This window comes from Streptomyces sp. NPDC019937 (assembly GCF_040631655.1).
Taxonomy (GTDB): Bacteria; Actinomycetota; Actinomycetes; order Streptomycetales; family Streptomycetaceae; genus Streptomyces.
On record NZ_JBEYAL010000046.1, the window covers coordinates 1 to 55,573 of the forward strand.

Annotated in this window: 55 protein-coding genes and 1 tRNA gene (1 of these 56 cut by a window edge); 39 read left to right on the forward strand and 17 right to left on the reverse strand. The window is 71.7% G+C overall.

Annotation, left to right across the window (positions count from 1 at the left end; translation table 11 throughout):
- Nucleotides 1-134 precede the first annotated feature (134 nt).
- The 10 genes from ABZ562_RS34270 (at nucleotide 135) to ABZ562_RS34315 (ending at nucleotide 12,200) form a co-directional block, all read left to right on the forward strand.
- Nucleotides 135-542 (forward strand): hypothetical protein, encoded by a 408-nt coding sequence (locus tag ABZ562_RS34270; RefSeq protein WP_361487378.1) that lies wholly within the window; start codon nucleotides 135-137, stop codon nucleotides 540-542.
- A gap of 15 nt (nucleotides 543-557) precedes the next feature.
- Entirely contained in the window at nucleotides 558-854 is a 297-nt protein-coding gene (locus tag ABZ562_RS34275) for a DUF3039 domain-containing protein (protein ID WP_079038663.1), read from the forward strand.
- A gap of 131 nt (nucleotides 855-985) precedes the next feature.
- Nucleotides 986-1,447, forward strand: a complete 462-nt coding sequence (locus tag ABZ562_RS34280; protein ID WP_361487381.1) for a hypothetical protein — start codon at nucleotides 986-988, stop codon at nucleotides 1,445-1,447.
- Between the two features lie 200 nt (nucleotides 1,448-1,647).
- Nucleotides 1,648-2,976, forward strand: coding sequence for an extracellular solute-binding protein (locus ABZ562_RS34285; protein WP_361487384.1), 1,329 nt, complete (start codon nucleotides 1,648-1,650; stop codon nucleotides 2,974-2,976).
- A gap of 11 nt (nucleotides 2,977-2,987) precedes the next feature.
- Complete coding sequence (locus ABZ562_RS34290; protein ID WP_361487526.1) at nucleotides 2,988-3,959, forward strand: sugar ABC transporter permease; 972 nt, start codon at nucleotides 2,988-2,990, stop codon at nucleotides 3,957-3,959.
- A complete protein-coding gene (locus ABZ562_RS34295) occupies nucleotides 3,956-4,852 on the forward strand; it encodes a carbohydrate ABC transporter permease (protein WP_361487387.1) in 897 nt (298 codons plus the stop codon). Before ABZ562_RS34290 ends, ABZ562_RS34295 begins: the two co-directional genes overlap by 4 nt.
- A 4-nt stretch (nucleotides 4,853-4,856) precedes the next feature.
- Nucleotides 4,857-6,518, forward strand: a complete 1,662-nt coding sequence (locus tag ABZ562_RS34300) for a beta-N-acetylhexosaminidase (RefSeq protein WP_361487390.1) — start codon at nucleotides 4,857-4,859, stop codon at nucleotides 6,516-6,518.
- Between the two features lie 275 nt (nucleotides 6,519-6,793).
- On the forward strand, nucleotides 6,794-7,693 hold the full coding sequence (locus ABZ562_RS34305; protein WP_361487392.1) for an FAD binding domain-containing protein: 900 nt from the start codon (nucleotides 6,794-6,796) through the stop codon (nucleotides 7,691-7,693).
- On the forward strand, nucleotides 7,690-9,882 hold the full coding sequence (locus tag ABZ562_RS34310) for a 2Fe-2S iron-sulfur cluster-binding protein (protein ID WP_361487395.1): 2,193 nt from the start codon (nucleotides 7,690-7,692) through the stop codon (nucleotides 9,880-9,882). The genes ABZ562_RS34305 and ABZ562_RS34310 overlap by 4 nt, the downstream gene beginning before the upstream one ends.
- Nucleotides 9,879-12,200: a molybdopterin cofactor-binding domain-containing protein gene (locus tag ABZ562_RS34315; RefSeq protein ID WP_361487397.1), complete on the forward strand. Its 2,322-nt coding sequence runs from the start codon at nucleotides 9,879-9,881 to the stop codon at nucleotides 12,198-12,200. The genes ABZ562_RS34310 and ABZ562_RS34315 overlap by 4 nt, the downstream gene beginning before the upstream one ends.
- Before the next feature lie 16 nt (nucleotides 12,201-12,216).
- On the opposite strand, the gene ABZ562_RS34320 is transcribed toward ABZ562_RS34315, so the two are convergent.
- The gene (locus ABZ562_RS34320; protein ID WP_361487400.1) at nucleotides 12,217-12,840 is read right to left on the reverse strand and encodes a DUF4232 domain-containing protein; all 624 of its coding nucleotides are present in this window, start codon (nucleotides 12,838-12,840) and stop codon (nucleotides 12,217-12,219) included.
- A 217-nt stretch (nucleotides 12,841-13,057) separates the two neighbouring features.
- Between ABZ562_RS34320 and ABZ562_RS34325 the strand changes: the two genes are divergently transcribed.
- On the forward strand, nucleotides 13,058-13,783 hold the full coding sequence (locus ABZ562_RS34325; RefSeq protein WP_361487402.1) for an SDR family oxidoreductase: 726 nt from the start codon (nucleotides 13,058-13,060) through the stop codon (nucleotides 13,781-13,783).
- Between the two features lies 1 nt (nucleotide 13,784).
- On the opposite strand, the gene ABZ562_RS34330 is transcribed toward ABZ562_RS34325, so the two are convergent.
- Nucleotides 13,785-14,555 carry a sulfite exporter TauE/SafE family protein gene (locus tag ABZ562_RS34330; RefSeq protein ID WP_361487403.1) on the reverse strand — a complete coding sequence of 257 codons (771 nt, stop codon included), beginning with the start codon at nucleotides 14,553-14,555 and terminating at the stop codon, nucleotides 13,785-13,787.
- Nucleotides 14,556-14,689: 134 nt separating this feature from the next.
- Entirely contained in the window at nucleotides 14,690-18,724 is a 4,035-nt protein-coding gene (locus ABZ562_RS34335) for an amino acid adenylation domain-containing protein (RefSeq protein ID WP_361487405.1), read from the reverse strand.
- Between the two features lie 396 nt (nucleotides 18,725-19,120).
- Between ABZ562_RS34335 and ABZ562_RS34340 the strand changes: the two genes are divergently transcribed.
- Nucleotides 19,121-19,342, forward strand: a complete 222-nt coding sequence (locus tag ABZ562_RS34340) for a hypothetical protein (RefSeq protein WP_361487407.1) — start codon at nucleotides 19,121-19,123, stop codon at nucleotides 19,340-19,342.
- A gap of 70 nt (nucleotides 19,343-19,412) precedes the next feature.
- Here the strand turns inward: ABZ562_RS34340 and ABZ562_RS34345 are convergent.
- Nucleotides 19,413-19,487: transfer RNA gene (locus ABZ562_RS34345), tRNA-Cys, on the reverse strand.
- A 103-nt stretch (nucleotides 19,488-19,590) separates the two neighbouring features.
- The gene (locus ABZ562_RS34350; RefSeq protein WP_361487410.1) at nucleotides 19,591-20,475 is read right to left on the reverse strand and encodes an alpha/beta hydrolase; all 885 of its coding nucleotides are present in this window, start codon (nucleotides 20,473-20,475) and stop codon (nucleotides 19,591-19,593) included.
- A gap of 157 nt (nucleotides 20,476-20,632) precedes the next feature.
- Between ABZ562_RS34350 and ABZ562_RS34355 the strand changes: the two genes are divergently transcribed.
- From ABZ562_RS34355 to ABZ562_RS34395, 9 genes are all read left to right on the forward strand, one after another.
- Nucleotides 20,633-21,538, forward strand: a complete 906-nt coding sequence (locus ABZ562_RS34355; protein ID WP_361487412.1) for a LysR family transcriptional regulator — start codon at nucleotides 20,633-20,635, stop codon at nucleotides 21,536-21,538.
- A 107-nt stretch (nucleotides 21,539-21,645) separates the two neighbouring features.
- On the forward strand, nucleotides 21,646-22,206 hold the full coding sequence (locus ABZ562_RS34360) for a cysteine dioxygenase family protein (RefSeq protein ID WP_055555390.1): 561 nt from the start codon (nucleotides 21,646-21,648) through the stop codon (nucleotides 22,204-22,206).
- A gap of 37 nt (nucleotides 22,207-22,243) precedes the next feature.
- A complete protein-coding gene (locus ABZ562_RS34365) occupies nucleotides 22,244-23,308 on the forward strand; it encodes a putative sulfate exporter family transporter (RefSeq protein ID WP_361487414.1) in 1,065 nt (354 codons plus the stop codon).
- Between the two features lie 83 nt (nucleotides 23,309-23,391).
- A complete protein-coding gene (locus tag ABZ562_RS34370) occupies nucleotides 23,392-24,891 on the forward strand; it encodes an MFS transporter (protein ID WP_361487416.1) in 1,500 nt (499 codons plus the stop codon).
- Nucleotides 24,892-24,901: 10 nt separating this feature from the next.
- A complete protein-coding gene (locus tag ABZ562_RS34375) occupies nucleotides 24,902-25,099 on the forward strand; it encodes a ribbon-helix-helix protein, CopG family (protein ID WP_014061073.1) in 198 nt (65 codons plus the stop codon).
- A gap of 1 nt (nucleotide 25,100) precedes the next feature.
- Nucleotides 25,101-25,484 (forward strand): type II toxin-antitoxin system death-on-curing family toxin, encoded by a 384-nt coding sequence (locus tag ABZ562_RS34380; RefSeq protein WP_361487418.1) that lies wholly within the window; start codon nucleotides 25,101-25,103, stop codon nucleotides 25,482-25,484.
- A 112-nt stretch (nucleotides 25,485-25,596) separates the two neighbouring features.
- Nucleotides 25,597-27,393: a DEAD/DEAH box helicase gene (locus tag ABZ562_RS34385; RefSeq protein ID WP_361487421.1), complete on the forward strand. Its 1,797-nt coding sequence runs from the start codon at nucleotides 25,597-25,599 to the stop codon at nucleotides 27,391-27,393.
- A gap of 226 nt (nucleotides 27,394-27,619) precedes the next feature.
- A complete protein-coding gene (locus ABZ562_RS34390; RefSeq protein ID WP_361487424.1) occupies nucleotides 27,620-28,261 on the forward strand; it encodes a helix-turn-helix domain-containing protein in 642 nt (213 codons plus the stop codon).
- 64 nt (nucleotides 28,262-28,325) lie between these two features.
- Nucleotides 28,326-29,126: a S16 family serine protease gene (locus ABZ562_RS34395; RefSeq protein WP_361487426.1), complete on the forward strand. Its 801-nt coding sequence runs from the start codon at nucleotides 28,326-28,328 to the stop codon at nucleotides 29,124-29,126.
- A gap of 15 nt (nucleotides 29,127-29,141) precedes the next feature.
- Here ABZ562_RS34395 and ABZ562_RS34400 read toward each other — a convergent pair whose 3' ends face one another.
- Both ABZ562_RS34400 and ABZ562_RS34405 read right to left on the reverse strand, forming a co-directional pair.
- The gene (locus ABZ562_RS34400; RefSeq protein ID WP_361487428.1) at nucleotides 29,142-30,734 is read right to left on the reverse strand and encodes a methyltransferase domain-containing protein; all 1,593 of its coding nucleotides are present in this window, start codon (nucleotides 30,732-30,734) and stop codon (nucleotides 29,142-29,144) included.
- The gene (locus tag ABZ562_RS34405; RefSeq protein WP_361487430.1) at nucleotides 30,731-30,979 is read right to left on the reverse strand and encodes a hypothetical protein; all 249 of its coding nucleotides are present in this window, start codon (nucleotides 30,977-30,979) and stop codon (nucleotides 30,731-30,733) included. The genes ABZ562_RS34400 and ABZ562_RS34405 overlap by 4 nt, the downstream gene beginning before the upstream one ends.
- Nucleotides 30,980-31,033: 54 nt before the next feature.
- On the opposite strand from ABZ562_RS34405, the gene ABZ562_RS34410 reads away from it, so the two are divergent.
- The gene (locus ABZ562_RS34410; protein ID WP_361487432.1) at nucleotides 31,034-31,909 is read left to right on the forward strand and encodes a helix-turn-helix transcriptional regulator; all 876 of its coding nucleotides are present in this window, start codon (nucleotides 31,034-31,036) and stop codon (nucleotides 31,907-31,909) included.
- Nucleotides 31,906-32,115 carry a DUF397 domain-containing protein gene (locus tag ABZ562_RS34415; RefSeq protein WP_361487435.1) on the forward strand — a complete coding sequence of 70 codons (210 nt, stop codon included), beginning with the start codon at nucleotides 31,906-31,908 and terminating at the stop codon, nucleotides 32,113-32,115. The genes ABZ562_RS34410 and ABZ562_RS34415 overlap by 4 nt, the downstream gene beginning before the upstream one ends.
- A gap of 54 nt (nucleotides 32,116-32,169) precedes the next feature.
- Here ABZ562_RS34415 and ABZ562_RS34420 read toward each other — a convergent pair whose 3' ends face one another.
- From ABZ562_RS34420 to ABZ562_RS34435, 4 genes are all read right to left on the reverse strand, one after another.
- Nucleotides 32,170-34,128 (reverse strand): right-handed parallel beta-helix repeat-containing protein, encoded by a 1,959-nt coding sequence (locus ABZ562_RS34420; protein ID WP_361487438.1) that lies wholly within the window; start codon nucleotides 34,126-34,128, stop codon nucleotides 32,170-32,172.
- A 137-nt stretch (nucleotides 34,129-34,265) separates the two neighbouring features.
- On the reverse strand, nucleotides 34,266-34,466 hold the full coding sequence (locus tag ABZ562_RS34425) for a hypothetical protein (RefSeq protein WP_361487440.1): 201 nt from the start codon (nucleotides 34,464-34,466) through the stop codon (nucleotides 34,266-34,268).
- Between the two features lie 23 nt (nucleotides 34,467-34,489).
- On the reverse strand, nucleotides 34,490-35,086 hold the full coding sequence (locus ABZ562_RS34430; RefSeq protein WP_361487442.1) for a winged helix-turn-helix domain-containing protein: 597 nt from the start codon (nucleotides 35,084-35,086) through the stop codon (nucleotides 34,490-34,492).
- Between the two features lie 60 nt (nucleotides 35,087-35,146).
- Entirely contained in the window at nucleotides 35,147-35,614 is a 468-nt protein-coding gene (locus ABZ562_RS34435; protein WP_361487445.1) for an Lrp/AsnC family transcriptional regulator, read from the reverse strand.
- 139 nt (nucleotides 35,615-35,753) lie between these two features.
- Here ABZ562_RS34435 and hppD point away from each other — a divergent pair, with 139 nt between their 5' ends.
- On the forward strand, nucleotides 35,754-36,899 hold the full coding sequence (hppD, locus tag ABZ562_RS34440) for a 4-hydroxyphenylpyruvate dioxygenase (protein WP_361487447.1): 1,146 nt from the start codon (nucleotides 35,754-35,756) through the stop codon (nucleotides 36,897-36,899).
- Nucleotides 36,900-36,939: 40 nt separating this feature from the next.
- On the opposite strand, the gene ABZ562_RS34445 is transcribed toward hppD, so the two are convergent.
- The 3 genes from ABZ562_RS34445 to ABZ562_RS34455 form a co-directional block, all read right to left on the reverse strand.
- Nucleotides 36,940-38,166 carry a mannosyltransferase family protein gene (locus ABZ562_RS34445; RefSeq protein WP_361487449.1) on the reverse strand — a complete coding sequence of 409 codons (1,227 nt, stop codon included), beginning with the start codon at nucleotides 38,164-38,166 and terminating at the stop codon, nucleotides 36,940-36,942.
- Nucleotides 38,167-38,239: 73 nt separating this feature from the next.
- On the reverse strand, nucleotides 38,240-38,695 hold the full coding sequence (locus ABZ562_RS34450) for a hypothetical protein (RefSeq protein WP_361487451.1): 456 nt from the start codon (nucleotides 38,693-38,695) through the stop codon (nucleotides 38,240-38,242).
- Nucleotides 38,688-39,188 (reverse strand): SigE family RNA polymerase sigma factor, encoded by a 501-nt coding sequence (locus tag ABZ562_RS34455; RefSeq protein WP_361487453.1) that lies wholly within the window; start codon nucleotides 39,186-39,188, stop codon nucleotides 38,688-38,690. Before ABZ562_RS34455 ends, ABZ562_RS34450 begins: the two co-directional genes overlap by 8 nt.
- 246 nt (nucleotides 39,189-39,434) lie before the next feature.
- On the opposite strand from ABZ562_RS34455, the gene ABZ562_RS34460 reads away from it, so the two are divergent.
- From ABZ562_RS34460 to ABZ562_RS34480, 5 genes are all read left to right on the forward strand, one after another.
- On the forward strand, nucleotides 39,435-40,466 hold the full coding sequence (locus ABZ562_RS34460; protein WP_361487456.1) for a teichoic acid biosynthesis protein C: 1,032 nt from the start codon (nucleotides 39,435-39,437) through the stop codon (nucleotides 40,464-40,466).
- 80 nt (nucleotides 40,467-40,546) lie between these two features.
- Complete coding sequence (locus ABZ562_RS34465; protein ID WP_361487458.1) at nucleotides 40,547-41,914, forward strand: FAD-linked oxidase C-terminal domain-containing protein; 1,368 nt, start codon at nucleotides 40,547-40,549, stop codon at nucleotides 41,912-41,914.
- Between the two features lie 180 nt (nucleotides 41,915-42,094).
- The gene (locus ABZ562_RS34470; protein WP_361487461.1) at nucleotides 42,095-43,744 is read left to right on the forward strand and encodes an RDD family protein; all 1,650 of its coding nucleotides are present in this window, start codon (nucleotides 42,095-42,097) and stop codon (nucleotides 43,742-43,744) included.
- A gap of 90 nt (nucleotides 43,745-43,834) precedes the next feature.
- The gene (locus ABZ562_RS34475; protein WP_361487464.1) at nucleotides 43,835-44,413 is read left to right on the forward strand and encodes an RDD family protein; all 579 of its coding nucleotides are present in this window, start codon (nucleotides 43,835-43,837) and stop codon (nucleotides 44,411-44,413) included.
- 52 nt (nucleotides 44,414-44,465) lie between these two features.
- Nucleotides 44,466-44,972, forward strand: a complete 507-nt coding sequence (locus tag ABZ562_RS34480; protein WP_361487466.1) for an RDD family protein — start codon at nucleotides 44,466-44,468, stop codon at nucleotides 44,970-44,972.
- Here the strand turns inward: ABZ562_RS34480 and ABZ562_RS34485 are convergent.
- The gene (locus ABZ562_RS34485) at nucleotides 44,958-45,230 is read right to left on the reverse strand and encodes a hypothetical protein (protein ID WP_361487468.1); all 273 of its coding nucleotides are present in this window, start codon (nucleotides 45,228-45,230) and stop codon (nucleotides 44,958-44,960) included. The genes ABZ562_RS34480 and ABZ562_RS34485 overlap by 15 nt on opposite strands.
- A 341-nt stretch (nucleotides 45,231-45,571) precedes the next feature.
- On the opposite strand from ABZ562_RS34485, the gene ABZ562_RS34490 reads away from it, so the two are divergent.
- Nucleotides 45,572-47,959: an immune inhibitor A domain-containing protein gene (locus tag ABZ562_RS34490; RefSeq protein ID WP_361487470.1), complete on the forward strand. Its 2,388-nt coding sequence runs from the start codon at nucleotides 45,572-45,574 to the stop codon at nucleotides 47,957-47,959.
- 112 nt (nucleotides 47,960-48,071) lie between these two features.
- Nucleotides 48,072-48,383: a hypothetical protein gene (locus ABZ562_RS34495; protein ID WP_361487473.1), complete on the forward strand. Its 312-nt coding sequence runs from the start codon at nucleotides 48,072-48,074 to the stop codon at nucleotides 48,381-48,383.
- 57 nt (nucleotides 48,384-48,440) lie between these two features.
- On the opposite strand, the gene ABZ562_RS34500 is transcribed toward ABZ562_RS34495, so the two are convergent.
- Both ABZ562_RS34500 and ABZ562_RS34505 read right to left on the reverse strand, forming a co-directional pair.
- Entirely contained in the window at nucleotides 48,441-49,025 is a 585-nt protein-coding gene (locus ABZ562_RS34500) for an isochorismatase family protein (RefSeq protein WP_361487475.1), read from the reverse strand.
- 100 nt (nucleotides 49,026-49,125) lie between these two features.
- Nucleotides 49,126-50,460: a nicotinate phosphoribosyltransferase gene (locus tag ABZ562_RS34505; RefSeq protein WP_361487477.1), complete on the reverse strand. Its 1,335-nt coding sequence runs from the start codon at nucleotides 50,458-50,460 to the stop codon at nucleotides 49,126-49,128.
- Nucleotides 50,461-50,542: 82 nt separating this feature from the next.
- On the opposite strand from ABZ562_RS34505, the gene clpS reads away from it, so the two are divergent.
- The 8 genes from clpS to ABZ562_RS34545 form a co-directional block, all read left to right on the forward strand.
- Nucleotides 50,543-50,854, forward strand: a complete 312-nt coding sequence (gene clpS, locus ABZ562_RS34510; protein ID WP_063787220.1) for an ATP-dependent Clp protease adapter ClpS — start codon at nucleotides 50,543-50,545, stop codon at nucleotides 50,852-50,854.
- Nucleotides 50,854-51,471 (forward strand): DUF2017 domain-containing protein, encoded by a 618-nt coding sequence (locus ABZ562_RS34515; protein WP_361487479.1) that lies wholly within the window; start codon nucleotides 50,854-50,856, stop codon nucleotides 51,469-51,471. The genes clpS and ABZ562_RS34515 overlap by 1 nt, the downstream gene beginning before the upstream one ends.
- Before the next feature lie 223 nt (nucleotides 51,472-51,694).
- Nucleotides 51,695-53,101, forward strand: coding sequence for an amino acid permease (locus ABZ562_RS34520; RefSeq protein WP_361487481.1), 1,407 nt, complete (start codon nucleotides 51,695-51,697; stop codon nucleotides 53,099-53,101).
- A gap of 80 nt (nucleotides 53,102-53,181) precedes the next feature.
- Nucleotides 53,182-53,604 carry a M67 family metallopeptidase gene (locus ABZ562_RS34525; protein ID WP_055555342.1) on the forward strand — a complete coding sequence of 141 codons (423 nt, stop codon included), beginning with the start codon at nucleotides 53,182-53,184 and terminating at the stop codon, nucleotides 53,602-53,604.
- Between the two features lie 93 nt (nucleotides 53,605-53,697).
- The gene (locus ABZ562_RS34530) at nucleotides 53,698-53,814 is read left to right on the forward strand and encodes a putative leader peptide (protein ID WP_361487485.1); all 117 of its coding nucleotides are present in this window, start codon (nucleotides 53,698-53,700) and stop codon (nucleotides 53,812-53,814) included.
- A gap of 105 nt (nucleotides 53,815-53,919) precedes the next feature.
- A complete protein-coding gene (locus ABZ562_RS34535) occupies nucleotides 53,920-54,252 on the forward strand; it encodes a MoaD/ThiS family protein (RefSeq protein WP_361487487.1) in 333 nt (110 codons plus the stop codon).
- Nucleotides 54,252-55,202, forward strand: a complete 951-nt coding sequence (locus ABZ562_RS34540; protein ID WP_361487490.1) for a cysteine synthase — start codon at nucleotides 54,252-54,254, stop codon at nucleotides 55,200-55,202. The genes ABZ562_RS34535 and ABZ562_RS34540 overlap by 1 nt, the downstream gene beginning before the upstream one ends.
- Before the next feature lie 195 nt (nucleotides 55,203-55,397).
- Nucleotides 55,398-55,573, forward strand: the start of a protein-coding gene (locus ABZ562_RS34545; protein WP_361487493.1) for an MBL fold metallo-hydrolase. The gene runs 577 nt beyond the window's last position; the window shows 176 of its 753 coding nt (coding positions 1-176); its start codon is at nucleotides 55,398-55,400; the stop codon falls past the right edge of the window.

The window sequence follows — 55,573 nt, forward strand, 5'->3', positions numbered from 1 at the left end:
CGGGTTGCGAGGCTCCCCCAGCTACCGCTGGGAGGTGCCCCCTGCACCAGACGCCGCTCGCTGATCCGGCCTGATCCACACGACACCCCCTAGCCCCCGGCCAGGGCCATCGCGTAGAAGCGCCCCGCCAGGGGGTGCGGGCCGCGGGCCGGGTCGCGACGCTGGTCGGGCTGATCATGGCCGTGGTCACGGCCGCCGAGGCGGTGCTGCCCGTCCTCGCCCCCGTACCGCCGCTCGCCGCGGCCGCGCTGGTGATCTGGGGCGCCGCGGGCTGGGCGCTCCAGGTTCCGCAGCAGCACCGGCTGCTGGCGGTGAGGGAGGAGTGCGGCACCGTCGCGCCGGCCCTCAACAACTCGGCGCTGTACCTGGGCAGCGCCGTCGGCTCGGCGCTGGGCGGCGCCGCGCTGTCGGCGGGGCTGTCCGGGGCCGTGCTGCCCTGGGCGGCGGCCGGGGTCGCCGCCCTCGGTCTGGCCAGGCATCTGTGGGCGGTGCGGGACCGGCGGACGGCCGGGGCGTGCGCCCGCCGGGCGTCGCGGGCATGAGTACCCTAGGGCTGTATGAGCACTCTTGAGCCCGAGCGCGGGGCAGGCACGGGGACCCTCGTTGAGCCGACACCTCAGGTGTCGCACGGTGACGGCGACCACGAGCGCTACGCCCACTATGTACAGAAGGAAAAGATCATGGAGAGCGCGCTCTCCGGATCTCCCGTCGTCGCACTGTGCGGCAAGGTCTGGGTTCCTGGCCGCGACCCCAAGAAGTACCCGGTGTGTCCCATGTGCAAGGAGATCTTCGAGGGCATGGGCGCCGGCGGCGACAAGGGCAAGGACGGCAAGGGCGGCGACGGCAAGAAGTAGCCTCCCCGCCCGCGCCGGAGCTTCGCGCAGACGGCACGTCCGACCCGTGGCCCGAGATGGGGCCGCGGGTCGGACGTGCCGTGCTGTCCGGCCCCGTGTCGCGCGGCGGTTGATCCCAGTAGGGTCGGCCCATGAGCGGGCGTACGGAGAACGGGTTACGGGACGCGGCCGGGAACGGCGCGGCGGACGCGGCGGAGCACGACGGAGCGCCGCGGGCGGCGTATCTGGTGTTCGGCGCGCGCGAGGTCGACGAGCCGGACGCGGAAGGCGCCGGGCTCTACTGCCAGTTCGAGAAGAACTGGGACGCCCAGCTGGAGCAGTGCGGGCGGCTCGCCGAGGAGCGCGGCTACCGGCCCGCGGGCAGCTGTGTGGTGTCGGCCGCGCAGCCGGGTCTGCCGCGGCTGCTGGAGTGGGCGGACGACCCCGGCTGTGAGATCGTCCTCGCCCCCAGTGCCCGCATCCTGGGGCGGATCGAGAAGACCTGGCCGGACTGGGGTCAGGTGGTGGAGCGGCTGGCGGCGGCGGGCGCCCGGGTGGAGGCCGTGCCGTATCCTGAGCCCGCCTACCCGGGCGAGAAGCTGACGCGCTCGTAGCCGACGGCCTTCCCGGCGCACGACTTCCCCTGTGTGCGCACGACTTGCCGGGGCCCGGTTCATCCGGCCCCGATTTCCCCGGCACAAGATTGGTCAAGACCTCTTGTCCGGATCCGGAACGTTCCCTAGCCTGCCGCATATTGTGCTGTGCGAAACACGCGTTGCATGGTATGCAACGCCCTCCTCAAGGGTGCGTTTCCATGAAGCTCTCCAGCCCCCTCCCCCTCTCGCGTCGCGTCGCCGCCCCCGCCGTGGCGCTCATCCTCGCCGGGCTCACCGTCACCGCCTGCGCCCCCTCCACCTCTGACAACAGCGCCAAGGAAGACGACAAGAGCGGCAAACTGCGCGTCTGGCTCTTCCAGGAGGTCGACAACAAGCCGAAGCAACGCGTGGTCGACGGCGTCGTGTCCGCCTTCGAGAAGAAGCACGACGGGGTCAAGGTCGACGTCACCTACATCCCCATCGACACCCGCGCGCAGAAGATCAAGGCGGCCTTCAACGACCCCAAGAGCGCCCCCGACATCATCGAGTACGGGAACACCGACACGGCGGGCTACGTGGAGGACGGCGGACTCGCCGACATCGGCAAGGAATTCGGCGCCTGGGACGAGTCGTCGAACACCGACTCCACCGCCAAGAACTCGGTGACGGTCGGCGGCAAGGTGTACGGCGTGCCGCTGTTCGTCGGCGTACGGGCGCTGTACTACCGCACCGACGTCTTCAAGGACCTCGGCCTGAAGCCGCCCACCAGCCAGAAGGAACTCATCACGACCGCGAAGAAGATCCGCGAGCGGCGGCCCGATCTCTACGGCATATCGGTCGGCGGCGCCTACACCTACGGCGCGCTGCCCTTCATCTGGGCCAACGGCGGCGAGCTGGCCACCGAGAAGGGCTCGTTCGGCTCCAACGAGTACGAGGCGGCCATCGACAGCGCCGACGCCAAGAAGGGCATCAAGAGCTACACCTCGCTCATCGCCGACGACAACTGCCCGCCCGCCAAGTGCGCCCAGTGGGGCGGCAACGACAGCGTCGCCGCCTTCGCCGCGGGCAAGTCGGGCATGACGATCGGCGGCGACTTCAACCACCAGGCGATCGAGGCGGGGTCGGTCAAGGGCAAGTACGCGGTCGTGCCGCTGCCCGGCGTCAAGGAAGGCAGCATCGCCCCGGCGTTCGCGGGCGGGAACAACCTCGGCGTGCTCAAGAGCAGCACCCACCGCACGCTCTCCATCGACCTGCTGGAGCAGCTGGCCGGGAAGAAGACCCAGGCCAAGATGTACGACGCCATGGGCTTCCTGCCCACCTTCACCGATGTGCGCGGGGACATCGCGAGCAAGGACCCGTTCGTCAAGCCCTTCGTGAGGACGCTGGACACCAGCTCCACGTTCGTGCCCGCGTCGCCCGGCTGGTCGGCCATCGACTCCCAGCTCGTGCTGCCCACCATGTTCCAGCAGATCATCAGCGGCCGTAAGAGCGTCGACGCCGCGTCCGCCGAGGCGGCGAAGAAGATGGACGAGGCATTCGGCAAGTGACCTCGGGGACCATCACCCAGCACGCCGGGCCGGAACCGGCCCGGAAACAGCCGCCCCGGCGCACCGCGCGCGGTGCCCGGCGGCGGGCCGGGCGGGGGAGCCGGACGCCCTGGCTCTACCTCGCCCCGGCCCTCGTCGTCCTCGGCGGGCTGCTGATCTATCCCATCTACCAGCTCGGGCTCATCTCGTTCCTGGAGTACACCCAGGCCCAGGTGAGCGGGGGACAGCCGACCAGCTTCCAGGGCTTCGCCAACTACGCGGAGCTGTTCCGCGACGGCGAGTTCTGGAGCGTCACCCTCGCCACCGTCGTCTTCGCCGCCGTGTGCGTCGTCTCCACCCTCGCGGTGGGCTGCGCGCTCGCGGTGCTGCTCACCCGGGTCCGGGCGATCCCGCGGCTGGCACTGATGCTGGCCGCGCTCGGCGCCTGGGCCACCCCGGCGGTCACCGGCTCCACGGTCTGGCTGTTCCTGTTCGACCCCGACTACGGCCCCGTCGACCGGGTCCTGACGTGGTTCGGGCTCTCCGGCTTCCACGACTACTCCTGGACGTACGAGCGCTACAGCGCTTTCGCCCTGGTGCTGTTCGAGATCGTGTGGTGTTCGTTCCCGTTCGTGATGGTCACCGTGTACGCGGGCATCAAGGCCATCCCGGGGGAGGTGCTGGAGGCCGCCGCCCTCGACGGCGCCTCCGCCTGGCGGATCTGGCGCGGGATCATGGCCCCGATGCTGCGGCCGATCCTCGTCGTGGTGACGATCCAGTCCATCATCTGGGACTTCAAGGTCTTCACCCAGATCTACGTCATGACGAACGGCGGCGGCACCGCGGGCCAGAACATGGTGCTCAACGTCTACGCCTACCAGGAGGCGTTCGCCTCCTCCGAATACGGGCTGGGCTCGGCGATCGGCGTGGTGATGCTGCTCATCCTGCTCGCCGTCACCCTGGTCTATCTGCGGCTGCTGCGACGGCAGGGAGAAGAACTGTGACCCACCCCAGGGCCGCCACCAGCGCCGCCGTGCCGCGCCGCGCACCGCTCATCCGCCGCCCCTGGCGGCTCGCGGCCGAGGTCACCGCCCTGGCCGTCGCCGTCGTCGTCGCCTTCCCGCTCTACTGGATGGTGCTCTCGGCGTTCAAACCGGCCGGGGAGATCCGCTCCGCCCACCCCCGGCCGTGGACCTCCGCCCCCTCGCTGGACTCCTTCCGGCGCGTCTTCGAACAGCACGACTTCGGCCGCTACTTCCTCAACAGCCTGCTGGTCGCCGGGGCGGTGGTGGTCGCCTCGGGCCTCATCGCCTTCCTCGCCGCGACCGCCGTCACTCGCTTCCGCTTCAGGTTCCGCACCACACTGCTGGTGATGTTCCTGGTCGCCCAGATGGTGCCCATCGAGGCGCTGACCATCCCGATGTTCTTCCTGATGCGGGATCTGGGCGACGCCGTGCCCGGGGTCGGGCTCAACACGCTGGGCTCGCTGATCCTGCCGCACATCGCCTTCTCGCTGCCGTTCGCCATCTGGATGCTGCGCGGCTTCGTGAAGGCCGTCCCCGAATCGCTGGAGGAGGCGGCCTATCTGGACGGCGCCAGCCGCTCCCGCTTCCTGTGGCAGATCCTGTTCCCGCTGGTCCTCCCCGGGCTCGTGGCCACCAGCGTCTTCTCCTTCATCTCCGCCTGGAACGACTTCCTGTTCGCCAAGTCGTTCATCATCAGCGCGACCGAGAACTCCACCCTCCCGATGGCGCTCCTGGTCTTCTTCAAGGACGAGGGCAACGACTGGGGCGGCATCATGGCGGCGTCCACCATCATGACCATCCCCGTGCTGATCTTCTTCGTACTCGTACAGCGCCGCCTGGTCTCCGGCCTCGGCGGAGCGGTAAAGGACTGACGTGATGAACCGGCAGCCCGGCCTCCTGCCCGCCCCGCTGCGGGCCGCCCCCACCCCCGGCGGCGGCCGGGGCCACGTACTGGACGAGCACACCCGGCTCGACGCCCGGCCCGGCACCGAGCGCGTGGCCCGCTGGCTGCGCGCCGCCGTCGGGGCCGCCACCGGGCTGCCGCTGGCGCCCCACACCGGCGACGGCGACCCCATCGCGCTGGAGATCGACCCCGCCCTCGGGGCGCGGCTCGGCCCCGAGGGCTACCGCCTCGTCATCGACGGACGCGCGGTGGTCCTCCGGGGCGGCGGCGAGCCCGGCCTGTTCTGGGGCGCCCAGACGCTGCGCCAGCTGCTCGGCCCGGACGCCTTCCGGCGCGCGCCGATCGACCCGGACCGGCGGGAATGGTCCCTGCCCGCGCTCGACGTCGAGGACGCGCCGCGTTTCGCCTGGCGCGGAATGATGCTGGACGTGGCCCGCCACTTCCTGCCCAAGGACGGCGTCCTCGCCTACGTCGACCTGCTGGCCGCCCACAAGCTCAATGTGCTCCATCTCCACCTGACCGACGACCAGGGCTGGCGGCTGGAGATCCGCCGCTACCCGGAACTGACCGCGACCGGCGCCTGGCGGACGCGCACCAAGCTCGGCCACCGCGCATCCCCGCTGTGGGACGAGCGCCCCCACGGCGGCTACTACACCCAGGACGACATCCGCGAGATCGTCGCCTACGCCGCCGAACGCCACATCACCATCGTCCCGGAGATCGACATCCCCGGGCACAGCCAGGCCGCCATCGCCGCCTACCCGGAACTGGGCAACACGGACGTCATCGACACCGCCTCCCTCGGAGTCTGGACCACCTGGGGCATCAATCCGAACGTACTCTCCCCCACCGACAGCACGCTCCGCTTCTTCGAGAACGTCCTGGAAGAAGTGCTGGAGTTGTTCCCCGGCCCGTTCGTCCACCTCGGCGGCGACGAATGCCCCAAGGAGCAGTGGAAGGCCTCCCCGGCCGCCCAGGAACGCATGCGCGAGCTGGGGCTGGCTGACGAGGACGAGCTGCAGAGCTGGTTCATCCGCCACTTCGGCCACTGGCTCGGCGCCCGCGGCAGGCGGCTGATCGGCTGGGACGAGATCCTGGAGGGCGGCGCGCCCGACGCCCCGCTGCCCGACGGCGCCGCCGTCTCCTCCTGGCGCGGCTACGCGGGCGGCATCACCGCGGCCCGGGCCGGCCACGACGTCGTCATGTGCCCCGAACAACAGGTCTACTTCGACCACCGGCAGGCCCCGGGCGAGGACGAGCCGGTCCCCATCGGCTACGTCCGCACCCTGGAGGACGTCTACCGCTTCGAGCCGGTTCCCCCGCAGCTCGACCAGGCCGAGGCCGAACGCGTGCTGGGCGCGCAGGCCAACGTCTGGACCGAGGTGATGGAGGACCGGCGACGGATCGACTACCAGACCTTCCCCCGCCTCGCCGCCTTCGCCGAAGTCGTATGGTCCGCCCTTCCGCCGCCCCCTGAGCGGGACTTCGCGGAATTCGAGGGGCGCATGGAAGCACACTACGCCCGTCTGGACGCGCTGGGCGTGAGCTACCGCCCGCCCTCCGGTCCGCGCCCCTGGCAGCGCCGCCCCGGCCTGCTCGGACGTCCGATCGAGGGATCGCCCCCGATCGTGTGAGCCCGGCGCAAGGCGCTCGCCCCCGCGCCCCGCCCCTGGGACGGTGGACGTCCGGCCGTTACGCAAGTTCGCACAAGGGTCCCTGAAACGTGGCAATCCACACTCGACGGAGACGTCACCCGAAACCCGTACCATCCCCCAGGTCACGGACGGAACCATGCTTCCTGGACCCTCGCGACGGCAGGCGTGCGAGATGTGCCAGAGTTGCCACGTCCGGGCTGTGAGCACGTACCGTACGGCGCAACAGCCGGGACACCGGGGAAGGGGCAGCTGGGTTGACCACGCACGCACCGCAGGCGGCGCACACGGTGACGTTGCCGGGCTCGCTCGATGAGGCCGTGGCGGCGCTGGCCGCCATGCCCGCCGCCGTGCCCGTCGCCGGCGGCACCGATCTGATGGCCGCGGTCAACTCCGGCCTGCTGCGGCCCGCCGCGCTCGTCGGGCTCGGCCGGATCAGCGAAATCCGCGGCTGGCGCTACCTGGACGGACACGCCCTGCTCGGCGCCGGACTCACCCACGCCCGGATGGGCCGCCCCGACTTCGCGGCCCTCATCCCGGCCCTGGCCGCGGCCGCGCGCGCCGCGGGCCCCCCGCAGATCCGCAACGCCGGAACGCTCGGCGGCAACATCGTCAGCGCCGCCCCCACCGGCGACGCGCTGCCGGTGCTCGCCGCCCTGGAGGCCACCCTCGTCATCGCCGGACCCGAGGGCGCGCGCCGCGAGATCCCGGTCAGTCATCTGCTCGCCGGGGTCGAGATGCTGAGCCCCGGTGAACTCGTCGGATTCGTCCGGGTTCCGCTGCTGCACGCTCCGCAGGCCTTCCTCAAGGCCACCGGGCGCACCGGCCCCGGCCGGGCCACCGCGTCCGTCGCCGTCGTCCTCGACCCGGCGCGCCGGGGGGTGCGCTGCGCGGTGGGGGCGGTCGCGCCGATGCCGCTGCGGCCGCTGGAGGCCGAGCGCTGGGTCGCCTCGCTCATCGACTGGGACGGCGACCGCGGCCATCTCGATCCGCAGGTCACCACGGCATTCGGCGAATACGTGGCCGCCGCGTGCATCCCCGACCAGCCGCCACCGGAGGACGGTTCCGAACCGGTCCCCCTGCCGCCCGCGGCGATCCATCTGAGGCGTACGGTGGCAGCCCTGGCCCGCCGAGCATTGGGGAGGGCACTCGCGTGAGTGACGAACAGCAGCCGCACCGGCCGGACCCGGGGAGCGGGTGGCAGCCGATGCCGCACGGCCCGGAGTACGACGCGGAGTCGACGGCTTTCGTCCAGCTTCCGCCCGACTTCCAGTTCCCGGAGCCGGGCGACCCGGACTCCGGCTGGGACCCGCTCGCCGCACCCGGCACCGGCTACACCCCGCCGCCGGTGCCCGGCGTGCCCGCGCAGGGCGGCGCGCCGTCGCAGGGCGGCCAGTGGCAGCCCGCGGGGCACGGCGGCCCGTACGACACGCCCGGGCACGACCACTCCGGTCACTCCGGTCACTCCGGGACCGGGCACTGGACCATGCCGCACACGGACACCGGCGGTTCGGGCGGCTACGGGTACGGCGGCCACCAGGAACCGCACGGCACCCCCCAGTGGCCGGCGCCCGCCGAGGACCCCTCGGGCCACACCGGACACGTGCCGCACACCGGTCACTGGCCGGTGCGCACCGAGGAGCCGGTCGACGACTGGCCGCTGCCCGAGGGCGCGTCCCACGGCGAGGGCACCCCGGTGCAGGCCGGCCAGTGGACGATCCCGGTCGCGGGCGACGAGGGCGTGGAGGAGACCGGCGAATACCGGGTCGACGACCACCCCGGCCCGGCGGCCCCGCCGTACGGAGCCCAGGCGGGTCACGGCGGCCCGGCCGGTCCGGTCCTCCCCGGCGATCCCGGTGACCTCGGCGATCCGCAGGAGACCGCCCAGCTGCGGCTGCCGTTCGGCCGTAACGCGCGGCAGCAGCAGGCCGCCCCGTACCAGCAGCCGCACGTCGACCAGGGACATGCCGACCAGACGGGACACAGCGGCCAGTGGTCGGTCCCGGCGGCCGACGAGGGCGTGGAGGACTCCGGGGAGTACGCGGTCGAGGGCCACCCCGGCCCGGCCGCCCGGCAGGGCGCTCCGGCGCGCCGCCCGCTGCGCATGCCCGACGACGACACGGCGCGCGAGCACTCCGGCCCGGCGACCCCGCCCCACGGCACCCCGCCCCAGGGCACGCCCGCCCACGGCACCCCGGCGAACGGCATCCCGGCCCAGGGCACTCCGCCGCACGGCACTCCGCCGCACGGCACGGACGGCCACGGCTGGCACGGTGCGGCGGCCGGGGACTCCGGCGCGTTCGTACGGGAACGGGAGCCGGAGCGGGACGACGACCGGCACGCGGGCCCCGCGGCGAACGGCGTCCTGCCCGAAGAGGCCGCCTGGCACGGCGAGTTCACCGACGGCACCGGCGCGCACACCCCGCCGCACGGCAGCCCGGCCCCCGACGGGCCCGAGGCCGGGTCCATGGCCGAGGCTCCGGTCGAGGCTCCGGCCGGTCCCATGGCAGAGCCCATGACGCCCATGACCGAGCCCATGCCCGAGGCCGAACCGGCCACGGCCGAGGAGGCGTTCACGGACGCCCCGGAGCGGTCCGCCCCGGCCGAGGCCCCGGCGGACGCCCCCGAGGCCGCCGACGCCCCCGCCGAGCCCCTTCCCGCCCCCGCCGAGGACACGGACCAGGCAGCCGCCCCGGACCCGCTGGACCCGGCCCACAGCGAGCACCCCCAGGCGTCGTACGTGCTGCACGTCAACGGCGCCGACCGGCCCGTCACCGACTCCTGGATCGGCGAGTCGCTGCTGTACGTGCTGCGCGAGCGGCTCGGCCTCGCGGGCGCCAAGGACGGCTGCTCGCAGGGCGAGTGCGGCGCCTGCTCGGTCCAGGTCGACGGGCGGCTCGTCGCCTCCTGCCTGGTGCCCGCCGCGACCGCCGCGGGCTCGGAGGTCCGTACGGTCGAGGGCCTCGGCCAGGACGGCCAGCCCTCCGACGTCCAGCGCGCGCTGGCCGAGTGCGGCGCCGTCCAGTGCGGCTTCTGCGTGCCCGGGCTCGCCATGACCGTGCACGACCTCCTGGAGGGCAACCACGCCCCCACCGACCAGGAGACCCGCCAGGCGCTCTGCGGCAACCTGTGCCGCTGCTCCGGCTACCGCGGGGTGGTCGACGCCGTGCGCGAGGTCGTGGCGTCCCGCGAGGCGGCCGAGGAGGCGGCGCGGGCCGCGGAGGCCGCGGAGGACGAGGCGGCGGCACACGACCCGGCCCGCATCCCGCGCCAGGCGGGCCCGCCCGGCACCGGGAACCGGGGCGACGGCGGCAACGGCAGCGGTATGGGAAGGGCATCGGCATGACCGGAATCGCGGACGGCGCGGGAGCCGTCACCGCAACCCCCTCCGCCGGAACGCCCGTCCCGCCACCGCCCCACATGGGGCTCGGTGTGTCGCTCCAGCCCGCCGACGTGACGGCCAAGGCGTCCGGCACCTTCCCGTACGCGGCCGACCTGTGGGCCGAGGGGCTGCTGTGGGCCGCCGTGCTGCGCTCACCGCATCCGCACGCCCGCATCGTCTCCATCGACACCTCCCCGGCCGCCGGGATGCCCGGGGTGCACGCCGTGGTGACCCACGCCGACGTGCCCGGTGACGCCTCGCACGGCCGCCGGGTCGCCGACCGGCCGGTGTTCGCCAAGGACCTGGTGCGCCACCACGGCGAGCCCATCGCCGCGGTCGCCGCCGACCACCCCGACACCGCCCGGCTGGCCGCGGCCGCCATCGCCGTCGAGTACGAGGTGCTGGAGCCGGTCACCGACCCCGAGCAGGCGTTCGCCGCCGAACCGCTGCACCCCGACGGCAATCTGGTCCGCCACATCCCGCTGTCCTTCGGCGACCCGGAGGTCATCGGCGAGGTCATCGTCGAGGGCCTGTACCGGATCGGCCGCCAGGACCCGGCGCCCATCGGCGCCGAGGCGGGCCTCGCCGTACCGCGCCCGGACGGCGGCGTGGAGATCTACACGGCCTCCACCGACCCGCACGCCGACCGCGATCTGGCCGCCGCCTGCTTCGGTCTGGAGCCGGAGCGCGTCAAGGTCGTCGTCACCGGCGTCCCCGGCGCCATGGGCGAGCGCGAGGACCCCGGCATGCAGCTGCCGCTCGGGCTGCTCGCGCTGCGCACCGGCCACCCGGTCAAGCTCGCCGCCACCCGCGAGGAGTCCTTCCTCGGCCACGCCCACCGCCACCCGACCCTGCTGCGCTACCGCCACCACGCGGACGCGCAGGGCAAGCTGGTGAAGATCGAGGCGCAGATCCTGCTGGACGCGGGCGCCTACGCGGACTCCTCGCACGACACGCTGGCCGCCGCCGTGTCGTTCGCCTGCGGCCCGTACGTCGTCCCGCACGCCTTCATCGAGGGCTGGGCGGTCCGCACCAACAACCCGCCGTCGGGCCATGTGCGCGGCGAGGGCGCGATGCAGGTGTGCGCCGCGTACGAGGGCCAGATGGACAAGCTGGCGGCCAAGCTCGGCCTCGACCCGGTCGAGATCCGGATGCGCAACGCCATGGCCACCGGCGATCTGCTGCCCACCGGACAGACCGTCACCTGCCCGGCGCCGGTCGCCGAGCTGCTGCAGGCCGTCAACGACGCGCCGCTGCCCGCCCTCCCCGCCGACGACCCCGAGGAGGACTGGCTGCTGCCCGGCGGCCCCGAGGGCGCCGGCGACCCGGCCGCCGTGCGGCGCGGCGTCGGCTACGCGCTGGGCATGGTGCACATGCTGGGCGCGGAGGGCGCCGACGAGGTGTCCACCGCCACCGTCAAGGTCACCGGCCCGGTCGCCACCGTCATCTGCGCGGCCGTCGAGACCGGTCAGGGCTTCACCACCCTGGCCCGCCAGATCGTGCAGGACGTCCTCGGCATCGAGGAGGTCCACGTCGCGCCCGTCGACACCGACCAGCCCCCGGCCGGTCCCGCCTCGCGCGGCCGCCACACCTGGGTCTCGGGCGGCGCGGTCGAGCGCGCCGCCAAGATGGTCCGCACCCAGCTGCTCCAGCCGCTGGCGCACAAGTTCGGCATGTCCACCGAGCTGCTGACCATCGCCGACGGCAAGATCACCTCGTACGACGGCGTCCTCAGCACCACCGTCGAGGAAGCCCTCGAGGGCAAGGAGCTGTGGGCCACCGCCCAATGCCGCCCCCACCCCACCGAACCGCTCGACGAGACCGGCCAGGGCGACGCCTTCGTCGGCCTCGCCTTCTGCGCGGTCCGGGCCGTGGTGGACGTCGACATCGAGATCGGCGCGGTCCGGGTCGTGGAGATGACCGTCGCCCAGGACGTGGGCCGGGTGCTCAACCCGCGCCAGCTGCGGACCCGTATCGAGTCCGGCGTCGCCCAGGGCATCGGCGCGGCGCTCACCGAGAACCTGCGCACCTCGCGCGGCGTCATCCGTCACCCCGACCTCACCGGCTACGCGCTGCCGACCGCCGTGGACGTCCCCGACATCCACATCGTCAAACTGGTCGAGGAGCGCGACGTGGTGGCCCCCTTCGGCGCGAAGCCGGCCAGCGCGGTCCCGGTCGTGACCTCCCCGGCGGCGGTCGCGGCGGCCGTCCGCGCCGCCACCGGCCGCCCGGTCAACCGCCTCCCGATCCGCCCCCAGGCGGCGGTGGTCAACCGGACGTAGGGGCCCCGGGGCGGGCCTACTCCGGCGAGCTGACCGGGCCGACGAAGGTCCCCGGGCGGGTGGCGGCCGCCTGGTCCAGCAGCTCGCCGCCGTAGGGCCAGTCCAGCGGGATGCTCCGCCGCTCGTTCGGCGGGGTGACGAGCACCTGGGCCGGCTTGAACTTCCTGTCGTCGTCGCGGGTCGACGCCAGGAAGGTGATGTCGAAGGTGGCCCGGCCGCCGGCGTCGAGCCGGACGGTCCGCGGCGTGTCGTCGGTGCGCCGCAGGTCCCACGTCTCGCCGGTGGCGGCCCGGAGCTGGACGCCGGGGAAACCGGCCATGACGCAGTCGGCCGAGCCGGTGTTCCGCAGCACCACGCGGGCCGTCTGCTGCCCGTCGTACTCCATGTCCGGGCCGCCCTCGAAGTTCGACCAGGCGGCCTTCAACCGGTCGCCGGAGCAGGCCCTCGCCGCCGTGGAGCCGCCGGAGCCGCCCGCCTTGCTGCCGATGTCCCCACCGGAGCCGCCCGATCCGTCGGTCGACGGCGAGCTTGCCCTGGCCCCGGTCCCGTCGCCCTGGCAGGCGGTGAGCGAGAGCGCGGCGGCGGCGACCAGCGAGGCGACGGCGACGGTGCGGGTGCGGCGAAGAGCGGTGCGCGGCATGGGATCCCCAGGGATGGTCGAGTTGCGTCGGGGGACGCGGTGCGCGCTCGGCGGCGCGTTCCGCGTCTGGAACAACCCTGTCCGCCACCGCTGTTGATCGGCTAACCCACCACTAACACCTCGCTGGCGTGCTTGAATAATCGGTTTCGCCGGGCCGCGTGCGTTTGCTAGTCCTGTCCGCATGCGGGAGACATCGCGGACGGACCATGTCGCCATCGTGACCGGAGCGAACCACGGGATCGGGGCCGCGACCGCCGGAGCGCTGGCCGCTCGCGGCGTCGCGGTGCTCTGCGCCCACCTCGGGCCGGGCGGCGAGGAGGTGGCGGAGGAGATCCGCCGAGCGGGCGGACGGGCCGCCGCCTTCGAGGCGGACCTCAGCGACCCCGCCGCCCCCGGAGCCCTCTTCGACCGGGCCGAGGAACACCTGGGCCCGGTCGACATCCTGATCAACAACGCCTCGGGATGGGTGCAGGACACCTTCACCCCGGACCCGGCCGACCGGTTCGGACGGCCGCTCCAGCCCGTCACCGCGGAGACCTGGTCGCGGCAGTTCGCCGTGGACGCGATGGCCCCGGCGCTGCTGATCGGCGAGCTGGCCCGGCGCCACCGGGCGCGGGGCGCCGGGTGGGGGCGGATCGTCGGGCTGACGTCGGGCGGGGACCTCGGCTTCCCCGGGGAGGTCTCCTACGGCGCCGCGAAGGCGGCCCAGACCAACTACACCTTGTCCGCCGCCGTGGAGCTGGCCGACCTCGGCATCACGGCCAACGTGGTGCATCCGCCGGTGACCGACACCGGCTGGGTGACGGACGAGGTGCGGGAGTTCGTCGCGTCGAGCGGCACCCACTTCCATGTCGCGGAACCGGCCGAGGTCGCGGAGACCATCGTCTTCCTCACGTCCGAGGCGGCCGGTCTCGTCACGGGCAACACCATCACCCTGCGGTGAGTCACCGCAGCACCAGCTGCACGATCGCCGCCGTCCCGACCGTCACGATCAGCGCCCGCAGCGCGGTCGGACTGAAGCGGCGGCCCACCGCGGCGCCCGTCATGCCGCCGAGGGCGGAGCCGGCCGCGATGAGGACGACGGCCGTCCAGTCGAAGTGGGCCGCGAAGAGGAAGAACAGCGCGGCGACGGAGTTCACGACGGCGGCGAGGACGTTCTTGATGCCGTTGAGGCGCTGCATCGGCTCGTCGAGCAGCATGCCCATCAGGGACATGTAGATGATGCCTTGCGCGGCGGCGAAGTAGCCGCCGTAGACGCTGGCGAGCGTCAGCCCGATCAGCAGCAGCGGACCGACGTCCCGCCGGGCGGAGCCCTCCGCCCTCGCCTCGCGGCGGGCGCGCGTCCTCTTGGAGATCAGCGGCTGGAGCACGACCAGGACGAGCGCCAGGCCCACCAGCGTCGGCACGATCCGCTCGAACGCCGTGCTGGGCAGCGTCAGCAGCAGCGCGGCGCCCCCGAGCCCCCCGACCAGGGCCCCGGCGCTCAGCTTCAGCACCCGCTTGCCCTGCCCCCGCAGCTCCTTGCGGTAGCCGATGGCGCCGCTGATGGAGCCGGGGATGAGGCCGAGCGCGTTGGACACCGTGGCGGTGACGGGCGGCAGGCCGGTGGCGAGGAGCACGGGGAACGTGATCAGCGTCCCGGACCCGACGACGGAGTTGATCCCGCCCGCGCCCACACCCGCCGCGAAGACGGCCACCATTTCCCACGGCGTCACGCGGTCACTCCTCGTTCTCCGGATGAGGGAAGATTCATGGGCCCGACGCTAGACGGTGATCGGTTCGGTGTCCGCCGAACGCCGGGCGGCGGGCCCGCGGCGGGGCGCCGGTCGGGGGTGCCCCGCCGCCGGGGTCAGCGGGTGTCCAGGGCCTGGGCCACCGCCGGGCCTATCAGGGCCAGGGCTTCCTCGCGCAGCAGGTGGTAGTGGTGGGCCGGGATGCCGTGGATCTTGAGGGCGCCGGAGACGTACGGCTGCCAGGCCTGCGGGACGTGGGCGGCGTCGCGCTGGTAGCCGGGTATCTCCTCGTCGGCGGTGAAGAGGAGCATGTCGCCCTCGAAGCGGCCGGGGGCGAACTTGCGCATCAGCTCCTGGTCGTTGAGGAAGATGTCGAGCAGCGGGAAGCTGTGCTCGCCCTCCAGGAGCCGTTCCGGCAGGCCGGTTTCGCGGCTGAGGTCGGCGGCCAGCCGGTCGCCGTCGTCGACGCCGTCGGGGTGGGCGGCGAGCCAGCCGGGGGCGAAGATGTCGCCGCCGCCGATGTCGTCGAGGAGGACGCCGAGCCACTGGCGCTTGCTCAGCTCGGGGAGGTCCGGCAGGGCCAGGTCGTTGTCGGGGTAGGCGTCGATGACGGTGAGGGCGGCGACCTCCTCGCCCTCGCTCTGCAGCCGGGTGGCCATGGCGTGCGCGATGAGCCCGCCGAAGGACCAGCCGAGCAGGTGGTACGGGCCGGTGGGCTGGACGGTGCGGATCTGGTCCAGGTAGTCGGCGGCCATCTCGGGGATGCTGGCGGGCAGCACGTCGGGCTCGGTCAGACCGCGCGCCTGGAGGGCGTAGACGGGCTGGTCGGGGGCGAGGTGGCGCATCAGCCCTGTGTAGGACCAGCCGAGGCCGCCGCCGGGGTGGACGCAGAACAGCGGCGGGCGCCCGCCCTCGCCGCGCAGCGGCAGCAGGATGTCGAGCGGCTGCGGCTCGGGCGCGCCGGCGGGGGTGGCGGCGTCGAGGCGGGCCACCAGGCGGGCGACGGTGGGGGCCTCGAAGAGGTCACGCATCGACAGCTCGGTGTCCAGGGCGGTACGGGCCTGGCTGGCCAGCTTGGAGGCGAGCAGGGAGTGGCCGCCGAGCAGGAAGAAGTCGTCGTCGATGGTGACGTCGGGAACGCCCAGCACCTCGCCGAACAGCGCGCACAGCGTCTCCTCGCGGGGGGTGCGGGGCGCGCGGCCGCCGCGGGCGGCCTCGTGGGACGGCACGGGCAGTGCGGCCCGGTCCAGCTTGCCGTTGGGGCTGAGCGGCAGCGTGCCGAGCACCATGAACGCGGTGGGCACCATGTGCTCGGGCAGATCGCGGTGCAGCGTCTCGCGGGCGGTGGCGACGCAGGGCGCGGCCTCGCCCTCGGCCGTCAGATAGGCCACCAGCCGCTGGTCGCCGGGCTGGTCCTCGCGGACGACGGCCGCGGCCTCGGCGACGTCCGGCAGGGCGCGCAGCGCGGCCTCCACCTCGCCGGTCTCGATGCGGAAGCCGCGCAGCTTGACCTGGTCGTCGGAGCGGCCCAGGTAGGCGACGCCGCCGTCCGGCAGCCGCCGGGCCAGGTCGCCGGTGCGGTACATGCGGGCCCCGGGCGCGCCGAAGAGGTGGCCGTACGGGTCGGGGACGAAGCGCTCGGCGGTCAGCGACGGCCGGTCGTGGTAGCCGCGGGCGAGCTGCGGCCCGGCGAGGTAGATCTCGCCGACGGCCCCGGCGGGGACGTGCCGCAGGGCGGAGTCCAGGACGTACAGCCGGCTGTTCCACACCGGGGCGCCGATCGGGACCGGGCCGGTCGCGCCGGGCTCGCAGGTGTGGGCGCTGATGTCGACGGTGGCCTCGGTGGGCCCGTACACGTTGTGCAGGGGCACGCCGGGCAGCAGGCTGTGGAGGCGGTCGGCCGTCTCGCGCGGCAGCGCCTCGCCGCCGCAGAACACCTGGCGGAGGCTGCCGGCGCACTGGGCGGCGACATCCGGTTCGGCGAGGAACGCGCGGAGCATGGAGGGCACGAACTGGAGCGTGGTGATGCGCTCTTCGCGGACGGTGCGCACGAGGTACGCGGGGTCCTTGTGGCCGCCGGGCTGGGCGAGCACCAGGGTGGCGCCGCTGACCAGCGGCCAGAAGAACTCCGCGACCGAGGCGTCGAATCCGGCCGGGGTCTTCTGCAGCAGCCGGTCCTCGGGGGTGAGGGGGTGGCTGCCCCGCATCCACTCCAGGCAGTTGACGATGGCGCGGTGGGGGACCAGCACGCCCTTGGGGCGGCCGGTGGAGCCGGAGGTGTAGATGACGTACGCGGGGTGCTCGGGGTCCAGCGCGACCCGCGGCGCGCCGGTCTCCGCGTACGGGTCGGCGTCGTCCGGGGTGGTGCCGTACGCGGAGACCGGCGCGGAGTCCAGCAGCAGCCGCTCGACGCCGTCCGCCGCGGGCAGCTCGTCGGCGTCCTCGGCGCGGGTGACGAGGAGCGCGGGCGCGGCGTCGTCGAGCATGAACGCCAGCCGGTCGGCCGGGTAGTCCAGCTCCAGCGGCAGATACGCGGCGCCCGACTTGAGGACCGCCAGCAGGGCGATGACCAGCTCGGGGGAGCGGGGCAGGGCGACGGCGACGGTGCGCTCAGGCCCCGCGCCGCGCTCGATCAGGCGGTGGGCCAGCCGGTCGGCGGCGCGGTCCAGCTCGGCGTAGCTCAGCCGGGTGCCGCCGAAGACGACGGCCTCGGCGTCCGGGGTGCGGGCGGCCTGGGACGCGAACAGCGCGGGCAGGGTGGTGCCCGAGGTGGCGTGCGCGGTGTCGTTCCACTCCTCGGCCGCGCGCCGCCGCTCCTCTGCGGACAGCAGCTCGATGCCGCCGACGGTGCGCTCCTTGTCGGAGGTGTCGGCGAGGGTGCGCAGGAGTTGCAGATACCGCTCGCGGTGGGCGATGAGCCCGTCGGCGGTGTAGAGGTTGGAGTTCGCGTTGAGGTCGATGCGGATACCGGTGCCGTCGGAGCGGTCGTATCCCATGATCGAGAGGTCTTCGACGGTTCCGTTGGACAGGTTGTGCCCGACGACGCGATGTCCCGCGAAGTCGAAATCGTAGTCGTACGTCATGATATTGACGTGCGGGCCGAGGAAGCCGTTTCCGCCGTCCGGGAGGTGGAGATCCCGGGCCAGGTCGATATGGCGGTAGCGCTGATGGCGCAGTGCCTGCCGGACTTCCCGGGAGACCTTCCGCACCAGATCCCGTATCCGCATATCCGAGCGCACCTGGATGCGCAGCGGCACCACATTGGCGAACATCCCGGGAATGCCGCGCAGGGTGGCATCGGTCCGGGCGGTGACCGGCAGCGTCAGAATGATGTCGGATTTACCGGTCAATCGATGCAGATAGGTGGCGGTCGCCGCGATAATCATCGCCGACCAGTGGGTCGCGTATTTCCGTGCGGCGGCGCGCAGCTCGACCGCTTCCGCCTCGGTCAGGTACGCGGTCTCGCGCAGCACGCTGGAGAGGTCGTCGCCGGGGCGGCCGGAAAGCCGGGCGGGTTCCGGGGAATCCGCGAAGTGTTCCGTCCAGTAGGCGCGGTCCTTGGCGAAATCATCCGACGACCGGTATTCCTCGTCCCGGTCGAGCAGGGTCCGCAGGGACCCGAAGACGGTTTCTCCCGCGGCCGGGTCGGTGCCTTCGGTGAGCGCGGTGTAGATCTCGGCGGTGCGCCGGCCCAGCAGGGCGGCGCTGCCCGCGTCGGACACGATGTGGTGGCTGCCCTGGTACCACAGGAAGCAGTCGTCGTTCAGCTTGAGCAGGGCGAACGAGAAGAGCGGGTGGTCGTCCAGCTCCAGCTTGGTGGCCAGGTCGTGCTTCATCCAGCGGACGGCGGCGGCGTGCGGGTCGGGCTCGCCGCCGAGGTCGAGGACGGGGAACTCCCAGTCCGTCACCGGGTCGAGGACCTGCCAGGGCACTCCGTCGTCCTCGCCGACGCGGACGTTGTACGGCTCGGCTTCCAGGACCGCCTGACGCAGTGCCCGCTCGAATATCGCCGTGTCTATCGGACCTTGGATCTCAAGGTATTCGCCGACCTTGAACGTCGTGCTCTCCGGCGGCTCCAGCTGCTGAATGAACCAGATCTCGCTCTGGCCGGTCGACAGTGGCAGACGGGTGGCCGGTACGGCGGGCTGCACATTTCCCCCAGACGGAACACAGGATCGCAGGTCGAAACAAAGGGTGCCTGTTCAGTCACGGCGGGTTCTCCATCGCGGGACTGCAGGCACCACGGTGACCCTATGCGCCGAAAACGCGCTCACTGCGGGGAATCGGAGACCATTCAGTGGGGAGAATGTGAAAAAGGTCAGGCGGCCAGTTGTGTGAACGCCGTTCGCGAGTCTGAGCATGCGCCTCGTAAGACCTATGTGTCCAGAGGGTTTCCGGTAGTTCATGGTGTGCCCCCGGTGGGATCGCTCGGGCGGGCCGTCCTCGTCGTGGGCCCTGCGCGGAACGTTAGCGATCACTTAGTGATCCATTAGTGGGGTCGGGCAGCGTGGTAATCGTCCACGGAAACACTTCGGAGGAGCGAGGATATGCGCAAGAAGCTCAGCAAGGCAGCTGTCGTCCTGGCCGGTATGGCGGCGGCCGCCACGATCAGCATGGGGTCGGCGCAGGCAGCGGATGAATACCGTGGCCTCCCCAGCCACCAGGCATGCATGGACAAGGGCGCGGAGCTGACGAACAACGGTCAGACGGACGGCTTCATGTGCACCGAGCAGAGCGATGGCTGGCTGCTCGAAGTGGGCAACGACTGAATGCGGCTCTGAACAACAGGGCGGCACCCCTTCCCGGGTGCCGCCCTGTTGCTTTGCCTGACCGAGGTGATGGAGGCCGTGGCGGGATTCGAACCCACGTAACTCGCTTTGCAGGCGAGCCCCTGAACCACTCGGGCACACGGCCAATGTCGTGCTCGTACTGATGACCATACGGAGCGGTTCAGGGGGCATCAACGGTTCGGCCGCCGCTGCCATACGACTGACATACGCCGTTCACACACGGGCTGTCAGGGGCGGCCCGGGGCGTGCGGGTGCTCCAGGAAGTCCTCCACCACCGGGCCGAACAGCTCCGGTTCGTCCACCCAGGGGTAGTGCCCCACGCCGTGCAGCGGCCGGGCGCGGCCGGCCGGGAACGACTCCGCGACCAGCTCCCCGGCCCGTACCCCGGTCACCGCGTCCCGGTCACCGGTGATCACCAGCACCGGGCACGGCACCTCGCGCAGCCGCGCCAGCACCGCGAGACGGCCCGCCTCGTCCACGCCCTGCCAGAAGCCCGCGCGCGGCACCGGGTTCAGCTGCTCGCCCTCGCTCGCCGCGTGCGCCCGCTGCGGCTCGTCCCAGCGGCCGTAGGCCATCGGCGCGGCCCGCAGCAGCAGCTCCCGTACCTCGGCGAGGTCGGTGGTGTCCGGCAGCATCTGGATCGCCACGTACGCGTCCTGCCACCACGGCTCGTCGGCGCGCGACTCGAAGATCTCCCGGGCGTCCTCGGGCAGTTCGCCCTGCATCCGGGCGCCCGGGCAGACCAGGACCAGATGGGTCAGGCGCTCGGGGTGGGCCGCCGCGTACGCCTGCGCCGTGGCCGCCGCCGCGTCGTGGGCCAGCAGCGCGAAGCGGGTGAGCCCGAGGTGGCGGCGCAGCGCCTCCAGGTCCTCGGCGAGACCCGGGAACGCGTAGCCGCTGGGATCGGCGACGGGCGGCGAGTCCCCGGTGCCGCGGCTGTCGGGGATGACCAGGGTGCGGTGCGCGTCGAGGCCGCCGAGGTCCCCCAGATACGCGGCGTTCCGCCCCGGCCCGCCCGCGAGGCAGATCAGCGGGGGCCGCGCGGACCCGTCGCGGGCCTCCAGGACGCGGTAGGCCAGCTCCGTTTGGTCGTACGACGTGTAGTGCGGCATAGGGCCAGCCTGCCTGATCACGGGGGCGTCGGCGATGTGGCCGCGGAGATCGGAGGCAACGGGAGGGGCGGGAGGGGCACGGTGACTCAAAAGCGCCGGGAGGGGAGATGTTCCGTTCCCCCAAAACGCGCTTATGGATACCCTCTATGATGTCCGTGTGTTCGATTCCCGGCACATCAGGACGTTCCACGAGGTGGTCCGCGCCGGTTCCTACTCGGCCGCCGCCCGCGAGCTGGGCTATACCCAGCCGGCCATCACCCAGCAGATGAAGGCCCTCGAACGCACCGTCGGCAGCCCGCTGTTCATCCGCGTCGGCCGCGGCATGCGGCTCACCGAGGCGGGGGAGACGCTCGCCCGGCACGCCGACACCATCCTCTCCTCCATCTCCGCCGCGCAGGCGCAGATGAACGCCATCACCCGGCTGCGCGCCGGACGGGTGCGGGTGTGCGCCTTCCCCAGCGCCAACGCCACCCTCATCCCCGAGGCCATGGCCCGCCTCGCCGCCGTCCACCCCGGGGTGCGGGTCGACCTGCTGGAGGGCGAGCCGCCGGACTCCCTCGACCGCGTCGTACGCGGCGAATGCGACATCACCCTGGCCTTCACCTATCCCGGGCTGCGCGAGGAGACGCCTCCCGAACTCGTCGAGATCCCGCTGATGGAGGACCAGCTGACGGTCCTGCTGCCGACCGGGCATCCGCTGGCCCGGCGGCGCGCGGTCAAGCTCGCCGAGCTGAGCGGGGAGCGGTGGATCGCCGGATGCCTGCGCTGCCGCGCCAACTTCCTGCACGAATGCGCCGAGCAGGGCTTCGCGCCCGACATCGCCTTCACCACCGACGACAACCTGGTGGTGCAGAGCATGGTCGCGTCCGGGCTCGGCGTCGCGATGATGCCGGGCCTGGTGCTGTCGTTCCTGTGCCACCAGCGGGTCACCGGGCGGGCCCTCGACCCGGCGTCGCGGCGCCGGGTCTCCGCGTACGTCCTGCGGGAGCACCTGGAGATCCCGGCGACGGCGCGGGTGCTGGAGGAGCTGAAGACCGTGGCCGCGAACCGGGTCGGCTGCTGACGGCCCGCCGGGGGCCGATCCCAAGGCGCGATATATAAGCGGAGGTTGGCCCCCGGCCAACAATCTGTCGTTGGACGTGATGGACGGTCCGTCCGCACGCTGCCCATATGACCACCGCGTATCCGTCCTCTCGTGTCACGGCCCCCCTCGGCGCCTTCGTCGACGGCGTCCGCGAGGCCGTCGGACGCGGCCTGCCGCCCGATGTGACCGCCTATCTGGTGGGCGAACGCCTCGCCCCCTTTCTCGGCGCGCCCGATCTGCTCACCCCCGCCCAGCGCGAGGGCGACCCGGACGGCTACCGCCAGCACGTCCTGCACGCCGAACCCGACGGCAGCTTCTCCGTCGTCGCCCTGGTGTGGCTGCCCGGGCAGCGCACCGCGGTCCACGACCATGTGTCCTGGTGCGTCACCGGCGTCCACGAGGGCGAGGAGCACGAGCGCCGCTACCGCCTCGTCCCGGACGGCGCGGCCTCCCGGCTGGTCGCCGTGGAGGACGTGATCAACCCGCGGGGCGCGGTCTGCGGCTTCGCGCCGCCCGGAGATATCCACAGGGTGTGGAACGCCTGTGGCACGAAGGCGATCTCGATCCACGTCTACGGCGCGGACATCGTGCGGCTCGGCAGCAGCGTACGACGGGTGTACGAGGCCCCCGTGGCGGACGAGCTGTGACCGGGTCCCGGCGCGCGGACGCCGCCGAGGTGACGGCATGGCGGTGACCGGGGCGAGGGCCCTGACCGGGGCGAGCGGTCCGTCCACCGCGGCGCCTCCCCGGCCCCGGCTGCCCGCCGCCGCGTACGGGCTCGGGCTGGCCGCCTGCGGGGTCGCGGTCGCGTGGGGCGTGCACCGGGCCCTGCCCGCCGTGCCCCTGCTCACCGCCGCCGTCGTGCTCGGCATCGGCGCCGCGCACCTGCCCGGCACCCGGGGGCTCGTACGGGGCCGCTGCCGGGCCGGGCTCACCCTCGCCGGGAAGCGGCTGATGCGGCTCGGCATCGTGCTGCTCGGCCTGAAACTCAGCCTCGACGACGTCCTCGGCCTCGGCTGGGCCACCGTCGCGATGGTGTTCTGCGTGGTCGCCGCCACCTTCGGCGGCACCTGGTGGCTCGGGCGCCGGATGGGGCTGCGCGGCGACCAGCCGCTGCTGATCGCCACCGGCTACTCCATCTGCGGCGCGTCCGCGATCGGCGCGGTCGGCGAGGTGTCCGACAGCGACGAACAGGACGTGGCCACCTCCGTCGCGCTCGTGACGCTGTGCGGCACGCTCGCCATCGCCGTCCTGCCCCTGCTCCAGCACCCCCTGGGCCTCGGCGACGCGCCGTTCGGCCGCTGGGTGGGCGCGAGCGTCCACGACGTGGGCCAGGTCGTGGCGGCGGCCCAGACCGCGGGGCCCGCGGCGCTGAAGGAAGCGGTGCTGGTCAAGCTGATGCGGGTGGCGCTGCTCGCCCCGCTCGTCGCCGCGCTCGCCGTGTCCGTACGGGCCCGGGCGGGAGCCCGCCGCACCACGGCGGCCCGGCGGCCCCCGCTGGTGCCGCTCTTCGTCGCCGGGTTCCTCTGCATGGTCGCGCTGCGCAGCACCGGCCTGCTGCCCGCCGCCGCGCTGGACACCGCCGCCACCGGCCAGGAACTCCTCCTCGCCGCCGCCCTCTTCGGCCTCGGCAGCGCGGTCCACCTCCCCTCCCTCACCCGCACCGGCGCCCGCGTCGCGGCGCTGGGCCTGTGCGCCTGGGTGGTGATCGCGGGCGTCTCGTACGCGGGCGTGCTGCTCACCACCTGACCCACGGCGTACGTCCGATGGCCGAGGCGGACCACGACTTCCGACAGGTGCCACACCGTGCCACGGCTCTTACGCTGACCGGCATGACCGCTCTCGACCCGTCCGACGCCGGCCTCGGCACCCCCGCGCGCACGGCCGAGCCGGACACCGGCCTCGCACCGGACCGCGCGGGCGACACCATCCTCGGCCGCCGCCACCGCGCGCTGACCCTCGGCATCGTCACCGTCGTCTCCCTCATCGCCTTCGAGGCGAGCGCGGTCACCACCGCCATGCCGATCGCGGCCCGCGCCCTGGACGGCGTCGAGCTGTACGCCTACGCCTTCTCCGCCTACTTCACCGCGAGCCTGTTCGCGATGGCGCTGTCGGGGGAGTGGTGCGACCGCAAGGGCCCGCTCACGCCCCTGTTCAGCGGCATCGTGGCGTTCGGCGCGGGGCTGCTGATCGCGGGGACGGCGCAGCGGATGTGGATGTTCGTGGGCGGGCGCGCCGTCCAGGGCATCGGCGGCGGCCTGGTGATCGTCGCCCTGTACGTCGTCGTCGGCCGGGCCTATCCGCCACGGCTGCAGCCCGCCGTGCTGGCCTCCTTCTCCGCCGCGTGGGTGCTGCCGGTCATCGTCGGGCCGCTCGTCGCCGGGACGATCACCGAACAGGCCGGGTGGCGCTGGGTGTTCCTGTCCATCCCGGTGCTGGTGCTGCCGCCGCTCGCGGTGATGCTCCCGGCCCTGCGCACCCTGCCGCCCGGCGGCCGCTCCGCGGCCGTGAACGGCCGCCGGATCCTCCTCGCGCTGGCCGTCGCCTGCGGCGCCGGGCTGCTCCAGTACGCGGCCCAGGACCTGGCCTGGTACTCCCTCCTCCCGGCCGCCGCAGGGCTCGCGCTGCTCGTCCCGTGCGTGCTGCGCCTGCTCCCCGCGGGCACCTTCCGCGCCGCCCGCGGGCTGCCGTCGGTGGTGCTGCTGCGCGGGGTCGCCGCGGGCGCCTTCCTGGGCGCGGAGAGCTTCGTCCCGCTGATGCTGGTCACCCAGCGCGGCCTGTCCCCGACCGCCGCCGGGCTCACCCTCGCGGGCGGCGGGCTGACCTGGGCGCTCGGCTCGTACACCCAGAGCCGGGCCCGGCTGGAGCCGTACCGGGAGCGGCTGATGGGTCTGGGCATGCTGCTGATCGCCACGGCCATCGCCCTGGTGCCGCTGGCGCTCGCCGACTCCGTACCGGTGTGGACCGTCGCCGTCGCCTGGACGGTCGGCGGCTACGGGATGGGGATGACCATCTCCAGCGCCAGCGTGCTGATGCTGAAGCTGTCCGGACCCGACGACGCGGGCAGCAACTCCTCCTCGCTCCAGGTCTCCGACGCGCTCGGCAACATCACCCTGGTCGGGCTGAGCGGTGTCCTCTTCGTCGCCTTCGGCGGCGCCGCGATCGCCCCCGCCCACCCCACGGCCGCCGCCCCGGCCACCCCCTCCTCCCACCCCGCCGCCTTCGCCGCCGTGTACGCGGCGATGGCGACCGTGGCCCTGGCGGGCGCCTGGGTGACCACCCGCCTGCGGCCACATTCTGGTACCACTCTGGCCCCAAAAGTGGTACCGTGATGGTATGGCAATGAATCTCCGACTGCGCGACGACCAGCAAGAGGCGCTCAAGCAGCGGGCCGAAGAGGAGGGCCGCAGCATGCACGCCATAGTGCTTCAAGCGATCGACCGGTATCTGGAGCAGGAGGCGGACCGGGAGTCCGTCCAGCGGCTCGGGGCCAAGTACGCGGCACGCCACGCGGACCTGCTGCGGAGGCTGGGGGAGTAAGTTGAAGTACCTGACGGTCCAGGAAGTGCTGGACCTGGCGGAGATCGCCTGTGGGGGGCAGCAGATCGCGGTACGCGACCTCGGGCTGCTGAGTTCCGCGGTGCACCGTCCTCAGTCGCAGATGTTCGGCATCGAGGCGTACACGGAGCTGTTCGAGAAGGCGGCCGCGCTGCTCCAGTCGCTCGCCGTCAACCACCCGCTGGTGGACGGCAACAAGCGGATGGCGTGGATGTGCACGGTCGTCTTCCTCGATCTCAACGGGGTCGAGATGGTCGACGTCGACCAGGACGCGGCGTACAAGCTGGTGGTCGGCGTGGCCTCGGGCGCACTCGACGACGTCGGTGACATCACCGCGCGACTGAAGGCGCTGCACGAGTCGATGTGAGCCTGATCCCACCCTGGGGTGGGATCGGGACGTACCCCCGGAGCATGAAGCACGGCACCGGTAGGCTGACGCGGTTCCCGATCGACCCCGCCGAGCCAGCCTGACGGAGACCGTGAGTACTACTGCCGCCTCCACCAGCCATCACCTCTCGCCCGCCTTCCCCGGACGGGCGCCCTGGGGTACCGCGAGCAAGCTGCGCGCCTGGCAGCAGGGCGCTTTGGACAAGTACATCGAGGAGCAGCCGCGGGACTTCCTCGCGGTCGCGACCCCCGGCGCCGGTAAGACGACGTTCGCGCTGACGCTCGCCTCCTGGCTGATGCACCACCACGTCGTGCAGCAGATCACCGTGGTCGCGCCCACCGAGCACCTGAAGAAGCAGTGGGCGGAGGCCGCGGCCCGCATCGGCATCAAGCTGGACCCGGAGTACAGCGCGGGCCCGCTGAGCCGGGAGTACCACGGCATCGCCATCACCTACGCGGGCGTCGGCGTGCGGCCCATGCTGCACCGCAACCGGATCGAGCAGCGCAAGACGCTCGTCATCCTCGACGAGATCCACCACGCCGGTGACTCCCGCTCCTGGGGCGAGGCCTGCCTGGAGGCGTTCGAGCCCGCGACCCGGCGGCTCGCGCTCACCGGCACGCCCTTCCGGTCGGACACCAACCCGATCCCCTTCGTCACCTACGAAGAGGGCGACGACGGCATCCGCCGCTCCTCCGCCGACTACACCTACGGCTACGGCAACGCCCTGGGCGACGGCGTCGTGCGGCCCGTCATCTTCCTCTCCTACAGCGGCAACATGCGCTGGCGGACGAAGGCGGGCGACGAGATCGAGGCGCGGCTCGGCGAGCCGATGACCAAGGACGCGGTCTCCCAGGCGTGGCGCACCGCGCTCGACCCGCGCGGCGACTGGATGCCGAACGTGCTGCGCGCCGCCGACCACCGGCTGTCGGAGGTCCGCAAGGCCATCCCGGACGCGGGCGCCCTCGTCATCGCCTCCGACCAGGACTCGGCGCGCGCGTACGCCAAGCTGATCCGCGAGATCACCGGCAGCAAGGCCACCCTGGTGCTGTCCGACGAGGCCGCCGCCTCGCAGCGCATCGAGGACTTCAGCAAGTCCGACGACCGCTGGATGGTCGCGGTCCGCATGGTGTCGGAGGGCGTGGACGTGCCGCGCCTCGCGGTCGGGGTGTACGCGACGACCATCTCCACGCCGCTGTTCTTCGCCCAGGCCGTGGGCCGCTTCGTACGGTCCCGGCGGCGCGGCGAGACCGCGTCCGTCTTCCTGCCCACCATCCCGAACCTGCTCGGCTTCGCCAACGAGATGGAGGTCGAGCGCGACCATGTCCTCGACAAGCCGAAGAAGGAAGGCGAGGAGGAGAACCCGTACGCGGAGGAGGAGAAACTCCTCGAAGAGGCCGAGAAGCAGCAGGACGAGGACACCGGCGAGCAGGACGCGCTGCCCTTCGAGGCGCTGGAGTCGGACGCGGTCTTCGACCGGGTGCTGTACGACGGCGCCGAGTTCGGCATGCAGGCGCACCCGGGCAGCGAGGAGGAGCAGGACTACCTCGGCATCCCCGGGCTCCTCGAACCCGACCAGGTGCAGATGCTGCTCCAGAAGCGGCAGGCCAAGCAGATCGCGCACAGCCGCAAGAAGCCGGACGCGGAGGCGGACCTGCTGGAGATGCCCGCCGAGCGGCGTCCCGTGGTCACCCACAAGGAGCTGCTGGAGCTGCGGAAGCAGCTCAACACGCTGGTGGGGGCGTACGTCCACCAGAGCGGCAAACCGCATGGCGTGATCCACACCGAGCTGCGCCGGGTCTGCGGCGGGCCGCCGAGCGCGGAGGCGACGGCGGGCCAGATCCGCGAGCGCATCAAGAAGGTGCAGGAGTGGGCCACCCGGATGCGGTGACGTCGCGCCCCGGCCGGTGACGCGGCGCACGCCGGTTTGTGTGCGGTGAGCGAGGGATCTGCTCGGATTCTGGACAACCACTTCCGCTGAGCGGACCCGCTCGCTACCGTTCGTGCACGCACACGCCCCGTGGCAGCATCGCCGCGGAGTGCAGCCGGTGCGTACCACCGCGACCGGCGGAGCACCTTCGCGGGGAGCCGCCACTCATCACCGAGGAGGGGGCGTCGTGACCGCGGAGACCTCACAGACCCTCGACCGGGGACTGCGTGTCCTGAAGCTGCTCGCCGACACCGACCACGGGCTGACCGTGACCGAGCTGTCCACCAAGCTCGGCGTCAACCGCACCGTCGTCTACCGGCTGCTGGCCACCCTCGAACAGCACTCCCTGGTCCGCCGGGACATCGGCGGGCGGGCGCGGGTCGGGCTCGGGGTGCTGCAGCTCGGCCGCCAGGTGCATCCGCTGGTGCGGGAGGCGGCGCTGCCCGCGCTGCGGTCCCTGGCCGAGGACATCGGCGCCACCGCCCATCTCACCCTGGTCGACGGCACCGAGGCGCTCGCCGTCGCCGTCGTCGAGCCGACCTGGACCGACTACCACGTCGCCTACCGGCCCGGTTTCCGGCACCCGCTGGACCGGGGCGCCGCCGGGCGCGCGATCCTCGCCGCCCGCGCGGGCCGCCCCGACGACCCCGGGTACGCGCTCACCCACGGAGAGCTGGAGGCGGGCGCGAGCGGCGCGGCCGCCCCGCTGGTCGGGGTGACCGGGATCGAGGGCAGCGTCGGCGTGGTGATGCTGTGCGACGCGGTGCCGGAGCGGGTCGGCCCGCGGGTGGTGGACGCGGCACGGGAGGTCGCGGACGCCCTGCGGTAGCCACCGACCCCGGCTGACCAGGGCGGCGCGTCATCCGTCCCGCCGGTCAACTAAATTCAGTCCTATGCCTGCCGTCTCCCCCCGCGCTCTCTCCCCCCGCGCCCGGATCATCGCCGTGTGCGCCGCGCTCGTCATCGTCCTGTTCGCGGTCGCCGCGCTCGCGCCCCTGCCGTTCACCGTGGCCCAGCCGGGCTCGACGGTGAACGTCCTCGGCGCGAACGGCGGCAAGCAGGTGATCACCATCTCGGGGAGCGACACCCGTAAGACCAAGGGCCAGCTGCGGATGACGACGATCGCGGCGACCGGACCGGAGGCCACCGTCCGGCTGGGCGACGTGGTCAGCGGCTGGTTCCGCACCGACCGCGCCGTGCTGCCGCGCGAGGCGGTGTACGTGGGCGACACGACCAAGGAGATCGAGCGGCACAACGCCGACGAGATGCGGAAGTCCCAGAACACGGCCACCAGCGCCGCCCTCGGCTACCTCCACAAGTCGCCCCGCGACATCAAGGTGACGCTGCGCCTCGCGGACGTGGGCGGGCCCAGCGCCGGACTGCTGTTCTCCCTCGGCATCGTCAACAAGCTGGACGGCGACGGCCGCGGCGGCGACCTCACCGGCGGCCGCACCATCGCGGGCACCGGCACGATCGACGCCCGGGGCAAGGTGGGCGCGGTGGGCGGCGTCCCGCTCAAGACCCAGGCCGCCAAGCGGGACGGCGCGACGGTCTTCCTGGTCCCCAAGGCCGAGTGCGGGGACGCCGAGGCCGAGCAGCCGAAGGGGCTGCGGCTGGTCCCCGTCACGACCCTCGACGGCGCCGTGAAGGCCCTGCAGAACCTCCAGTCGGGCGGCGCGGTCCCGCACTGCTGAAACCCCGTGGTCCTGTCACGCGCCCATTGACGCACGCCACCGGCCCCGCGACAGGTGGCACACCCCGTCGGGTGTGATGCGGACGCGTGCGCCGAGCAGCGGCAGCCCACCCTCGGCGTTGAGCCGGTTCCGCACGCGTTCCAGGGCGTCCCAGAGGCGGCGCGGGCCACTCTGGTGGACGGTCGGGGGTTCGCTGTCCTCGGCGGAGGCGCGGGCCCAGGACCCGTCGGGGTGCACCAGGTACGCCGTTCTCGTCCGCCCGTCCGTCGCATAGTCGAGTTCGACGCCGGGTGTGGTCACCTCCAGCAGGGACCGCACCTCCCGGGCGCTCGCGACATCCACCACCGGATAGCGCCCGGTGCCGATCACCTCGCCGTCCGTCTCGCGGGCGAGGGCGAACAGCTCGGCGTGGGCGGGCGGGTGGTGGATGCCTGACCGGGTGGGCATGAAGCCCGCCATGTCCCGTTCCACGTGCCCCACCACGTCTCCGTCGCGGTGCTTCCACCCGGTGACGATCAGGGACGTACGGGCGAGGGGCGCCGCGATCCGCCCGCCCGGAGCGAGCGCGCCGACCACGGCCCGGAGCCCCGGACCGGGGGTGAGCGCGACCGTGGAGACGATGCGGTCGTACGAGCCGGGCACCGCCTCGGCGGCGTCCGCCACGATCATCGTCGGGTGGTGACCCATGGCCGCGAGCCGCTCGCCCGCCGCGCTGACGACGTACGGGTCCACGTCCAGGCTCGTCACCCGCCGGTCCCCGAGCCGCAGACAGGCATACGCGGTGAGCCCGCCCGCCCCGGTACCCAGGTCCAGCAGGGACAGCCCGTCGCCGAGCCGGCCGTGTCGCAGCATCCGTACGGCCAGGCCGGGCGGGGTGGCGGACGACGTGGGCTCTCCCTCCGGCCGCTCCCCGGGTTCGGCATGGTCCGCGTGCAGCGTGCCGACCCTCGTGACCAGCGCGCGGTCCTCGTACGCGGCGTCCGCCCACACCTGAGGATTGCTCGGGCCGTCACGGAGCACCCACCGTCCCGCCTCGTCGAGGTCCCACCACCGGGGAACCAGCTCGTGCCGGGGCACCCGCGCCACGGGGGCGAGCCATCGGGAGTCCGGATCGGTCACCTGGTCGGCGAGCCGTTCCGCGCATCGCACCCAGTCCATGCTGTTCGGCCTTTCCGTCCTGTCATCCATCGCTGCCATCGCTGCCATCGGGGGAGTCGCGGGCGCCCGGAGGGGCCATACGGAGAGCGTGTACCGGCACCCGGTGTCGGGGACGACGACCGACAGCGGCTCACCGCCCTCGATCCGCGCCCGCGCGGCGCGCTGCGCGCCGGGCTCCTCGATCTCCTCGGCCCACACGCGGAGTTCGGCGGGGCCGTCGGGGACGGGGACACGTACCTTTCGCATCGTCCGTCGCACCCAGGCGGAGCGGGCCGGGTCGGGGTCGAGCCGGTCCGCGATGTGCAGCGCCGTGTCACGCAGCCACCGCAGGGCGCGGGCGGGGGATACGGTCCGGCAGGTCCCGAGGACGTACGGCATCTCGCGATCGGTGCCGTACACCAGCCCCACGGCGAGCGCCTGGCACCAGTAGACCCCGGGCTCGCCCGTCACAGCAGCTCCCCCCGGCTCCGCGCGTTCCGGCGGGCGGTCTCGGCGCGCAGGCGCTGTTCCGGTGTCACCGGTCGCGTGCTCCCGGGGACGACGGTCCACTCCGTCCCGCCCGTCACGGGCCGCAGATACCACAGCCCGAACCACTCGCCCCGGAACTCACCGACCCGGTCCTGTAAGACGTCCACCAAGAGCGTGCCGAGGGCGGGGACTGATGGGGGTTCCTGCCGTTTCACGACCACGTCCACTCCTCTCCGTAGCGAATCCACTACCAAGGGGGGTCAGCGTGGCCTAGAGTCGGAATGTCCTTCAACGTGTCAGGACAGGACGAAAGGTCGGTGTTGACCCCTTTGAACGTCAAGGAGTTGCACCCGGACAGCTCTCCGCAAGCTGCCTTTGGGGCGCGTCTGCGCAAGCTGCGTATGGAGCGCGGCTGGACGCAGGACGAGTTGGGCGACCGGATGGGGTATTCGAGTACGCACATATCGTCCGTGGAAACTGGTCGCAAAATGCCGACCTCGCGTCTTGCGCGGCGCGCGGATCAGGCGCTGGGGACCGGCGATATATTCGAGCGCGAGTGGCGCGAGATCCGGCACGGGGTGCTGCTGGAAGGCTTCCCCGAGTACCTCGAGTACGAGGGCTACGCGGCGGAAGTCCGGCTGTACGAAGTCGGCGTGATGCCCGGTCTGCTCCAGACGCCGGAATACGCGACGGTGCTGGCCCAGAGCGCTCTGCGGCGGGGCGCGATCACGCCGGAGCAGGCAGAAGAGCGAGTCGCGCTCGTGGCGGAGCGGCAGGCGACCTTGATCCGGACGCCTCCGCCGCTGGTGCTGGTGGTGCTGGACGAAAGCTGCCTCCGGCGGCCTGTCGGTGAGCCCGCGATCATGGACGCCCAGTTGGCGCGGCTGATCGAGTTCGCGGAGCTGCCGAACACCGTGCTCCAGGTGGCCCCGTTCACGATGGGAGCCCGGCGACCGTTCGATCTGCCCATCACCATGCTGACGCTGCCGGATCGCTCGCTCATGTCCTATGCCGAGTCCGCCCAACAGGGCCATCTCGACCGTGAAAGTACCTCTGTGGTGCCCATACTGACGGCCTACCATCAGCTACAGGCAGAAGCGCTCTCCCAGGCGGAATCTGTGGCCATGATCAGTCAGTTGCGAAAGGGCACCCCGTGACGACCGAAACCCCGCGTTGGTTCACGTCCTCGTACAGCAACAACGGCGGCCAGTGCGTGGAGGTCGCCGCCAACCTTGCCGCCTCGCGCGGTGTGGTTCCCGTCCGTGATTCGAAGAACCCGGGCGGTCCGGTGCTGGGCTTCCCGGTGGAGGCGTTCTCGTCGTTCGTGGCGAGCGTCAAGGCCGGAGACCTCGGCACCGTCTGAGCAGCACACGGCACGCGCTCGGCCGGGGCCGTTCCCCGGCCGGGCGCGTGGATGTCAGACCGGTTGCCAGTCGAGGATCGCCTTGTACGACGACTCGATACCGGCCGCCGCGATGAGGGACGACGGGACCTGGTCCGGGTCGGTGATGTCGTGGTTCTTCTGGATCAGGACGCCCTTGGAGTCGTAGTCGGCCGGGCCGTTCGGCCAGTAGTTGCCCTCGATGTCCGTCGGGTCGTACGTCCCGTCGTTCAGGGTGTAGTTCCCGTGCTTGCTGCCCCACGGGGTGACGTTCACGTTCCACACCGCGTTGTCGAGGATGGACACGTAGGTGGCGCCGTTGTCGGTGTACAGGACGTGGCCGCCCGAGGTGTTGAGCTGGTCGTGGACGACGTTTCCGGTGACGTGCTCGCCGGTCGCCATCGATGTGCCGGTGATGCCGTTGGTGTAGACGGCGCCGCCGTCGTCGAGCAGTGACATGTGCTGGTAGATCAGGTTGTTCGAGATGGTGTTGTTGTTGGAGTAGTTCGGCTGCGCGGGGAGCTTCACCTTGTCGGGCCAGCCGCCCCAGCCGATGGAGATCGCCGTGTAGGGCACGTGGTCGATCTGGTTGTGGGTGATGGCCGACGTCTCGATGTACCCGGCGTCGATCGCGACCCCGCCGTGGTATTCGGCGGCGATGTCGTAGAAGTGGCTGTCCTTCACGGTGATGCCGCTGGTGCGCTGCGCCGTGGCGGTGGGCTGGGGAATGTCGACGCCGCCGAGGTCGAGGCCGTTGCCGGAGATGTCGGTGAACACGCACGCGGTGACCGTGGCGTTCTGCGAGCCGTTGCCCAGGTCCAGCCCGGCCGCGCCGAGATGGACGAAGTAGTCGTGATCGAAGTGGATGTTCCGGTCGTAGGTGAAGCGCACCGCCGCGGGCATCTTGGTCCAGCTGCCGTACGGGCAGGTACCGTCCGCCACGAAGTCGCACAGCCCCTGGGTGGCGTAACCGTTCGTCCCGGTGACCTGGTAGGTGGCCTGGATCTCGGAGAAGCCCGTGCCGGTGTTGGGGACCGTGTAGTTGGCGTAGCTGAACTGGATGCCCTGGAAGCCGATACGGCTCGGCATGTCGGACGCCTTGCCCGAACTCGCCATCAGGGTGTCCAGCGACGGGGCCTCGATGTCCGCCGTGGTCAGGTCCTCCCCGGAGCGGGGGATGTAGTAGAACCGGTGCTCGGACTTGTCCAGGTAGAACTCACCGGCCTTGTCGAGCAGTTCGTAGGCGTTCTCCACCGCGGTGGGCGACTCCGTGATCGACTTGCGGCCGACCAGGTTGACGGTGCGGCCGGAGTCGTCGGTGCGCATGACCCGCTGGGTGGAGTTGTTCCAGCAGGGCTGGGCCATGGTGATGGCGGTGCCGGTGACGGAGGCGACGGGGCAGCGCGGCTCGGTCCACGCCCCGAGACCGCCCCGGTAGACGAATTCGATCGCCGACGGGTTGCGCCATCCGGCCATCGGGTCGCCGGATGCCGTGGTGTACCCCGCCGCCGTCTGGGTGACCTTGACGGGGAGCGCACCGGTCGCCCGCTGGGCGCGTACGCCGTTGACATACAACTGCCGGGTGTCCAGATCGGCCGGGGCCGGGGCGGACCAGGCTTTACCGCCGGCGGCGCCGCTTTTGGCCCATCCGGTGATCCGGACGCCGCCGCTGATGACCGGGGACTGTCCGGACGCCGCCTTCCACCAGACGGTCCCGGCCGTGCCGCCGCCGGAATCCGCTGCGGTGAAGGCCAGCGTTTTGGTGAGCCGGTAGACGCCGCCCGCCAAGGTCACGGTGACCGGGCCGGAGGTCGACTTGTCGATGGCCCGTACCGCGGTCTGCGCCTTGGCGAGCGTACGGAACGGCTCGGCGGCGCTGGTGCCCGCGTTGCTGTCGCTGCCGGTGGGCGAGACGAAGTATGTGACGGCGTCCGCCGCCCGCGCCTGCCCGGTCAGTCCCCCGGTGGGCAGGAGTACGCATACGAGCGCCGCCATCACCCACCAAGGTCGGATGACTAATCGTCTCGATCCTGTACCTCTCATGGAGCACACCCCTTGATGTGTGGGAAATCTGCACGGAACGTAGGGGTGGGCGCATGAAGGGTCAATGCTCGCCACAGCAATAGATCGGATCAATTGCCGTGTTGGCCCGCCGGGACGTGGAGCTGGACCTGGGGCACGCGCGGCGTCGCCAGCCGCAGCCCGACCTCCACGAGCCGCCAGCCGAGCCGGGTCCGCAGCAGATGGGTGTGCTGCGGCCGGTGCGGGGCCTCCCGCCGCAGCTGCTCGGCGCGCAGGCGGTGCAGCAGATGGTGGACATGGTCGCCGTACATTCGCTCTCCCCCCAGGGATCGGGTCAGTCCTCGTCGCGCGGGAAGCCGTGCAGATGGACGCGGTACCGGGCGGAGTGCGCGGTGTCCGGGTCGACCTCGTTCTCGCGGTAGCCGTTGATCACTTCGTGCACTTTCTCGAGCATTTCCCGCGCGAGGGCGGGCGTGAGGCGCAGGGTGAAGTCGCTGATGTCCCAGCTCGTACGCCATTCCGCGGGCCATTCATGCTGGGTGCCGAGCCAGGTGGACAGCTCCTGGCCGTGCACGGTGGCCACCTCGTGCATCAGGGTGTTCATCGCGCCGCGCACGGACGGATCGGGGTGGCGCAGCAGCTCGTCGGTGCCCGCCTTCGTCGTGGCGTGCGCCGCCTTCCACCACCGCTCGCGCCCCTTGCCGCGCTCCGGGTCGTCCATGACGAAGCCATGGGCGGCCAGCTGCCGCAGGTGGTAGCTGGTGGCGCCGCTGGACTCGCCCAGCCGGTCGGCCAGTTGGGACGCGGTGGCGGGCCCGTACTCGCGCAGCGCGCCGAGCAGCCGCAGGCGCAGGGGGTGCGCGAGCCCGCGCAGGGACCGGGGGTCGAGCACCCGTACGTCGTCGTCCACGTCGTCGTCGCGCTGAGCCATGCGGAGCAGCGTAAGGGTGCAAAGGTTTCTTTGCAACGGGTTTTTTGCATGCTCTCCCGGTCAGTCCTCGGCCGCCTGCTGCACCAGGGGGATGATCCGCAGGGGGACCGGGTTCTCCATCACGATCGCCGTCGAGGCCCGGACGATGCCCTCGATGCCCACGACGCGGTCGATCACCCGCTGGAGGTCGGCGTTCGAGCGGGCGACCAGGCGGCAGAGCATGTCGCCGTGGCCGGTGGTGGTGTGCAGCTCCAGCACCTCCGGAACACCGGCCAGATGGGTGCGCACGTCCGGGCCCTGGCCCTGTTTGATCTCCAGCGTCGCGAAGGCGGTGACCGGGTAGCCCAGGGCCGCCGGGTCCACGTCCGGGCCGAAGCCGCGGATCACGCCCTGCGTGCGCAGCCGGTCCAGCCGGGCCTGCGCCGTGCCGCGGGCGACGCCGAGGCGGCGCGACGCCTCCAGGACGCCGATGCGTGGCTCCCGGGCGAGGAGTTCGATCAGGCGGGCGTCGAGTGCGTCGATTCCCATGGGGCCTCCTGGACTGGGTGGTCTGTGACGGTGGTCACTCTGTACAGAATGCTGCCCTGTTCGCGGGCGACGCTAGGCAACATGCCCAGCGATTTCGCGAACTGTTGCGCACCCTGAGCCGTGGGGAGACGCTGCCTGTATGACTGAGATCCTGAACCCCACCCCGACCACCGCGCGGCAGGCAGACCCCTTCCCGGTGAAGGGTATGGACGCGGTCGTCTTCGCCGTCGGCAACGCCAAGCAGGCCGCCCACTTCTACGCCACCGCCTTCGGCATGAAGCTCGTCGCCTACTCCGGACCGGAGACCGGCAGCCGGGAGACCGCCAGTTATGTCCTCGTCTCGGGCGGCGCCCGCTTCGTGTTCACCTCCGTCGTCAAGCCGTCCGGCCCCTGGGGGCGCTTCCTCGCCGAGCACGTGGCCGAGCACGGCGACGGCGTGATCGACCTCGCCGTCGAGGTCCCGGACGCGCGGGCCGCGTACGCGTACGCGGTGGAGCACGGCGCCACCGGGATCGAGGAGCCGCACGACGTCAAGGACGAGCACGGGACGGTGGTGCTCGCCTCGATCCGCACCTACGGCGACACCCGCCACACCTTCGTCGAGCGCTCCGGCTACGACGGCCCGTATCTGCCGGGGTACGTGGCCGCCGCCCCGATCGTCGAGGGGCCCGAGAAGCGGCTGTTCCAGGCCATCGACCACTGCGTCGGCAATGTCGAGCTGGGCCACATGGACGAGTGGGTGGCCTTCTACAACCGGGTCATGGGCTTCACCAACATGAAGGAGTTCGTCGGCGACGACATCGCCACCGAGTACTCCGCCCTGATGTCGAAGGTCGTCGCGGACGGCACCCGGAAGGTCAAGTTCCCCCTGAACGAGCCCGCGCTGGGGAAGAAGAAGTCGCAGATCGACGAGTACCTGGAGTTCTACGGCGGCCCGGGCGTCCAGCACATCGCCCTCGCCACGAACGACATCGTCGCCACGGTGCGCGCGATGCGCGCGGCGGGCGTCCAGTTCCTGGACACGCCCGACTCGTACTACGACACGCTCGGGGACTGGGCCGGCGAGACGCGGGTGCCGATCGAGACCCTGCGGGAGCTGAAGATCCTCGTGGACCGGGACGAGGACGGGTACCTGCTGCAGATCTTCACCAAGCCGGTCCAGGACCGGCCGACGGTCTTCTTCGAGATGATCGAGCGGCACGGGTCGATGGGGTTCGGCAAGGGCAACTTCAAGGCGCTGTTCGAGGCGATCGAGCGCGAGCAGGCCAAGCGCGGCAACCTCTGACCGCCACGGTGCCGGGGCTCACCGGCCCCGGCGCCCGTGATCAGCCCGCCCACCGCCCCGAGAGGAAGGCGAGGGCGAAGACCGTGCTCACGGGCGCGACCAGGCAGAGGTAGACGGTCTTGACCTGGGGCTTGCGCAGACTCCAGGCGGCCAGGCCGATCCACAGGGGCCACCACAGCAGGGTGGAGCGGGGGATCGACATGTACCAGTACGAGGTGCCCAGGGCCCACAGCGTGATGCCGATGTAGACGGACTCGGCCCAGCGGCGCCGCCACAGCAGCACGGCGAGGACGAGCAGCCCGAGGGCCATGGCCACCAGTTCGGCCTGGAACATGACGGCGTATCCGGCGCTCTGCGTCCTGTCGAAGGCCGCGTCCCAGGTGTGGGACCAGCCCTCCCGGGGGGTGTGGAAGGTGCGGAACCAGCCGCGCTCCTGGGCGTGCTTCCAGGCCATCCAGTCACCGGTGTGCGCGTGCAGGTACCAGGCGTATAAGGCCGCGGGCAGCGCGGGCAGCGCCGGCCAGGGCAGCGAGCGCCAGTGCCCGCGGGCGCGGGCGGCGGTGAGGACGAAGTGGACGGCGATGGCGGCGGCCACGAACAGGCCGCTGATCCGCACGGTGGTGGCCAGGGCGGTCAGCAGGGCGGCGGTGGCCCAGCGATGCCGCTGGGCGGCGAGCCAGCCGGGCAGTGCGAACGCCAGGAACAGGGCCTCGGTGTAGCCGACGGCCAGGAAGATCGCGCAGGGGGAGAGCAGGAAGAACAGCACGGTGCGCCGGTCGGCGCCGGTGCCGGGCAGATACAGCCGGGCGATCCGGGCCAGCGCCAGCACGCCGACGGCCCCGGCGACGAACGAGATCAGCAGCCCGGCCGCGGTCCAGCTCGGGACGACGGTGTGCACGGCGCGCAGCAGCAGCGGGAATCCGGGGAAGAACGCCTCCCGGCTGTCCCATTTCTTGTCCCAGGGGCCGCTCTCCCCGGGGAAGTAGCCGTCGCGCGCTATGTGGAGGTAGTGCCCCCAGTCCCACCGCGCGAAGGGTTCGAGGAGGGGCGAGGGCTGGTGGGCGTCGCCGTTCCCGGGGAACAGCCACCGCACACAGTAGGCGGTGATCCATATGGATATTCGGGTCAGCAGATACAGCCACAGCACCTCGCGGTCGCCCGGGTTCAGCCGGACGAGGCGCAGGGCCCGCAGGCGCGGTGAGGGCCGCTCGGGCGGTACGGCGGACCAGGTGGGGCTCTGGCGCGGCTCGGGCGGTGCGACGGTCATACAGGGATCTTTCGCGTAGGCGTGAGGGTGCGGAGCCGCCCGGCGACGGCCGACGGATCATGGCGGGAGGGGGTCAGGGGGCGTCGTCTCCTGGGGGAGACGTCGTCGTGGGCGGGTACGTCACGCCCCCGGACGCGTCGTTTGTGGCCTCGCCCGTCGACGGTGGCGGCCCGGCCGTCCCCGTCGAGGGCCGGCCGGTCGAGGGCCGGCCGGTCGAGGACTCGGCGGACGGCCGGCCGGTCGCGGGCCCCGTCGAGGACCCGGACGGCTGCCCGGCCGACGGCTGCCCGGCCGAGGGGCTGGTGGCCGGGGCCGCGGGCGGCGGCGTGCCCGGCAGGAGCACGGCAGCGGCGGCCCCGCCGCCCGCGATGACCAGGCAGGCCCCCGCCGCCAGCGCGGCGACGCGGCGCCGGTGGGCCCGCCTGCCGCGCTCGGCGATGCGTGCCACGGGCGCCGCCCCGGCGTGGGCCTGCCCGACGTCACCGGCCTGCCGGAACAGCGTCCGCAGCGGATCCTGGATCTCAGACATCGGCGATCTCCTCGATGCGCGGGTCCCGCAGGCGGTGGGCGAGCGCGGTGCGTCCGCGGACCAGGTGCGTCTTGACGGTGCTGGTGGCCAGGCCGGTCTCCCCGGCGATCTGCTCGACGGTGAGGTCGCACAGGTAGTGCAGGGTGAGCGTGCGCCGCTGCTGGGGCGGCAGTTCGCGCAGCGCGTCGACCAGCACCACCTGGTCCGGGCCCGGACCCTCGACATGGGGTGGCGAGACGCCGCCGCGATTCCAGGCGTCCGCCGTGCGCCGCCGGAAGCGCCAGCGGCTCACCGCCAGCCGCCAGGCGACCGTACGGATCCAGGCCTCGGGCTGCCCGCCGCTGTCGAGCTGCCGTCGCCGGCTCCACCCCTTGACGAACGCCTCCTGCACGACGTCCTGCGCCTCGTGCAGATCGCCGAGCATCACGTACAGCTGCCCCGTGAGACGTGTGACCGCCTGGGCGTAGAACTCTTCGAACTCCTCGACGGTCACCTGTCACTCCCGGATCTCTGTCTTCGCCGGGTATACGCCCGTCATCCGGCATTCGGTCTACCCAAAGCACGGAGAAAGAGAGTGATACAGCACACAATGCGCCGCTCATGCCAGAAAAATGGAACACCAGCTCGGCCGCGGAATCGCACCGTCTACACTCTCGGCGTTCCTGTTCACTCCAACACGGTGTGTTTTCTTGGGAGTTGTTGATTACGCATGCAGACGGACAAGTACGCTGCGGGTCGGTTGACAAGGCGTAGGTTCGCCCTGGCCGGTGGCGCGGCCGCCGCGGGCGCGCTCGGGGCGTTCGCGGTACGGCCCACCGAGGCCGCCGCCGCCGAAGTCGCCACCGGGGCCTCCGCCGAGGCCTCCGCCGGGGGCCGGTTCGACCTCTCGGTGCCCTCCACGCAGCTGATACGCGAGAAGGCACCGCACAACAGCACCGTGCTGCAGTCCTTCGCGTTCGACGACGTCAACGGCCACCTCTACACGATCCAGCTGATGCAGGGCGGCATCCGCCTCAGCGGCGAATCCGCCCCCGTCTCCGGCGCCGACCGGGCCGCCCGCGGCGACATGTGCGTCACCAAGCTGTCCCTCACCGGCGGCGAGCTGGGCTCCATGTACGTCAGGGGCTTCGGCCACGGCGTCGCGATCGGCTGCGAGCCGGTCGGCGCCACCGCCTATCTGTGGACCGAGTCGGACGCCAACCCCGACTCCGGCTACGGGCGCGCCATCAGCCGCTTCCCGTTCAAGAACGGCACCGTCCTCGACAGCGGCTCGTCCGGCCTGGCCACCCACCGCCCGGTGCCCGGCTCGACCAGCAACCAGCCCGCCGTCGACATGCTCAACAAGCGGCTGCTGCTGCGCTACCGCCAGGACGGCCAGGTCCGCTACCGGCTGATGAGCCTGGCCGGGGTCACGGCGGGCGACTACGCGGCGGTGTACGACGACATACCCCAGGTCGGCGTCGACGACAGCGAGGTCTTCCAGGGCTTCACGGTGCTCGGCGACTACGTGTACCAGCTCACCGGGACCGCGTACTCCGACGAGAACGGCCCCAACCCGCCCTCCGGCCACGGCAACGCCCAGGTCTCCTGCGTCGATCTGCGCACCGGCCAGCTGGTCCAGCGCGCCCGCACCGAGGCCGGGTACTCGCTCGACTACCGCGAGCCCGAGGGCATGGCCGTCCAGCTCACCAGCCCGCGCCGGCTGTGCATGGGCTTCGCCTCCGGCCCGTCCGGCGGCCGCGAACTGAGCGTCTACTACAAGCCACAGTGAACCGGGCCGCGATGGCCGCGTCCTAACCCGGTCGCCGCGCCGATCTTCCCTGGCGCCCGGCCGAGTGCGAGCCTGGACGTATGACCGACCTCATCGAGTCACTGCGGGAGGGCCTCCCCGAGGAGGCAGTGCTCACCGACCCCGATGTCACGGCGGCGTACGCGCACGACATGGCGAGCTTCTGCGCCGCGGGCGCGCCCGCCGTGGTCGTCCTCCCCCGCACCGTCGAGCAGGTGCAGCACGTATGCCGTACGGCCACGGCGCTGCGCGTGCCCATCGTCCCGCAGGGCGCGCGCACCGGCTTGTCGGGCGCGGCCAACGCGTCCGACGGCTGCATCGTGCTGTCCCTGGTCAAGATGGACCGCATCCTGGAGATCAACCCGGTCGACCGGATCGCGGTCGTCGAACCGGGCGTGGTCAACGCGGCGCTGTCGCGCGCGGTGCTGGAGAAGGGGCTGTACTACCCGCCGGACCCCAGCAGCTGGGAGCAGTGCACCATCGGCGGCAACATCGGCACGGCGTCGGGCGGGCTGTGCTGCGTGAAGTACGGCGTGACCGCCGAGTACGTCCTCGGCCTGGAGGTCGTCCTCGCCGACGGGCGGCTGCTGTCCACCGGCCGCCGCACCGCCAAGGGGGTCGCGGGCTACGACCTGACCCGCCTCTTCGTCGGCTCCGAGGGGAGCCTCGGCATCGTCGTACGGGCCGTCCTCGCGCTCAAGCCCGCCCCGCCCGAACAGCTCGTCCTGGCCGCCGAGTTCCCCTCCACCGCGGCAGCGTGCGACGCGATCTGCCGCATTATGGAGCGCGGCCATGTGCCGTCGCTGCTGGAGCTGATGGACCGTACGAGCGTGCGCGCCGTCAACGCGATGGGCGCCATGGGGCTCCCCGAGTCCACCGAGGCCCTGCTGATGGCCGCGTTCGACACCCCGGACCCCGCGTCCGACCTGGCCGCCGTGGGGGAGCTGTGCACGGCCGCCGGGGCGACCGAGGTGGTCCCGGCGGAGAACGCGGCCGAGTCCGACCTGCTGCTCCAGGCCCGCCGCATGACGCTGACCGCGCTGGAGGCGGTCAAGGGCGTCACGATGATCGACGACGTGTGCGTACCGCGCTCCCGCCTCGCCGAGATGATCGACGGCACGGCGGCCATCGCCGAGAAGCACGACCTGACGATCGGCGTCGTGGCCCACGCCGGGGACGGCAACACCCATCCGACGGTCTGCTTCGACCCCGCGGACCCGGACGAGTCGCGGCGGGCGCGCGAGTCGTTCGACGAGATCATGGCGCTGGGGCTGGAGCTGGGCGGCACGATCACCGGGGAGCACGGGGTGGGCGTGCTGAAGCGGGAGTGGCTGGCGCGCGAACTGGGGCCGGTGGGGGTGGAGCTGCAGCAGGGCATCAAGGAGGTCTTCGACCCGCTGAATCTCCTCAACCCGGGCAAGCTGTTCTAAGGGCGCTCCCCGGCGCTCCCTTACCGGCTTCCCGTATTGACCGCCAAAAAGTTGCGAGGCGGTGCCACAGTAGGTACGGGCCGAGGGCCGGTCTGATAGACCTTGACAGCGCGCTCCGGGTTGCACTGCGGCGGCGCAGCACAGCAGCACGGCGAGCACAGATACGGGACATCGGAGATCATGAGCGCCCCTTCCTCAGGATCCGCTGACGGCAGTTCCATTCCAGGTTTTTATCCGGATCCGTCCATTCCCAACTACATCCGGTACTGGAACGGAGCCGCCTGGGTGCCCGGCACCAGCCGGCCCGCCCCGGCCGAGGGCGAGGCCATGCCCGCCGCACCGCCCGGGGTGACCCACACCCAGGTCACCAGCCCGGTGCCGGACGAGACCGGCCCGATGTTCCTGGACGAGGACCCGCAGCCGCTGCCCGCGCAGGAGCCGGCCGGTAACGCCCTGCCCGAGGTGCGGCGGCGCGCCGAGATGGACATACGGGACGCCGGCCCGGGCAGCGTCATGGGCACCGAGCCGGTGCCGCCCGGCGGGACGGCCGCCCCGGTGGACTGGGACGATCCGCAGCGGCTGCACGGCACCCGCCCCGGGGCCGGGGCCGCCTGGCAGGCCGACGCGTCCCGGCAGTCCGGGTTCGGCGGCGAGCAGGACCGCCGGATCTCCTGGGGCTCGGAGGGGGACGACCCGCGGGCGGCGGTCCCCGACCCGCGCGGCGCGGCGGACGGCCCGGGCGGTGAGGGGAGCGGCCGTGGTGAAGGCGGTCGCGACCAGGGCACGCTGACGATGCGCGGCGGCGGCGCGGAGGGGGCGGGCGCTACGGACCGTGCGGGCGACCGCAAGGATCGCGCCACCCACGCCCTCCCCGCCGTACGCAGCACCCCGGAGCTGCCCTCGGCGTCGGCCTCGGCCGAGCCCGCCGCGGCGGACGGCACGATGGCGATCCGCGCGCTGCGGCCGACCGGCCGCGACGAGGGCACGATGACGTTCCGTACGCTCGACCGCGACGCCCCGCAGGGCCCCCAGCACTCCCCGCAGCCGTCCCAGGCCCAGCCCCAGCGTCCACCGCGGCAGGCGCACCCTCAGCAGCAGCCGCCCCAGCAGCAGCAACCCCCGCAGCAGCCCTTCGGCGGCATCCCGGCCCAGCCGTCCCACGGCGGCGGCCCCGGCTGGCAGCAGCAGGTGCACCAGCTCGCCCAGCAGCAGCCGCAGCAGCCGCAACAGCCCCAGCAGCCGCAGTCCCACCAGCCCCCGGCTCCTCAGCAGGGCGCGCCCGAGGGCGTCATCCCCTGGAAGCCGCCGGTCGACAATCCGTTCCTCCAGGCCGCCCAGGCCCAGGGGCGGCCCGCCGGGCTCGGCCGCCGCTTCTCCGCCCGGCTGATCGACATGGTCGTGCTGCTCGCCATCGCCGGAGCGGTCGCGTTCCCGCTGTGGGGGAAGGCCGCCGATCACATCGACGAGAAGGTGGAGACGGCCAAGCAGTCCGGCGAGACCGTCACCGTCTACTTCCTCGACGGCACCACCGGCGGCTATCTCGCCCTCGTGCTGGGCGTGATGCTGCTGGGCGGGGTCCTCCTGGAGGCCCTGCCGGTGGCCCTGTGGGGCCGTACGCTCGGCAAGAAGCTGTGCGGGGTGCGGGTCCTGGACATCGAGGAGCACGACAAGCCGTCGTTCGGCGCCGCCCTGCGCCGCTGGCTGGTGTACGGGGTGCTGGGGGTGCTGGTCATCGGCCTGGTGAACGTGCTGTGGTGCCTGGTCGACCGCCCCTGGCGGCAGTGCTGGCACGACAAGGCGGCCCGTACGTTCGTCGCCACGGCCGGCTGACCGGGCGCCGCTGAGGCGGATGGACCATCCGGGTCGCCCGAACGGGGCGATCCGGATGCGATCGCCCTCGATCGGCGGTCGACTCGGGCCATGAGCACCGACCAGCCGCCGCCACCCGGGGACGAGCCCCGCGACCGGGATCCGTTCGCCAAGCAGCCGCCGCCCCGGGCGAACGGCTCCCCCTACGGCGATCACGGCGGCGGCGACGATCCGCTCGCGGGCATGCCCCCGCTCGCCCACCTCGGCCGCCGCCTGGCCGCCCGGATCATCGACGGGCTGATCATCGGCATCCCGGTGGGCCTGATCATGGCCCTGGTCCTGGGCACCTACTACCCGATGGGCAACGGCGGCGACGCCCGCTCATCGGTCTTCACCCTCGCCTACGTCCTGGTCTACTTCGTCTACGAGGGGCTGATGCTGACCCACTACGGCCAGACCGTCGGCAAGAAGGCGATGAAGATCCGGGTGGCCATGCTGGAGACCGGCGAGCTTCCGTCCGGCGCGCCCGGCTGGGCACGCGCCGCCACGTATGCGCTCCCCGAGATCGTGCCCTGCTGCGGCTTTGTGTTCTGGCTGGTCAACGTCTTGTGGTGCACCTGGGACCGGCCGTATAGGCAGTGTCTGCACGACAAGGTGGCCAAGACGGTCGTGGTGCAGGCCGAGCCCTGACCCCTACGGCCCGCCGAGGAGGGCCGGAAGACCTGCTGATGTAATCGTGGGCATGAGCCCCGACCAGCTGTCGTCGCCCCCGTCCCCCGACCTCGCCGGGATGCCCCCGCTGGCCACGCCCGGTCAGCGCTTCGTGGCCCGGCTGATCGACGGCCTCGTGCTGGGCGTCATCTGGACGGTGGCCCTCGGCATGACGGGCGCGCTCCGGTACGGCATGGAACACCCGGGCCAGCAGGACATCCGGAAGGTGATGATCGCGCTGATCATCACCATGCTGGTGTACCTCGGCTACGAGGGCACGATGCTGGCCCGCAGCGGCCAGACCCTCGGCAAGAAGGCGATGCGCATCCGCGTGGCGATGCTGTCGGACGGGAACATTCCGGGCGGCCAGGGATGGGTGCGCGCCGGCGTCTACACGCTGCCGGGACTGCTGATCCCGGTGCTCGTCGGCACCCTGTTCTGGGTGCTGAACGTGGTGTGGCAGCTGTGGGACAAGCCGTTCCGGCGCTGCCTGCACGACAAGGCCGCGCGGACGGTCGTCGTGTCAGCCGTGCAGTGAGTGCTCCCGCCGGGGCTCGGCCACCGCGGACCCGGCCAGCGGGTGGTGGCTGCGCACCGTACGCCCCGTGCGCGGGGCGCGGGACTGACGGTGCACCGGCACGGTGAGGGCTACCAGCAGCCCGAGCGCGAGACCGGCCACGGTCACCATGCCCACTCCGAGGCCCGAGCGGGTCTCGGAAAGCAGCAGCATGGCCAGTGTCGACAGGACGACGGTGGCCGAACCGTAGGCGAGCTGGGCGGAAGTCGGACGCGGCATGGCGGGATCCGTCCTCAGGGGCATCGATATGCGGGGCATGAGTCGGGCAGATGTGCGCCGTCAAAATGACTCTACGGTGCTGGATGCCCGATGGGGAGCGGGACCAATCGTGACCCGAGCCACGGCGGGGGTGCACGGGGGGCGCACGGAATCACGCACAGCCCCCTCCGCGGGCGCGGCCGCGTTTCCCCCTGCCCGGGCGGCACGCCCGGCGGTGTCCGGTAACCGGTACACGGCGGACCGGGAAACGTAACGATCCCTCAAGCCCAAGTCAAGGACTGTCTTTTCGCTTGCCTCTCCGGTCAAATGTGCGGCACCGGTGTGTGGAAGGGGAGGAACAAGTGAACAGCCAACGGAGGGCGGTCAGATCGGCCGCGGTGGCCACGGTGGTGGCCGCGCTCGGCGCGGCCGCGCTGTCAACGGGCGTGGCCCAGGCCGACGCGCCGTCTACGCGTGTCGAACGCCATGACCCGGCGCCCGCGAAGACGGACGTCGAGCACGATCTGGCGGGCCCGTTCAGCAAGCAGCAGGAGGCGCAGCGCCAGGACGCGCTGCGCCAGGTCATATCCGGGGACAAGGAGGCCACGCGGCGCGGCGCGTCGCAGGTGGTGAAGCTCGGCAAGAACAAGTACGTCGAGCTGGCCCGGGAGAAGACCGACAAGATCTTCACCGTGCTCGTCGAGTTCGGCGACAAGGTCGACGACACCACGATGTACGACCCGGACGGCCCCGACGGCCCCCGGCCGCCGGTGAAGAAGTACGGCGGCACCCCGGGCCCGGCGCACAACACGATCGCCCAGCCGGACCGCAAGGTCGACAACAGCACCGCCTGGCAGAAGGACTACGACCGGAAGCACTTCCAGGACCTGTACTTCTCGGACGCCAAGGGCAAGGAGTCCCTGAAGAAGTACTACGAGAAGCAGTCCTCGGGCCGCTACTCGGTCGACGGCGAGGTCTCCGACTGGGTCAAGGTCGACTGGAACGAGGCCCGTTACGGCTCCAACTACTGCGGCGACACCAACTGCGCCAACGCCTGGGACCTGATACGCGACGGCGTCAACCAGTGGGCGAAGGACCAGAAGGCGGCCGGCCGCACCGACGCGCAGATCAAGGCGGACCTCGCCCAGTACGACCAGTGGGACCGCTACGACTTCGACGGCGACGGCAACTTCAACGAGCCCGACGGCTACATCGACCACTTCCAGATCGTGCACGCCGGCGAGGACGAGTCCGCGGGCGGCGGCGCCGAGGGTGAGAACGCGATCTGGGCGCACCGCTGGTACGCGTACGGCTCCGACGCCGGGGCGACCGGCCCCGGCGCCAACAAGGCGGGCGGCACCCAGATCGGCGACACCGGCATCTGGGTCGGCGACTACACCATGCAGCCGGAGAACGGCGGCCTCGGCGTCTACGCCCATGAGTACGGCCACGACCTCGGCCTGCCCGACGAGTACGACACCACGGGCAAGGGCGAGTCCTCCGTCGCCTACTGGTCGCTGATGTCCGCGGGCTCATGGCTCGGCACCGGGGAGGACTCCATCGGCGACCTCCCGGGCGACATGTCCGCCTGGGACAAGCTCCAGCTGGGCTGGCTCGACTACGGCACCGCGAAGGCCGGTACGAAGTCCCGGCACACCCTCGGGGTCGCCGAGTACAACACCAAGCACCAGCAGGCGCTGGTCGTCGACCTCCCCGACAAGCCCGTCACCACCGAGATCACCACGCCCGCCGAGGGCGGCAAGCAGTGGTGGAGCGGCATGGGCGACGACCTGAAGAACACCCTCACCCGGTCCGTCGACCTCACCGGCGCGTCCACGGCGAGCCTGGACCTCAAGGGCTGGTGGGACATCGAGGAGAACTTCGACTACCTCTACACCGAGGTCTCCACGGACGGCGGCGCCAACTGGACGCCGGTCGACGGCACCGCGGACGGTAAGGCCATCCCGCGCGACGCGAGCGACAAGCCCGCCCTGACCGGCACCTCCGGGGCCTACCGGAAGCTCTCCTTCCCGCTGGACGCCTACGCCGGCAAGAAGATCGACCTCCGCTTCCGCTACCAGACGGACGGCGGGGTCGCGCAGAAGGGCTTCGCCGCCGACGCCCTCACCCTCACCGCGGACGGCAAGCCCGTCCTCACCGACGGCGCCGAGGGCGACGACAACGGCTGGACGGCGAACGGCTTCTCGCGCGTCGGCGCGTCCTTCACCAAGGACTACCCGCAGTACTACCTCGCCGAGAACCGCCAGTACGTCAGCTACGACAAGACCCTCGAGGTCGGTCCGTACAACTTCGGCTGGGCCTCCACCCGCCCCGCCTGGGTCGAGCACTTCCCGTACCAGAACGGTCTGCTGATCTGGCAGTGGGACACCTCGCAGCCGGACAACAACACCGGCGTCCACCCCGGCAAGGGCCTCATCCTGCCGGTCGACGCGCACGCCACCCCGGAGAAGTGGGCGGACGGCACGCTGATGCGCAACCGGATCCAGGCGTACGACTCCCCCTTCAGCTGGTACCCGACCGACGGCTTCACCCTCCACCAGGACGGGAAGGCCGCGAAGGTCAAGGGCAAGTGGGGCGCCCCGGTCTTCGACGACCACAAGGGTGTGTACTGGGACAAAACCAACCCCACCGCCGGGGTCCAGGTTGCTGACACCAACACCCGGATCGCGATCCTCCGGGAGCGCCCGGACGGCCAGACGATGACCGTCCAGGTGAGTCCGTCGTCATAACCGCAGGTCAAAGCCGTGACGGCCGTCACCCACTAGCGGGCGGCGGCCGTTCGCGTTTAGATGCACCCAGACCTTCTTATTGACACGACGTCTCACGGGGGACATGAACCGTATGGCCGACGGAGGATTCACCAAGCTGCCGGGGGGCAATGTGGTGGTGGCACTGACCCTGCCCCGCCCGCTCGGCGAGGGCGGCGTCCGCGTCCTGGTCCACGCCGCGAACCGGGCGCGCGCCCTGACCAGGCTGCGCAACCTGGGTCTGCGCGCCGTGTATCTGCGCGGCAACAGCGCGCCACCGACGCCCGACGAGGTGACGGCGGTGCTCCACCACCCCGACGGCCTCATCTGGCGCACGTCCCCCGACATCGGCGGCGAGCTGTGGCACCCCATCGCCGCCCTTCTGCGCCCCGCGGCGACCGCCTGACGCCCCCCGGGCCCGGGGAGCGCCCGGGACACGCCTGACGGGGCCCTGAGTGCCCCGTCAGGCCACCGGCCGGCCGCTCAGCCGGACGCCCGCCGCCAGCAGCTCCTCCAGGGCGCGCTCGGTGGTGGCCGGGGCCACCCCCACCGTCAGCCCCAGCAGCACATGCGTCACGAACCCCTCACGCCGCGCGTCCAGCGCCGTGGCCCGTACGCAGTGGTCCGTGGCGATCCCGGCCACGTCCACCTCCGTCACGCCCCGCGCCCGCAGCCACGCCGCCAGCGGCGTGCCGTGCTCGTCGACGCCCTCGAAGGCGCTGTACGCGGCGGCGTACGCACCCTTGTCGAAGACCGCGTCGATCGCGCCCGAGGCCACCGCGGGCGCGAAATTGGGGTGGAAGCCCACTCCCTCGGTGCCCGCGACGCAGTGCGGCGGCCAGGTGCGCTCGTAGTCCGGGTGGTCGGAGAAGTGATCGCCGGGGTCGATGTGGCGATCGCGGCTGGCCACGACGTGCCGGTAACCGGCCGTCGCCTCCCCGATGTAGTCGGTGATCGCGGCGGCGACATCCGCGCCGCCCGTCACCGCGAGGCTCCCGCCCTCGCAGAAGTCGTTCTGGATGTCGACGACGATCAGTGCCCGGTGCATCACGCACGCCTTCCGGCTCGGCCCGAGGTGGGCACAGCGGTGGTCACCACAGCGGGGGGCAGGGTCGCCGCCGACGCCATGGTCGTCATGGACGTACCCCTCACGCCCCCACGTACTCCGTCGGCAGCACCGGCTCGCCCTGCGACAGCTGCGTCGCGGACAGCGGCAGCCCCGCCCGCGCCGCAGCGTGGCGGTCGCGCGCCGCGTCCAGCGGCTCCCGGGCCACGATCTCGCCGCCGCGCACCAGCTCGACCAGCAGCTCGCGGCCGGCCAGGGCCTCCGGGACGGGCCCGCTGCCGACGACCTCGGCCTCGGCCACCCCTTCCGCGTCCAGCCGCCGGGCTGCCCACTTGCGGCCGCCGATCGAGGTCTTCGCGCCCATGGACTTCTTCGCCACCGGCACCAGCGGCGCGTCCGGTGCCGCGGACTCGGCGCGGGCGACCAGCTTGTAGACCATGGAGCAGGTCGGATGGCCGCTGCCGGTCACCAGCCGGGTGCCGACCCCGTACGCGTCCACGGGGGCCGCGGCGAGCGAGGCGATCGCGTATTCGTCCAGATCGCTGGTGACCACGATCTTCGTGCCCTTGGCGCCCAGGTCGTCCAGCTGCTGCCGCACCCGGTGGGCGAGCAGCAGCAGATCGCCGGAGTCGATCCGGACGGCGCCCAGCTCCGTGCCGGCGATCTCCACCGCCGTGCGCACGGCCTCGGCGACGTTGAAGGTGTCCACCAGCAGGGTGGTGTCGCTGCCGAGCGAGTCGACCTGGGCGACGAAGGCGTCGCGCTCGCTGTCGTGCAGCAGGGTGAAGGCGTGGGCGCTGGTGCCGACGGTGGGGATGTTGTAGCGGAATCCGGCCGCGAGGTCGGAGGTGGTGGCGAAGCCGCCGACGTAGGCGGCCCGGGCGGCGGCCACGGCGGCCAGCTCGTGGGTGCGGCGCGCGCCCATCTCGATCAGCGGCCGGCCGCCCGCCGCGACCGACATCCGGGACGCCGCGGCGGCGACCGCCGAGTCGTGGTTGAGGATGGAGAGGATCACCGTCTCCAGCAGCACCGCCTCCGCGAAGCTGCCCTCGACCCGCATGATCGGTGAGCCGGGGAAGTAGACCTCGCCCTCCGGGTAGCCCCAGATGTCGCCGCGGAACCGGAAGCCGGCGAGCCATTCGAGCGTCGGCTCGTCCACGATCCGCTGCTGGGCGAGGAAGTCCAGCACGCCGCCCTCGAAGCGGAAGTTCTCGACGGCGTCGAGGACCCGCCCGGTGCCCGCCACGACGCCGTAGCGGCGCCCCTCGGGCAGGCGCCGGGTGAAGACCTCGAAGACCGAGCGGCGGTCGGCGGTGCCGGCCCGCAGCGCGGCCTGCAGCATGGTGAGTTCGTACCGGTCGGTGAAGAGCGCGGTCGACGGCACGTCCACCGGCAGTCCCAAGTCCGCAGTGTCCATGTTGATGATGTTACCTCGCATACTCGTCAGAGTGACGAGATCTGGGTGCCGGTTTAGGCGACCACCCCTGCCGGGTGGCAGCATTGGGGGTGTGAGTGTCAGTCCGGTGGAGATCGAACGTCCTGAAGCCAGCGAGGCGCCGATGGAGGTGCCCGAGCCCGACGTTCCCTGGGTGACGGTGGTCCACAACGACCCCGTCAATCTCATGAGCTATGTCACGTACGTGTTCCAGAGTTACTTCGGCTACTCCAAGGACAAGGCGCACCAACTGATGCTCGACGTTCACCACAAGGGGCGCGCGATCGTCTCCAGCGGCAGCCGCGAGGAGATGGAGCGTGACGTGCAGGCGATGCACGGGTACGGGCTGTGGGCGACGCTCACGCAGGAGCGCTGATGTCGGGACGATTCGAGCCGCTGCCCGGCGGCGGTGCCGCCGTCGCCCTGGACGAGGTGGAGATCTCCATCCTGCGCAGCCTGGCCGTGCAGCTCGCCGAGCTGATCGGCCCCGGCGACCAGCCGGCCGGGGCGGAGGACCCGCTGGACGCGCTGTTCGCCGAGGGGCCCACCCGGCCGCCGAGCGACCCGGCGCTGGCCCGGCTGTTCCCGGACGCCTATGTGGCGCCCGACCAGGAGCTGGACGCGGAGGCGGAGAAGGAGGCGCGCGCCGCCTCGGCGGAATTCCGCCGGTACACCGAGAACGACCTGCGGGCCCGCAAGCGCGATGACGCCCTGGCGATGGTGCGCGACCTGGACTCGCTGGCTGCCGGGTCCACCGGGTCGGCCGCCAAGAAGCCGGCGGTGCTGGAGCTGGCCCCGCAGAAGTCCCGGCAGTGGCTCGGCGCCCTCAACGATCTGCGGCTGGCGATCGGCACCCGGCTGGAGGTCACCGACGATGACGACGGCGGTGAGCTGCTCGGACTCCCCGACTCCGATCCGCGGAAGCCGATGGTGATGGCGTACTTCTGGCTGGGCGGGCTGCAGGAGACGCTCATCGAGACGCTGATGGTGTAACGCTTATGGCGTGATGGCTTCCGCTTGTGATCACTGAGTGTTCGTTTAGGGAGTGCTCAACTCCGAATAACGATCGCATCACCGCGTCCGCACGCTTTGTCGCGCGCGATTCCCTTTGTCCTCTTCTTCTTGTGGCGTGCCTCACATTCCGCTGAGTGGATCAGTGCTGCCCTCGTGATAAATCTTCACGATCGCCAGCCGCACAGGGAGAAAGGCACACCACATGACCTCAGCGGCGCCCGAAGAGGGCTACGAGCGCGGCCTGGGCAGTCGACAGGTACAGATGATCGCCATCGGCGGTGCCATCGGTGTCGGTCTGTTCATGGGGGCCGGGGCCAACATCGCCAAGGCGGGGCCCAGCATCATCCTGATGTACGCCCTCGCGGGCGTCATCATCTTCTTCATCATGCGAGCGCTCGGAGAGCTGCTCCTGTACCGCCCCGTCTCGGGGTCCTTCGCGGAGTACGCCCGCGAGTTCCTCGGCCCGTTCTTCGGTTACGTCACCGGCTGGACCTACTGGCTCATGTGGGTCGTGACCGGAATGGCCGAGCTGACCGCCGCGGCCATCTACATCCACTTCTGGTTCCCGTCGATCCCCCAGTGGGTCAGCGCCCTGGTCTTCCTGGTGCTGCTCTTCGGCGTCAACCTGATCTCGGTGAAGATCTTCGGTGAGGTCGAGTTCTGGTTCTCGATGGTCAAGGTCACCGCGATCATCGGCATGATCGTCATCGGTCTCGGCGTGCTGACCCTCGGTTTCTCGGGCGCCGGTGACACCGCGGCCGTCTCCAACCTCTGGTCCCACGGCGGTTTCTTCCCGAACGGCATAGGTGACAGCCTGATGACGCTCCAGGGCGTCATGTTCGCCTACCTGGCCGTCGAGCTGGTCGGCATCACCGCGGGTGAGTCCCAGGACCCCGAGAAGACGCTGCCCAAGGCGATCAACACCCTGCCGTTCCGCATCATCGTCTTCTACGTCGGCGCCCTGGTCGTCATCCTCTCGGTCGTGAAGTGGACCGAGTTCTCCGCCGGCGAGAGCCCCTTCGTGCACGCCTTCTCGGTGATCGGCATCCCCCTGGCGGCGGGCATCGTCAACTTCGTCGTCCTCACCGCGGCCCTGTCCTCCTGCAACTCCGGCATGTACTCCACCGGCCGCATGCTGCGGGACCTGGCCGCCAACAGTGAGGCGCCGGGCATCTTCGGCAAGCTCAACGCCCGCAAGACCCCGTTCGCCGGTATCGCCCTGTCCGCCTTCCTCATGGGCATCGGCGTGATACTGAACTACACCGTTCCGGACAAGGTCTTCACCTACGTCACCTCGGTCGCCACGGCCGCGGGCATCTGGGCCTGGATGATGATCCTGATCAGCCACATCCGCTACCGCAAGGCCGTCGTGGCCGGCCGGCTGCCCGCCTCGTCCTTCCCGGCGCCCGGCGGCTCGGTCTTCAGCTGGGTGGCGCTGGTCTTCCTCGTCGGCGTCACCGGTCTCATCGCGTACGACTCGGAGACCCGCGTCTGCCTGTACGTCGGGGCCGTGTGGGCGGTGATCATGGTGATCGGCTGGTTCGTGCTGAAGAGCCGTACGCCCGAGGTCACCGACCAGGAGCGCAAGCCCGAGTTCGCCAAGGACTGACGCTTCCGCCCCTTGGGCACATCGTCTCAGCAGGCGGGCTCCGGACCTCGGTCCGGAGCCCGCCTCCTATTCTTTTCGGCATGCTGACCATCACCCAGGCCCTCCACGACCAGATCGTCGCCCACGCCCGGGCCGACCACCCCGACGAGGCGTGCGGCGTGATCGCGGGCCCGGCCGGAAGTGGCCGCCCCGAGCGGTTCATCCCGATGCTGAACGCGGCCCGCTCTCCCACGTTCTACGAGTTCGACTCGACCGATCTGCTCAAGCTCTACCGCGAGATGGACGACCGTGATGAAGAACCGGTCGTGATCTATCACTCGCACACCGCGACCGAGGCGTACCCCTCCCGTACGGACATCTCCTACGCCAATGAGCCCGGTGCGCACTACGTCCTCGTGTCCACCGCCGACTGCGGCAACGAAGAGGGCCCCTTCCAGTTCCGTTCCTTCCGGATCGTCGACGGCGAGGTCACCGAGGAAGAAGTCGAGATCATCCCGGGCTGACCCGATAACGGTCGTCTCATATCGCGGTTGTTACCAGTCCGTATCGCGGGACATGCTTCCGGGGGCCGGACCGGGAATCGATACGATGAGTTCATGGTTTCCGAAGACGTGAGCGAGAAGACGCCGGGCATGCTGCTCGTGGCGCGGCTCCACGTCGACCTGTGCCGGCTCGCCAGCGCGATGTGTCCGCGCCGCGCCGAGGCTGCCTGAACGCGTCCCGCGTCCTCTCGCGCCCGCCGCCCGAAGCCCTTCGACGACGCCCTCCGGCCACCTCCGGCCGGGAAGTCCACCCCGCCCTCCCACAGGAGATTGAGAATGGCCATCGAGGTCCGCATCCCGACCATCCTCCGCACCTACACCGACGGCCAGAAGGCGGTCGAGGCCAGCGGGACCACGCTCGCCGAGCTGTTCGCCGACCTGGAGTCCCGGCACTCCGGCATCCAGGAGCGCCTGGTCGACGGCGGCGAGCTGCGCCGCTTCGTCAACGTCTACCTGAACGACGAGGACGTCCGCTTCCTCGACGGCATCTCCACCAAGCTCTCGGACGGCGACAACGTGACGATCCTCCCGGCCGTCGCGGGCGGGGCTGCCGGGGCGAAGCCCCGTCCGGTCGGGGCGGCGGCCGGGCGACGGGCGGGCATGCGCTGATGCGGTACGACAGCCCCCTGGCAGCGGTCGGCAACACGCCGCTCGTCCGGCTGCCACGGCTCTCGCCCTCCCCGGAGGTCCGGGTCTGGGCGAAGCTGGAGGACCGCAACCCGACCGGTTCGGTCAAGGACCGCCCCGCGCTCCATATGATCGAACAGGCCGAGAAGGACGGCCGGTTGACCCCCGGCTGCACCATCCTGGAGCCGACCTCCGGCAACACCGGCATCTCGCTCGCCATGGCGGCCAAGCTCAAGGGCTACCGCATCGTGTGCGTCATGCCGGAGAACACCAGCGAGGAGCGGCGCCAGCTGCTCGCCATGTGGGGCGCGGAAATCATCTCCTCGCCCGCCGCCGGCGGCTCCAACACCGCCGTCCGGGTGGCCAAGGAACTGAGCGCCGAGCACCCCGACTGGGTGATGCTCTATCAGTACGGGAACCCCGACAACGCGGGCGCCCACTACGCCACCACCGGCCCCGAGATCCTGGCCGACCTGCCCTCCGTCACCCACTTCGTGGCGGGCCTCGGCACCACCGGCACCCTGATGGGCGTCGGCCGCTTCCTGCGGGAGAACAAGCCCGACGTGCGGATCGTCGCCGCGGAGCCGCGCTACGACGACGTCGTATACGGGCTGCGCAACCTGGATGAGGGCTTCGTCCCCGAGCTGTACGACGAGTCCATACTGACCACCCGCTTCTCCGTCGGCTCCGAGGACGCGGTGGCCCGCACCCGTGAACTCCTCGCAGAAGAGGGCATCTTCGCGGGCGTCTCCACCGGTGCCGCGCTGCACGCCGCCCTCGGTGTCGCCCGCAAGGCGGTCACGGCGGGCGAGAGCGCCGACATCGTCTTCGTCGTCGCCGACGGCGGCTGGAAGTACCTGTCGACCGGCGTCTACACAGCGGCCACCACCGAGGAGGCGGTCGAGACCCTCCACGGCCAGCTCTGGGCGTAGGCCTCACGGCCCGGACGCGGGGCATACGCGGCTGCCCAGGGGCTCCGTCCTGGTGATTCCGCCCACAACGTGGGCCTGTGGAGGAGCTACCAGGGCTTTAGCGCCTTACGCTCGTGGGCACCCCGTATGACCCCCGCACCCGTCGCCTCGCCCATGGCCCTCGGCATGGGGACCCTCCAAGGAGGTTCCTGCTCCATGAAGCTCACCGTCGTCGGATGCTCGGGGTCGTTCCCGTCCGCGGAATCGGCCTGCTCGAGCTACCTCGTAGAGGCCGACGGCTTCCGGCTGCTCCTCGACATGGGCAATGGCGCCCTCGGCGAGCTGCAGCGCCACTGCGGTCTCTACGACCTCGACGCCGTGATCCTCTCCCA

Excerpts from the sequence above, each read along its gene's own strand:
- ABZ562_RS34480 (WP_361487466.1), top strand. The coding sequence starts at position 44,466 with ATGAGCCCCGACCAGCTGTCGTCGCCCCCGTCCCCCGACCTCGCCGGG.
- ABZ562_RS34525 (WP_055555342.1), top strand. The coding sequence starts at position 53,182 with ATGCTGACCATCACCCAGGCCCTCCACGACCAGATCGTCGCCCACGCC.
- ABZ562_RS34500 (WP_361487475.1), bottom strand. The coding sequence starts at position 49,025 with ATGCACCGGGCACTGATCGTCGTCGACATCCAGAACGACTTCTGCGAG.
- ABZ562_RS34505 (WP_361487477.1), bottom strand. The coding sequence starts at position 50,460 with ATGGACACTGCGGACTTGGGACTGCCGGTGGACGTGCCGTCGACCGCG.
- ABZ562_RS34530 (WP_361487485.1), top strand. The coding sequence starts at position 53,698 with ATGGTTTCCGAAGACGTGAGCGAGAAGACGCCGGGCATGCTGCTCGTG.
- ABZ562_RS34520 (WP_361487481.1), top strand. The coding sequence starts at position 51,695 with ATGACCTCAGCGGCGCCCGAAGAGGGCTACGAGCGCGGCCTGGGCAGT.
- ABZ562_RS34535 (WP_361487487.1), top strand. The coding sequence starts at position 53,920 with ATGGCCATCGAGGTCCGCATCCCGACCATCCTCCGCACCTACACCGAC.
- ABZ562_RS34465 (WP_361487458.1), top strand. The coding sequence starts at position 40,547 with ATGACCGACCTCATCGAGTCACTGCGGGAGGGCCTCCCCGAGGAGGCA.
- ABZ562_RS34420 (WP_361487438.1), bottom strand. The coding sequence starts at position 34,128 with ATGGCGGCGCTCGTATGCGTACTCCTGCCCACCGGGGGACTGACCGGG.
- ABZ562_RS34365 (WP_361487414.1), top strand. The coding sequence starts at position 22,244 with ATGGCGGTGACCGGGGCGAGGGCCCTGACCGGGGCGAGCGGTCCGTCC.
- ABZ562_RS34370 (WP_361487416.1), top strand. The coding sequence starts at position 23,392 with ATGACCGCTCTCGACCCGTCCGACGCCGGCCTCGGCACCCCCGCGCGC.
- ABZ562_RS34425 (WP_361487440.1), bottom strand. The coding sequence starts at position 34,466 with ATGTACGGCGACCATGTCCACCATCTGCTGCACCGCCTGCGCGCCGAG.
- ABZ562_RS34280 (WP_361487381.1), top strand. The coding sequence starts at position 986 with ATGAGCGGGCGTACGGAGAACGGGTTACGGGACGCGGCCGGGAACGGC.
- ABZ562_RS34410 (WP_361487432.1), top strand. The coding sequence starts at position 31,034 with ATGTCCTTCAACGTGTCAGGACAGGACGAAAGGTCGGTGTTGACCCCT.
- ABZ562_RS34360 (WP_055555390.1), top strand. The coding sequence starts at position 21,646 with ATGACCACCGCGTATCCGTCCTCTCGTGTCACGGCCCCCCTCGGCGCC.
- ABZ562_RS34495 (WP_361487473.1), top strand. The coding sequence starts at position 48,072 with ATGGCCGACGGAGGATTCACCAAGCTGCCGGGGGGCAATGTGGTGGTG.
- ABZ562_RS34430 (WP_361487442.1), bottom strand. The coding sequence starts at position 35,086 with ATGGCTCAGCGCGACGACGACGTGGACGACGACGTACGGGTGCTCGAC.
- ABZ562_RS34320 (WP_361487400.1), bottom strand. The coding sequence starts at position 12,840 with ATGCCGCGCACCGCTCTTCGCCGCACCCGCACCGTCGCCGTCGCCTCG.
- ABZ562_RS34540 (WP_361487490.1), top strand. The coding sequence starts at position 54,252 with ATGCGGTACGACAGCCCCCTGGCAGCGGTCGGCAACACGCCGCTCGTC.
- ABZ562_RS34445 (WP_361487449.1), bottom strand. The coding sequence starts at position 38,166 with ATGACCGTCGCACCGCCCGAGCCGCGCCAGAGCCCCACCTGGTCCGCC.
- ABZ562_RS34375 (WP_014061073.1), top strand. The coding sequence starts at position 24,902 with ATGAATCTCCGACTGCGCGACGACCAGCAAGAGGCGCTCAAGCAGCGG.
- ABZ562_RS34515 (WP_361487479.1), top strand. The coding sequence starts at position 50,854 with ATGTCGGGACGATTCGAGCCGCTGCCCGGCGGCGGTGCCGCCGTCGCC.
- ABZ562_RS34340 (WP_361487407.1), top strand. The coding sequence starts at position 19,121 with ATGCGCAAGAAGCTCAGCAAGGCAGCTGTCGTCCTGGCCGGTATGGCG.
- ABZ562_RS34315 (WP_361487397.1), top strand. The coding sequence starts at position 9,879 with ATGACCGGAATCGCGGACGGCGCGGGAGCCGTCACCGCAACCCCCTCC.
- ABZ562_RS34285 (WP_361487384.1), top strand. The coding sequence starts at position 1,648 with ATGAAGCTCTCCAGCCCCCTCCCCCTCTCGCGTCGCGTCGCCGCCCCC.
- ABZ562_RS34300 (WP_361487390.1), top strand. The coding sequence starts at position 4,857 with ATGAACCGGCAGCCCGGCCTCCTGCCCGCCCCGCTGCGGGCCGCCCCC.
- ABZ562_RS34450 (WP_361487451.1), bottom strand. The coding sequence starts at position 38,695 with ATGTCTGAGATCCAGGATCCGCTGCGGACGCTGTTCCGGCAGGCCGGT.
- ABZ562_RS34395 (WP_361487426.1), top strand. The coding sequence starts at position 28,326 with ATGCCTGCCGTCTCCCCCCGCGCTCTCTCCCCCCGCGCCCGGATCATC.
- ABZ562_RS34470 (WP_361487461.1), top strand. The coding sequence starts at position 42,095 with ATGAGCGCCCCTTCCTCAGGATCCGCTGACGGCAGTTCCATTCCAGGT.
- ABZ562_RS34350 (WP_361487410.1), bottom strand. The coding sequence starts at position 20,475 with ATGCCGCACTACACGTCGTACGACCAAACGGAGCTGGCCTACCGCGTC.
- ABZ562_RS34275 (WP_079038663.1), top strand. The coding sequence starts at position 558 with ATGAGCACTCTTGAGCCCGAGCGCGGGGCAGGCACGGGGACCCTCGTT.
- ABZ562_RS34475 (WP_361487464.1), top strand. The coding sequence starts at position 43,835 with ATGAGCACCGACCAGCCGCCGCCACCCGGGGACGAGCCCCGCGACCGG.
- ABZ562_RS34435 (WP_361487445.1), bottom strand. The coding sequence starts at position 35,614 with ATGGGAATCGACGCACTCGACGCCCGCCTGATCGAACTCCTCGCCCGG.
- hppD (WP_361487447.1), top strand. The coding sequence starts at position 35,754 with ATGACTGAGATCCTGAACCCCACCCCGACCACCGCGCGGCAGGCAGAC.
- ABZ562_RS34485 (WP_361487468.1), bottom strand. The coding sequence starts at position 45,230 with ATGCCGCGTCCGACTTCCGCCCAGCTCGCCTACGGTTCGGCCACCGTC.